This window comes from Limosilactobacillus pulli (assembly GCF_947381555.1).
In the GTDB taxonomy this organism is placed as follows: Bacteria; Bacillota; Bacilli; order Lactobacillales; family Lactobacillaceae; genus Limosilactobacillus; species Limosilactobacillus pulli.
This window is the reverse complement of record NZ_CANCWQ010000012.1, coordinates 1-50,236: the sequence shown is the minus strand read 5'-3', so window position 1 is coordinate 50,236 and position 50,236 is coordinate 1. Positions and strand designations below refer to the sequence as shown.

The 50,236-nt window shown below is 45.8% G+C and carries 45 protein-coding genes and 2 pseudogenes; 37 read left to right on the top strand and 10 right to left on the bottom strand.

Features of this window, described 5'->3' with window-relative positions; translation table 11 throughout:
- The first annotated feature begins 171 nt into the window (after positions 1 to 171).
- Positions 172 to 960, top strand: coding sequence for a ChbG/HpnK family deacetylase (locus tag QOS03_RS05300; protein ID WP_283575603.1), 789 nt, complete (start codon positions 172 to 174; stop codon positions 958 to 960).
- Positions 961 to 1,067: 107 nt separating this feature from the next.
- Here the strand turns inward: QOS03_RS05300 and ndk are convergent, their stop codons facing one another.
- Positions 1,068 to 1,499: a nucleoside-diphosphate kinase gene (ndk, locus tag QOS03_RS05295; RefSeq protein WP_169461694.1), complete on the bottom strand. Its 432-nt coding sequence runs from the start codon at positions 1,497 to 1,499 to the stop codon at positions 1,068 to 1,070.
- A gap of 584 nt (positions 1,500 to 2,083) precedes the next feature.
- On the opposite strand from ndk, the gene QOS03_RS05290 reads away from it, so the two are divergent.
- Positions 2,084 to 2,932, top strand: a complete 849-nt coding sequence (locus QOS03_RS05290; protein ID WP_283575602.1) for a hypothetical protein — start codon at positions 2,084 to 2,086, stop codon at positions 2,930 to 2,932.
- 304 nt (positions 2,933 to 3,236) lie between these two features.
- Here the strand turns inward: QOS03_RS05290 and QOS03_RS05285 are convergent, their stop codons facing one another.
- Both QOS03_RS05285 and QOS03_RS05280 read right to left on the bottom strand, forming a co-directional pair.
- Entirely contained in the window at positions 3,237 to 4,025 is a 789-nt protein-coding gene (locus QOS03_RS05285) for an ABC transporter permease (protein ID WP_272208927.1), read from the bottom strand.
- A complete protein-coding gene (locus tag QOS03_RS05280; protein WP_283575601.1) occupies positions 4,018 to 4,656 on the bottom strand; it encodes an ABC transporter ATP-binding protein in 639 nt (212 codons plus the stop codon). Before QOS03_RS05280 ends, QOS03_RS05285 begins: the two co-directional genes overlap by 8 nt.
- Positions 4,657 to 4,798: 142 nt before the next feature.
- Here QOS03_RS05280 and QOS03_RS05275 point away from each other — a divergent pair, with 142 nt between their 5' ends.
- The 3 genes from QOS03_RS05275 to QOS03_RS05265 all read left to right on the top strand — a co-directional run bounded on the left by QOS03_RS05275 (position 4,799) and on the right by QOS03_RS05265 (position 6,090).
- Positions 4,799 to 5,197 (top strand): hypothetical protein, encoded by a 399-nt coding sequence (locus tag QOS03_RS05275; protein ID WP_283575600.1) that lies wholly within the window; start codon positions 4,799 to 4,801, stop codon positions 5,195 to 5,197.
- A 17-nt stretch (positions 5,198 to 5,214) separates the two neighbouring features.
- Positions 5,215 to 5,589, top strand: coding sequence for a VOC family protein (locus QOS03_RS05270; RefSeq protein ID WP_283575599.1), 375 nt, complete (start codon positions 5,215 to 5,217; stop codon positions 5,587 to 5,589).
- A gap of 174 nt (positions 5,590 to 5,763) precedes the next feature.
- Entirely contained in the window at positions 5,764 to 6,090 is a 327-nt protein-coding gene (locus tag QOS03_RS05265; protein WP_283575598.1) for a hypothetical protein, read from the top strand.
- A 222-nt stretch (positions 6,091 to 6,312) separates the two neighbouring features.
- Here the strand turns inward: QOS03_RS05265 and mgtA are convergent.
- A pseudogene (gene mgtA / locus QOS03_RS05260) lies at positions 6,313 to 9,063 on the bottom strand (magnesium-translocating P-type ATPase).
- A 266-nt stretch (positions 9,064 to 9,329) separates the two neighbouring features.
- Between mgtA and QOS03_RS05255 the strand changes: the two are divergent.
- Together QOS03_RS05255 and QOS03_RS05250 are read left to right on the top strand one after the other, a co-directional pair.
- Entirely contained in the window at positions 9,330 to 11,120 is a 1,791-nt protein-coding gene (locus tag QOS03_RS05255) for a DUF2207 domain-containing protein (protein WP_283575597.1), read from the top strand.
- Between the two features lie 152 nt (positions 11,121 to 11,272).
- The gene (locus QOS03_RS05250) at positions 11,273 to 12,271 is read left to right on the top strand and encodes an amidohydrolase family protein (protein ID WP_283575596.1); all 999 of its coding nucleotides are present in this window, start codon (positions 11,273 to 11,275) and stop codon (positions 12,269 to 12,271) included.
- A 78-nt stretch (positions 12,272 to 12,349) separates the two neighbouring features.
- On the opposite strand, the gene QOS03_RS05245 is transcribed toward QOS03_RS05250, so the two are convergent.
- Together QOS03_RS05245 and QOS03_RS05240 are read right to left on the bottom strand one after the other, a co-directional pair.
- Entirely contained in the window at positions 12,350 to 13,294 is a 945-nt protein-coding gene (locus QOS03_RS05245) for a phosphoglycerate dehydrogenase (RefSeq protein ID WP_283575595.1), read from the bottom strand.
- Between the two features lie 371 nt (positions 13,295 to 13,665).
- Positions 13,666 to 14,007, bottom strand: a complete 342-nt coding sequence (locus tag QOS03_RS05240) for a hypothetical protein (RefSeq protein ID WP_283575594.1) — start codon at positions 14,005 to 14,007, stop codon at positions 13,666 to 13,668.
- 281 nt (positions 14,008 to 14,288) lie between these two features.
- Between QOS03_RS05240 and QOS03_RS05235 the strand changes: the two genes are divergently transcribed.
- The 4 genes from QOS03_RS05235 (at position 14,289) to QOS03_RS05220 (ending at position 18,855) form a co-directional block, all read left to right on the top strand.
- Complete coding sequence (locus QOS03_RS05235; RefSeq protein ID WP_283575593.1) at positions 14,289 to 15,098, top strand: restriction endonuclease; 810 nt, start codon at positions 14,289 to 14,291, stop codon at positions 15,096 to 15,098.
- Between the two features lie 179 nt (positions 15,099 to 15,277).
- A complete protein-coding gene (locus QOS03_RS05230; protein WP_283575592.1) occupies positions 15,278 to 17,242 on the top strand; it encodes a hypothetical protein in 1,965 nt (654 codons plus the stop codon).
- Complete coding sequence (locus QOS03_RS05225) at positions 17,226 to 18,089, top strand: hypothetical protein (RefSeq protein WP_283575591.1); 864 nt, start codon at positions 17,226 to 17,228, stop codon at positions 18,087 to 18,089. Before QOS03_RS05230 ends, QOS03_RS05225 begins: the two co-directional genes overlap by 17 nt.
- Entirely contained in the window at positions 18,079 to 18,855 is a 777-nt protein-coding gene (locus QOS03_RS05220; RefSeq protein WP_283575590.1) for a DUF6339 family protein, read from the top strand. Before QOS03_RS05225 ends, QOS03_RS05220 begins: the two co-directional genes overlap by 11 nt.
- Positions 18,856 to 18,974: 119 nt before the next feature.
- On the opposite strand, the gene QOS03_RS05215 is transcribed toward QOS03_RS05220, so the two are convergent.
- Entirely contained in the window at positions 18,975 to 19,238 is a 264-nt protein-coding gene (locus QOS03_RS05215) for a hypothetical protein (protein ID WP_169461708.1), read from the bottom strand.
- A 284-nt stretch (positions 19,239 to 19,522) separates the two neighbouring features.
- Here QOS03_RS05215 and rihA point away from each other — a divergent pair, with 284 nt between their 5' ends.
- The 16 genes from rihA to QOS03_RS05140 all read left to right on the top strand — a co-directional run bounded on the left by rihA (position 19,523) and on the right by QOS03_RS05140 (position 35,817).
- Positions 19,523 to 20,488: a pyrimidine-specific ribonucleoside hydrolase RihA gene (rihA, locus tag QOS03_RS05210; protein ID WP_283575589.1), complete on the top strand. Its 966-nt coding sequence runs from the start codon at positions 19,523 to 19,525 to the stop codon at positions 20,486 to 20,488.
- Between the two features lie 241 nt (positions 20,489 to 20,729).
- Positions 20,730 to 21,425 (top strand): amino acid ABC transporter permease, encoded by a 696-nt coding sequence (locus QOS03_RS05205; RefSeq protein ID WP_283575588.1) that lies wholly within the window; start codon positions 20,730 to 20,732, stop codon positions 21,423 to 21,425.
- Positions 21,426 to 21,434: 9 nt separating this feature from the next.
- A complete protein-coding gene (locus QOS03_RS05200) occupies positions 21,435 to 22,187 on the top strand; it encodes an amino acid ABC transporter ATP-binding protein (protein ID WP_283575587.1) in 753 nt (250 codons plus the stop codon).
- Positions 22,188 to 22,212: 25 nt separating this feature from the next.
- Complete coding sequence (locus tag QOS03_RS05195) at positions 22,213 to 22,998, top strand: transporter substrate-binding domain-containing protein (protein ID WP_283575586.1); 786 nt, start codon at positions 22,213 to 22,215, stop codon at positions 22,996 to 22,998.
- Positions 22,999 to 23,227: 229 nt separating this feature from the next.
- The gene (locus QOS03_RS09660; protein WP_326520887.1) at positions 23,228 to 23,947 is read left to right on the top strand and encodes a LytS/YhcK type 5TM receptor domain-containing protein; all 720 of its coding nucleotides are present in this window, start codon (positions 23,228 to 23,230) and stop codon (positions 23,945 to 23,947) included.
- Between the two features lie 120 nt (positions 23,948 to 24,067).
- The gene (locus QOS03_RS09655) at positions 24,068 to 25,021 is read left to right on the top strand and encodes a sensor histidine kinase (protein WP_326520886.1); all 954 of its coding nucleotides are present in this window, start codon (positions 24,068 to 24,070) and stop codon (positions 25,019 to 25,021) included.
- Positions 25,002 to 25,739: a LytR/AlgR family response regulator transcription factor gene (locus QOS03_RS05185; protein ID WP_283575585.1), complete on the top strand. Its 738-nt coding sequence runs from the start codon at positions 25,002 to 25,004 to the stop codon at positions 25,737 to 25,739. The genes QOS03_RS09655 and QOS03_RS05185 overlap by 20 nt, the downstream gene beginning before the upstream one ends.
- A gap of 262 nt (positions 25,740 to 26,001) precedes the next feature.
- Positions 26,002 to 26,463 (top strand): CidA/LrgA family protein, encoded by a 462-nt coding sequence (locus tag QOS03_RS05180; protein ID WP_283575584.1) that lies wholly within the window; start codon positions 26,002 to 26,004, stop codon positions 26,461 to 26,463.
- Between the two features lie 51 nt (positions 26,464 to 26,514).
- Positions 26,515 to 27,231: an LrgB family protein gene (locus QOS03_RS05175; RefSeq protein ID WP_283575583.1), complete on the top strand. Its 717-nt coding sequence runs from the start codon at positions 26,515 to 26,517 to the stop codon at positions 27,229 to 27,231.
- Positions 27,232 to 27,252: 21 nt separating this feature from the next.
- Positions 27,253 to 28,239: an L-lactate dehydrogenase gene (locus tag QOS03_RS05170; protein ID WP_283575582.1), complete on the top strand. Its 987-nt coding sequence runs from the start codon at positions 27,253 to 27,255 to the stop codon at positions 28,237 to 28,239.
- 178 nt (positions 28,240 to 28,417) lie between these two features.
- Positions 28,418 to 29,509 (top strand): pyruvate dehydrogenase (acetyl-transferring) E1 component subunit alpha, encoded by a 1,092-nt coding sequence (gene pdhA, locus QOS03_RS05165; protein WP_283575581.1) that lies wholly within the window; start codon positions 28,418 to 28,420, stop codon positions 29,507 to 29,509.
- Between the two features lie 2 nt (positions 29,510 to 29,511).
- Positions 29,512 to 30,489, top strand: a complete 978-nt coding sequence (locus QOS03_RS05160; RefSeq protein ID WP_283575580.1) for an alpha-ketoacid dehydrogenase subunit beta — start codon at positions 29,512 to 29,514, stop codon at positions 30,487 to 30,489.
- A gap of 18 nt (positions 30,490 to 30,507) precedes the next feature.
- Positions 30,508 to 32,118, top strand: a complete 1,611-nt coding sequence (locus tag QOS03_RS05155; protein ID WP_283575579.1) for a 2-oxo acid dehydrogenase subunit E2 — start codon at positions 30,508 to 30,510, stop codon at positions 32,116 to 32,118.
- 6 nt (positions 32,119 to 32,124) lie between these two features.
- A complete protein-coding gene (gene lpdA, locus QOS03_RS05150) occupies positions 32,125 to 33,525 on the top strand; it encodes a dihydrolipoyl dehydrogenase (RefSeq protein ID WP_283575578.1) in 1,401 nt (466 codons plus the stop codon).
- 27 nt (positions 33,526 to 33,552) lie between these two features.
- Complete coding sequence (locus QOS03_RS05145) at positions 33,553 to 34,572, top strand: lipoate--protein ligase (protein ID WP_283575577.1); 1,020 nt, start codon at positions 33,553 to 33,555, stop codon at positions 34,570 to 34,572.
- 126 nt (positions 34,573 to 34,698) lie between these two features.
- The gene (locus QOS03_RS05140) at positions 34,699 to 35,817 is read left to right on the top strand and encodes an SGNH/GDSL hydrolase family protein (protein WP_283575576.1); all 1,119 of its coding nucleotides are present in this window, start codon (positions 34,699 to 34,701) and stop codon (positions 35,815 to 35,817) included.
- 66 nt (positions 35,818 to 35,883) lie between these two features.
- Here the strand turns inward: QOS03_RS05140 and QOS03_RS05135 are convergent, their stop codons facing one another.
- Complete coding sequence (locus QOS03_RS05135) at positions 35,884 to 36,963, bottom strand: Ldh family oxidoreductase (RefSeq protein WP_283575575.1); 1,080 nt, start codon at positions 36,961 to 36,963, stop codon at positions 35,884 to 35,886.
- A 437-nt stretch (positions 36,964 to 37,400) separates the two neighbouring features.
- On the opposite strand from QOS03_RS05135, the gene QOS03_RS05130 reads away from it, so the two are divergent.
- Complete coding sequence (locus QOS03_RS05130) at positions 37,401 to 37,919, top strand: hypothetical protein (protein WP_283575574.1); 519 nt, start codon at positions 37,401 to 37,403, stop codon at positions 37,917 to 37,919.
- Between the two features lie 208 nt (positions 37,920 to 38,127).
- Here the strand turns inward: QOS03_RS05130 and thrC are convergent, their stop codons facing one another.
- Positions 38,128 to 39,621, bottom strand: coding sequence for a threonine synthase (gene thrC / locus QOS03_RS05125; protein WP_283575573.1), 1,494 nt, complete (start codon positions 39,619 to 39,621; stop codon positions 38,128 to 38,130).
- 130 nt (positions 39,622 to 39,751) lie between these two features.
- Between thrC and QOS03_RS05120 the strand changes: the two genes are divergently transcribed.
- From QOS03_RS05120 to QOS03_RS05080, 9 genes are all read left to right on the top strand, one after another.
- Entirely contained in the window at positions 39,752 to 41,035 is a 1,284-nt protein-coding gene (locus tag QOS03_RS05120) for a homoserine dehydrogenase (protein ID WP_283575572.1), read from the top strand.
- A gap of 11 nt (positions 41,036 to 41,046) precedes the next feature.
- On the top strand, positions 41,047 to 41,910 hold the full coding sequence (gene thrB, locus QOS03_RS05115; protein ID WP_283575571.1) for a homoserine kinase: 864 nt from the start codon (positions 41,047 to 41,049) through the stop codon (positions 41,908 to 41,910).
- A 456-nt stretch (positions 41,911 to 42,366) separates the two neighbouring features.
- Positions 42,367 to 43,560 carry an MFS transporter gene (locus QOS03_RS05110; RefSeq protein ID WP_283575570.1) on the top strand — a complete coding sequence of 398 codons (1,194 nt, stop codon included), beginning with the start codon at positions 42,367 to 42,369 and terminating at the stop codon, positions 43,558 to 43,560.
- 3 nt (positions 43,561 to 43,563) lie between these two features.
- Complete coding sequence (locus tag QOS03_RS05105; protein ID WP_283575568.1) at positions 43,564 to 43,824, top strand: chorismate mutase; 261 nt, start codon at positions 43,564 to 43,566, stop codon at positions 43,822 to 43,824.
- 44 nt (positions 43,825 to 43,868) lie between these two features.
- Positions 43,869 to 45,035 (top strand): chorismate synthase, encoded by a 1,167-nt coding sequence (gene aroC / locus QOS03_RS05100; RefSeq protein WP_283575567.1) that lies wholly within the window; start codon positions 43,869 to 43,871, stop codon positions 45,033 to 45,035.
- Positions 45,036 to 45,048: 13 nt separating this feature from the next.
- Positions 45,049 to 46,350, top strand: a complete 1,302-nt coding sequence (gene aroA / locus QOS03_RS05095; RefSeq protein WP_283575566.1) for a 3-phosphoshikimate 1-carboxyvinyltransferase — start codon at positions 45,049 to 45,051, stop codon at positions 46,348 to 46,350.
- Positions 46,347 to 47,195, top strand: coding sequence for a prephenate dehydrogenase (locus tag QOS03_RS05090; RefSeq protein WP_283575565.1), 849 nt, complete (start codon positions 46,347 to 46,349; stop codon positions 47,193 to 47,195). Before aroA ends, QOS03_RS05090 begins: the two co-directional genes overlap by 4 nt.
- Before the next feature lie 11 nt (positions 47,196 to 47,206).
- On the top strand, positions 47,207 to 47,725 hold the full coding sequence (locus tag QOS03_RS05085; protein ID WP_283575564.1) for a shikimate kinase: 519 nt from the start codon (positions 47,207 to 47,209) through the stop codon (positions 47,723 to 47,725).
- Positions 47,726 to 48,150: 425 nt separating this feature from the next.
- Positions 48,151 to 48,597, top strand: coding sequence for a helix-turn-helix domain-containing protein (locus QOS03_RS05080; RefSeq protein ID WP_283575563.1), 447 nt, complete (start codon positions 48,151 to 48,153; stop codon positions 48,595 to 48,597).
- A gap of 60 nt (positions 48,598 to 48,657) precedes the next feature.
- Here the strand turns inward: QOS03_RS05080 and QOS03_RS05075 are convergent.
- Positions 48,658 to 49,971: pseudogene (locus QOS03_RS05075) on the bottom strand (MFS transporter).
- Positions 49,972 to 50,236: the final 265 nt, after the last annotated feature.

Sequence of the window (50,236 nt, the reverse complement as noted above, 5' to 3'; positions counted from 1 at the left end):
AGCGCAGAAAAGTTCCGCGCTCAAGCCGCATAAATAATTTTTCTATTTAAACTGTATACTTGACAGGCAATAGTGCCTCCCGAATGCTGGAGTATTTTTGTTTTTTCGAAAATCCAATAATGATATTATTACTCAAGAAAGGTTGAAAAGGATTAAAGGACGGAGGAAACGTTGAATGAAAAAATAATTGTTCGTGCTGATGATCTGGGATACTCATGTGCCGTCAACTACGGAATCTATGAGGCAACGCATCGTGGCATTGTTAATAACGTCTCACTGATGGTTAACCTGCCATTCAGTGAACATGGCTGGAAGCTTTTAAAAAACGAACCAGATACTGATATTGGACTCCATGTCGTAATCTGTGCGGGTAAACCGCTCAGCGATCCGAAACTGGTATCGAGTCTGGTGCAGGAAGATGGAAGTTTTAAACGTTCGCAGGTTTATCACGATGCTTTTGAACAGGGAAAAGACATTGTTGATTACGAAGACGCAGTCAGAGAAGTTGAGGCTCAATACGAATGTTTCGTGGAGATGACTAAGCGTGAGCCGGACTATCTGGCAGGCCACACGGTACTAAGCCTTAATTTTATCCAGGCGCTGCGTGACGTGGCCAGTGAGCATCAGATTCCATATTTAAGTTTTGATGTTGAGCATGACTTTGAGTTTCAAGGACAGAAACTGACGCCATTTATGGAAGATTTCAGTTTGGACTACGATCCGTTGGCAACGCTGGCGCACGTGCTTTCGGCTGCTGACAAGCGCCCACATGTAATACCTGAACTGATTTTGCATCCTGGTTTTTTGGATCAGTTTATTCTGCAGCATTCACATCTGGTCTACCCAAGAACGCTGGATGTTGAGATGGCAACCAGTGGCCAGGCAATCGAAATGATCGAGCGCCATGACGTGCAATTAGTACGTTATTCCGAGTTGGCAGACTCAGCCAAGCATGATTAGACCAAAAATGATATTAAAAGGCCAGCAGGCAAATCAGCTTGCTGGCCTTTGTTATTTGAAATCAAAAAATCCCGATCCTAAAATCGGATCAAGATTGACTCAATTATCTAGAACTTGAATTCAGGGAACCAGATCCCGATCTCGCGGGTAGCACCTTCAACAGTGTCAGACGTGTGAATGACGTTACGTAAAACGCCATCAGGCCATTCACGACCAAAGTCACCACGAATCGTTCCCCATTCGGCTTGCCCAGGGTTGGTAGCCCCAGCCATGTTGTGGATAGCCTCAACGACGTTGGTTCCGGAAACCACCATACCAACGATTGGTCCTTCCATCATGTAGGTCAGGATTTCAGGCCAGAATGGCTTATCGGTCTTGTCGTAATAGTGACGCTCCAACTCGTCTTTAGTAGCATTGATCATCTTCAACGCTTCAATCCGGTAGCCTTTGCGTTCAATTCGCGTGATGATGTCGCCAATGTGACGCGTCTTGACGCCATCGGGTTTTACTAAAACCAAAGTGTATTCATCTTCGACCATGTTAGCGGCCTCCCTTTAACAATGTATACTATTAGGATATCATATTGACTATTTTTGTCAAGAAATCGTTTTCAAAATAAATAATTGGCGATAATTCATAAAATGATGATAACTATTTGATATAAAGAACCCAATTTCATAAAGCCAAGCCTAAATCCTTGCAAAAAACAATGGAATCAGTAAAATTAAACCGACATAGTTAGTTAGAGAAGCTTAACCAATTCGGCAAATTGGTTATTAAATGATTAGATGATTGGTACAAGAAAGTTAAGATAAGGCGCTAGCGGCAGTATGATTGCCGACGTATTAAGGATCTGACGTTCAAAAGCAGAGCGTTGGATCCTTTTATTTTGTAGTTCAGTAAATCGTAAAACATTATCGCTAAATAATTTGCCAGCCTAAAAATCTGATTGGAGCTGATCAAATATTCATCATTAGTTTGGCATGCTTAACGGCTAACTGTTTGAATTCTTAAGCAGGAATGAGCAAGCAGCTGTTTTTTTGCAGATTTTTGGCAGAATTGATATAATCCGCAACCAATGTTATCAACTATAATAAAAGTAAACCATGCGGAAGGTGAGACTATGACAAATATATTGATGATGTCTGACGGCTTGGGGCTGTTTTGCCTTTTAGTCCTGGGATTATTTTTAATGCTGGCGGTTGGCTTTATGTGGGGCGATTTTTGTCGGTGCATGCGTCGTCATCGTCTTGACGTACTGTCACAGCGCCATCCGATTTCTTGGCGGATTCTGCCTTTGGATTCACCCGAAGCGCTGCGGGGTCTGCGAATCTTCAATGGCTTTCATAAAACGCTTGAGTCGGCTAGCGAGTATCTGGCCCATAACAACCGCGATACTGCTAAAGGGGTGATGGATCAGTACATGACGCCGCTGGAAGCAAAGGCCTTTTTGCAAGAATGTGAACAGCGTGTGTATGAAAGTCGGCGTGAATTGGATATGCAATTGGACCTGATTCGCTGTCGTGAGGTTAAGCTGGAAGGGCAGCGGACGATTTTTGAGCTGACCACGCGCCAAAACGGTCATGAGCAGCGTCCTGATGGCAAGCCGGTCGCAGTTAGCTATGAACGAGTTGATACGTTCGTTTGGGATGAGACACATGAAAAAATGCTGCGAATCTGGCGTGGGGGAGCGACTGGTCAGGAGCTGGAAGTCTGGATTTCACAATTCGTCTATCCATATGGCAAGTACTGGCGGAATATGCGCAATGCAGCGCTGGCTATTGCCGTACTGCTGATCGTAGCAGCGTTTGCGATTGGCGTATGCTTTGGCAGCTGGCCGATCAAGAGCTGGGAGCCGATTGTCTGGGCGTGCATCATGCTTTACGTTGGCTTAGGCTTGCTGTTCTCGCCACTGATCAGCTCTGATCGTGATGCCGCAGCCGAAGAGTATGTACGTTACCTAAAACGATAGTAATGAATAACTATACAATTCATTAGGCAATGTTAAATAAACAGATGATTGGTTTCGATTTGTCCTTAAATATCGTATAATTGTCAAAACTGGTAGTCAGTTGACAATGTCAAAAAAGAGGCTGGGAATTACCCCAACCTCTTAACTATTTTATGGATAATAATGCCTCAGCGCAGTAGCTGGCTGGCAGGTCAAATGCTGATAAATCAGCATTTGACCGACCTAGCCATCCTTGCAGAGGTTCGAAGACAAACTCCGAAAATCGGTCGCAAGCTGATTTTCGGAGTTTTTTCTCACTCTCTTTTTACTTGGTTTCATTTTCCTGTGCCAGACGATCAATCAGCTGCAGATCATCAGAAAAGAAGCGCTGATAAGCGATATAGCATGAGCAGACTGATCCTAGACTAGTTGCTGATAGTAGCATGAAAACAACCATAATCTGATATTTAATGGCATAGACTGGATCGACCCCAGCAAAGATCAGTCCCGACATCATCCCTGGCAGACTGACGATGCCATAAGTCTTGGCTGAGTCGATGGTTGGCTGCATACCGGTTTTGATACAGGCCCTAACGATATCGCCGCTGGCTTGAAATGCCGTTGCCCCTAAGGCAAGACGCTCCTCAACAGCTTGGTGCATGTCGTGAAACTTGGTCTTCATTTGGCGGTAGCAAAGCCCGATGGCAACCATTGAATTGGAGGCAATCATTCCAGAAATTGGCACAATCTGTGAAGGGATAAACTTAATGGCACCTGACCAGACTAGTCCACCCATGGTAACGCCGGTACTGATCAAAATTGCCAAAAACGAAGGCCAGAATAGATTGGGGATGCCACTGCCACGTCCAGCAGCATTACGGGCGGCATTGAAAATAATGATTAAAACCATGGCGCCGGTAACCCAGACGTTATCCAGGGCAAAGATGTACTTTAGAATATAGCCGACAATCGTTAGCTGTACGATTGCCCGGACAACGCTGATGATCATGTCACGATTCAATCCCAGCTTTTGGCGATACGAGATAAACAGGGCGATTAACACCAGTCCGGCTGCATAAAGCAGGCTGACGTTATTGACGTGAACGCTATTCATGGATTTGACCTCCCTTGATCGTAACGATTTTTTCAGCTTGTGCCAGTTCTTCTTGATCGTGCGTGATCGCCAGAATAGTTCCTTTTTGGCGATAATTATCAATTAATCGATGGACGATCTGCTTGTTTTCGGCATCCAAGCCAGTTGTTACCTCATCCAAAAGCAAGACGTCTGGTTCAAACATCAAATTGCGAATTAAGGCAATCCGCTGTTTTTCACCGCCAGACAGGCTTGCTATATTTTTTGAAAGGTAGTCGGCAGGCAGGTTGATCTGATCTAAAAGTGCGTGCTGCCTTTCTTGATCAGGTACTTGATTGCGAATCTGGAAAGGAAAATTCAAATTATCAGCAACCGTTTCGCCAAATAAGACAGGTTGCTGAAAACAATAGGAAACGTGGCGTCGATAATCATGGGGTGGAATTAAAAAGGCATCGCTTTCGTTGTATAAGAGCTTGCCGCTGCTGGGCGTCAAAAGGCGAGCACAGATTTTAAGAATAGTACTTTTCCCTGCACCAGATGGTCCGGCTAAAGTGATGAAGGATCCCTTAGGAATGCTGAGATTAATATCCTTTAACAGTGTTTTTCCCCGGATGGTCAGACTGATCTGATGCAACGTTAAAACATCGGTCATTATAGTTCACCTCAACTGTTAATTAAGTATGGTTTCATTTTAACGGTTCGTACTTAGCCACTCAATAAATTGAACCTGTAGGCGCTGTCAGTTTTCTGATATAATGAAAGATAAACGACAGATAAAGCTTTGGGGGAGAATCATGCGAAAAACAATCAATAAGAGTACCGGCGAAATGCCGATCAGTCTCAATCAAAAGCCTTTGGGACCATTGCAGGAGCTGAACCATGATCCTAGCGGCTATGATCATGTCTACGTGCGGGCATTTTCTGGTATCGAATTTGTTATCTTAATCAGCGTCATTATCTTATGCCTGTTTTATCGCTTTGGGCTGGCGCTGGCCGTATTGCTTGGTGGCTTGCTGTTTTATCAAAAGGTCGGCATTCGCGATCCCAAAACTGGTCAGTCATGGGTGGTTTCGCGTCGGCAGTGGCACCAGTACTGTCAATATAATGGCATCGACTGGAAAAGATGGCGTGAACAGAGCCATGCTGCGTCGGTTGCCAAACATATTAAGCAACGACAATCAGAGCCGCAATAGTGAGATGAGGTGTTAGAATGCTGCAGTCAATGAACGTAATGGTTTATGTTGATGATGTCGAAAAAGTAGCGGCCTTTTTTGAACAAGCTGCTGGGACACCACGGGCTGATGAAAAAACGCTGATTGATGGTTCAAAGACGATCTCGGTCCCAATTCTGCCGGAAGCCAGCCTCCAGTTTTACAGTCGCGCCTTCATTCAAAAATACTCGCCAGAAGTGATGCTCAATTCGCCTTCTATCATGTTTTATGTTGATGATCTGGCCTCAGCCCATGCCAGGTTGCTGCAGATGGGGGCTACGGTTAATGAAATCGTTTTGGTCGGTAATCAGCAAACGTTTAATTTTGCTGATCCAGAAGGCAACTGGTATGCTGTCGCCGAAAAAAATGTCTAGTGGGCTGTCGAAAAATTGATGGCAGTTTTTCAGAAAGCGGACTTTGCTAGACAGAATTGATGGTCAGCAGATTTAATCAAGCAATGTAGTTTCATTTTTTAAAACAATTCATCCGTACAAATATCTATCCGCTGCGCTATAATTAAAGTACTAATTAATATAGGGGATGGAGACATGGGAAAAAATAAGCTGCCGCTGCAAAGCGAGGCTACAATGGAATATGATCGAGTATTTGAACGCTTGATACCAGTCGGGCAGTTCTTCTTTTTAATGCTGGCGATTGCATTTGCACTGTTCATGCAGTTTGCATTAGCCGCCGTACTGTTGGTGCTGGGATTATTATGTGGCATTCGCATTTCAATTCGCGATCCTAAGACAGGCAGATCATGGAGCGTACCGCGCCAAAATTGGCAGCATTATTGTGAATATAATCAAATCGGTCACAGTCTCAAACAACAAATGAATGTATCGGCAATTGCTGCAGCGATTAAGCAGCGTTAAACACGTTAAGTAAAAAATCGCATCGACTAATAGCCGGTGCGATTTTATTTTATCCGTATCTATTTAATCAAGAACGCCTATGAGTCTGCTTCTTGGGCGGTAACAGCCAAAAGATCAGATTCATCACGACTATGATTGCTAAAACGATAATCAGACCAATCCAAAAAGTTTTGGCTGGGTGAAATGTACTTAACAGAATCGTCAGCATGATAATCACCTTCCTTAAAGCAGTTCGCCAAAGTGACGAATATAGGCCTTTTTAATGCTGGTAGCCAAAATTATGTAGCACATCACACATAGAATCAGATACCAGAAATAGCTGCTTGGCAAAGCGACAAACCCTAATGCCCGACCAACTGCGGTAAATGGAATCAAAGTTGCCAGAGCAATGCCGATCATCGAGAGCAGAATCAGCTCAGCCGAGGCGCGGCTCTGGATAAATGGAATCTTAGGTGTCCGAATCATGTGAATGACCATTGTCTGACTCCACATTGATTCAACGAACCAGCCTGCTTGAAACATTCCTACATATTTGAGCTGCATGGCTGCTAATACTGCACCGGTAAAGTGGGCGGGCAGATCGGTATATAAAATGCCATGTGAAACAAATAATGGACAAAAGATAAAGTACATAAACAAATAAGTCGTTAGGTCAAAAACAGAGCTGGTTGGTCTCAACCAGATCATGAAGCTGCCGATTGAAGGGGCATTCCATTCACGTGGTACCTTTAGATAGTCGCTATCAACGTTGTCCCATGGGATCGCCGTACAGCAGCAGTCATAGATCAAATTGAGCAGCAGCAGCTTTTCATTGGTAAAAATGGCAAGAGGGCTGCGGCAATCAGAACGGAGAAGATGTTCCCAAAGTTGGAAGAAGCCGTCATCTTGATGTATTTAATCATGTTGGCATACGTCTTGCGACCTTCTACGATTCCGCGTTCCAAAATCATCAAGTATTTTTGCAGCAAGATGACATCAGCTGATTCCTTGGCCACGTCAACGGCATTGTCGACCGAGATACCAATATCGGCGGCTTTCATGGCTTCAGCGTCATTGATACCATCGCCCATGTAGGCAACAGTATGCCCCTTGGCACGTAAAGTAGAAACAATACGCGACTTCTGATCGGGAGTCAGCTTGGCAAAAACCTGTGTTTGTTCAACTTGATCAGCCAGTTCTTGATCCGACATTTTGACTAAATCCTCACCCAACAATAGGTGTGATACGGACATGCCGACTTCTTGACAGACCGTGGCCGTAACCTTGTCGTTGTCACCAGTTAGAATTTTGGTTGTTACGCCATGTTCCAAAAGGGCTTTTAGGGCACGACCGGTTGATTCCTTTGGTGGATCGAGAAAGGCCAGATAGCCCATTAATACCATGTCTTTTTCATCCTTGGCACTTAAGACGTCAACCGGTGCCGGATCGGTTTTTTGAGCCAGAATTAAAACACGAAAACCCTTGTTGTTCAAGCGATCTACCATATCTTTAACTTGTTTTTGCAACGCGGGCGTCAGTGGCTGAATACCGGATTTGGTTTCAGCATAGCTGCAGATAGAAAGCATTTCTTCAACCGCGCCTTTGGTTACCATCTGTCTCTCGCCATTTGGATTTTTGACAACGATGCTGAGTCGGCGCCGCTTAAAATCAAACGGAATCTCATCAATCTTAACGTAATCGTCTTCTAGATCCTGCAGTTCAGGGTGTGATTCGGTATCCTCAGCCTTGGCGATGATGGCTTTGTCCATGACGTTTTTATAGCCGGTTTGAAAATAGCTGTTTAAAAAAGCATGTCTTAAAATACGATCATTGGATTGACCATCAATATTCCAGTAACAGTCCAAGACGATTTTGTCCTGCGTCAGTGTCCTGGTCTTATCGGTACAGAGAATATCAGCGGCTCCGAAATCTTGAATCGAATTGAGATTCTTGACAATCGTCTTCTTTTGGCTCATGGCAATTGCACCCTTGGCCAGGCAGGTGGTAACGATCATTGGCAGCATTTCCGGCGTTAGACCGACTGCTGTCGAGATCCCAAACAAGAAAGCCTCCAGCCAGTCATGCTTGGTTAGACCGTTGATGAAAAATACCAATGGCACCATGACCAGCATGAAATGAATCAGTACCCAGCTGACGGAATTAACGCCTTTGGTAAAGTTGGTTTCGACCTTTTCTTTAGAAACGGCGCCAGCCATTGAGCCAAACATGGTATTAGAGCCGACCTCAATTACCAGCCCAAGACCGCTGCCGGAAATAACATTGCTGCCCATCAAGGCGATATTTTCATAATCGGTAATCTGCGGTTTTTTTACCTCATCGGCCGCGCTTTTTTCTACGGGACGACTCTCGCCAGTCAGCTCAGATCGATTAACGAATAAGTCGGTATTTTCCAAGATTCTTAAATCAGCCGGAATCATGTTGCCCGCGGAAAGATGGACGATATCGCCAACCACGACGTCATTGAGATCGATGTCTTTTTCTTGACCATTACGCGTTACGGTGCAGGTAGTCTTGATCATTGCCAAAAGCTTGGCCGTTGCATTGCCACTGCGGTATTCCTGAACAAAGCGTAGTACACCGGAGATCATGATCATCGTAACGATAATAACGACCGTCGCACAGCTGAAGTTCGCCGGCTTACTTCCAAACAGTGATAAAGTAGGGAAAGATCATGTCGGTAAATGTTGAGACAATGGCCAGAATCAAAAGAATTGCGGTAAATGGATTGACAAAGGCACTGAGCAGACGCTTGCCGATTGACTGCTGTTTTTGCTGCTGGACCTTGTTGGCGCCAAATTGCTTACGGCTTTGGGTTACCTGTGAGTCGCTCAAGCCTTGCCTACTGGTGTTGAAATGTTTTAAAAGCTCAGCTGCCGAGTGCGTGGCGGAGTAGTCAACGCGGACCTGGCGAGCTTTTTGTGCCGCGACTTGCGCTGAGTCAGTCACGGATTGCTGTTTTTGACTGCTCATCATTAAAACCCCCTTGTTTAATGAAGAATCTGCACATCCCATTTCGTCTCCATTTTAGCGTAATTCTAGCAAGCGGTTTCAAACAAAAAGATAAATAAATAGACAGTTATGCCAGATTGTATCGCTTCATTCATGACTGCTGGTTGCTAGATAATTTGATTTTGTCAATCATGATCAAAAAGGCACAGCTGATGAATTTATGACCATGCTATATTTGACATTATGGGTCTGGTAAAATTAAAGAAAACCTTAAGAAAGAAGGGGAGTCAATGAAAAAGCAGACAGCGTGGCTGATGGGAATCATTGCCTTGATGGTCATAATTCTGATACCGATCCAGGGGCTTGCGGATGGTGATTTTGACATTAAGCAGTATCAGGTCAACGTCGATGTGCTAAAAAATGGGGATGCGGATCTGACGCAAAAGATCACCTATGAGTTTAATGGCGACTTTCATGGTGTATATTACAACCAGGATCTAAAAGGGATCGGCAAGGCTGATCGGATTGCGGCTGCCGTTGAGCAAAACGGCCATTTAACCAAGCTGCCAATCAGTCAATCGGGGCAAAATGATACTGTAAAAACCACCCAAACCAATGATTGGCTAAAGCTAAAGGTTTATCACCAAGTCAGTGATGAGAATGCTACTTTTATATACCATTATCGACTGCATAACGTGATTACCAGCTATCAAGATACGGCCGAATTAAATTGGAAAATTATTGGCACCGGCTGGGATGAGCCACTGCTCAACGTTTCAATTGTGATCCAGCTGCCCTGCAAAAACATTGACTCGCTCAAGGCCTTTACGCATGGTCCGCTGAATGGCAAGACGGTAGTTTTAAAAAAGCAGGGTCGCGTCAGGATGACAGTTGACCGCGTTTCTGCGCATCAGTTTGTCGAAAGTCATCTATTGTTTGACAATGCTATCGTTCCAGATAGTACTAAACACGTTGATAAAAAAGTACTGGCTGCTAAGCTTAAAGAGGAACAAGAACTGGCGAAAAAAGCCAATGTCAAACGGGCGCAACAACGGCATCGCTTGCAAATCATCAAACTTGGCTACAGTGCCGTAAGTATTTTGGGGATCTTGGCATATGGCTGGTGGTTTATCAAAAAGCAGCCAACAATGTCTAAACAGCGCCCCTTGGTTCATTCATTTGAGATTCCGCCTTATCCCGTCGAGCAGGCCTTTGCAATCGATAAAAATCAGCAGCCCAATACCCGCGTACTCAGCGGTTATTTGATGCAGCTGGCGGGTGAGTACAAGATCGAGATTCAAAAAACAACAGCTGATGATTATCGTTTTACCGTTAAAAAACCAGCCGTCTTATCAGAAAATCAACTGCTGCCACTGATGTTTGAACAGTGTGGCGATGGTCAAAGCTTTACGCTCAGTCAGCTTAAAAAATGGAGCAAAAAGCGCCAGTATGCCAAAAAACTTGCTCAAGCCTTTGATCAATGGGCTCAGGACAGTCTTAAACAAGCTCGCCAGACCGGTTATTACGATGAAAATGCAGATCGCTTTAAGCAGCTCAATGTTTTCTTGCTGATTATGGTGGCATTGCTGATTTTTGGGATGATCTTTGTTGTCGATGGTTTGATATTAAAGATCGTAATCGGCGTGCTGTTTGTACTGACACTGGGATGGGGCGCATGGTACAGCAATCGTCTTTTGCCGTACACACCTAAAGGACAGCAGATGAAATACGATCTAGACTGTTTTATTTTGATGCTCAAAGACATTGGCGACTTCAAGCTTAAAGAAGTCGGCGACATTATCTTATGGGAGCAGATTTTGCCTTATGCAACGGCATTTGGACTGGCCAAAAAAGTCATCAAGGAACTACGGCTATCGTTTACTGATGCTGAGCTCAATAACAGCATTTTAATCAGCTATCCGTGGATCTTTGCCAGCGATCCTTGGACGGGGACGTTTGAGAGTACTTTTGAAAAAGCTCTTGATCTCGGTAATTCGTCTTCAACGTCTGGCGGCTCAGGTGGCTTTTCAGCCGGCAGTTCAGGTGGTTTTGGCGGTGGCTCGGGTGGTGGCGCCTTTTAAGCGATATACAATTGGATTCATCAAAAAAGATCCGTTTCAAACCTGTGGATTAGATCAAGTAATTAATGATTTGAGCGAGTAAAACAGTCTGATGGTGCTAAAATGTAGCCATTAGAAAATAGATCGGATTGACTTAGAAAGAAGGAATTCTTTTGAAAAAGATCGAAGGACACATCCATTTGATTCGTGCCATGGCCGGTTCAAAGGGGCAGGGACGCATGAGTCCGCTAGGTAACGGCTATGGCATCTGGGATGACGGCGAGATCATTCATTTGTTGCCAAAAGGCTGGGGCGATGATGATTTTTTGGCAGAGAAGTACCTACCGATCATGGATGCTGAAAATATTGAAAAAGCTGTTTTATTGCAGGGAACCCTGAATGGCTATCAAAACTACTATACGTATCAGGTCGTCAAAAAATATCCGGATCGCTTTATCGGTGCCTTTGCCGTTGATCCATACGTTGATCGGGCCATGGCAATCGTCAAGCGTCACGTTGAGCAACTGGGTTTTCGTGCCATTAAGTTTGAAATCAGCCAAGGTGGCGGGCTGCATGGCTTCCATACGCCGTTTCGACTGGATGAGGATGCCAAAGTCAGCCAGATCATGCATTACCTGGCTGATTATCCCGGATTTGTCGTGACGGTAGACTATGGGGATTATACACAGACCAGTTATCAGCCAGAGGCCATCGTAAACTTGGCGCAGCGTTATCCAACAATGGATTTTGTAGTCTGCCATCTATCATTCCCTAATGCTGATCATCCAGCTCGCCTCCAAAACGTGCTGCAGCAGTTTGCGCCGTTTGAAAATATTTATCTGGATATTTCGGCGATCCAGGATATTGATGGAGAAGGGACCCATGATTTTCCATATCCCCGCTGTCAAAAAACGGTCGCGCTGGCCAAGAAGATTGTGGGTGCCCAGCGCTTAATCTGGGGAACCGATTCACCATGGTCAGCGACGTTCAACACTTATCATCAACTGGCAACTTGGCTGGAGCATACCGATTTGTTTACGCCTGATGAACTGGCAGACGTGATGTATAATAATGCCAATCGGGTTTACTTTAAGCCAGCTAACGTTGATGCCGCTAAAGCTGCTGATGATCCAGTCATTGCCCGTTTTAAAGGTGAGCATGATAAAAATTGAGTTGAAAGCGTAAAAAAACACCTGCCAGTAGACCAAGAGCCTACATCAGGTGTTTTTACGTATTGTATTAATGTTTGATTAATCGTTGAATTGAGGCTCATTGACGTTCCACTGCGGCTTTTGTCCATTCAGTACCCGCACGACTTCACTGGCGGCATCCACAGCCATGCGATCCATACATTCCTTAGTATTGCCAGCAAAATGCGGCGTCAATAAGACATTTGGCGTGCTCAGCCAAGGATCGTCTTTAGGTAGGGGTTCATCGTCAAAAACATCCACGGCGGCCGCAGCAATTGAGCCGGTCTTAAGAGCAGTTTGCATGGCTTCTTGATCAACCAGGGCAGCGCGTCCAAAATTAAGCAGGACGGCCGAATTTTTCATCATATCAAATTCACGCTTGCCAACGCTTCTGGTGGTTTCAGGCGTTACCAGCATGTTCAGCGAGATGATATCAGCTTCTTTAAAGACAGTATCGCGATCAACCATCTCGGCATTGCCATCGGAACGATTTGATGGCGTATAGGCAATGATTTTCATATCAAATGCACTGGCCTTTTTGGCAATCATGTGGCCAATGCGTCCATACCCAATAATGCCAAGTGTCTTGCCAGCTAAATCAAAGCCTGGGTGGGCAAACGTCCAGCCCCAGTCACCTTGTCGCATATGCTCAGTAGCCGGTACCAGATTTTTAGAGATTGCCATCATGGCTGCTAGCGTGGTTTCGGCGACCGTTGAGGCATTGGCGTTTTTGGCAATGGTGACCCAGACCCCCTGCTTAGCCCAAAATTCAGTGTCAACGTTGTCATAGCCAACGCCATGGCGAGCGATTACCTTTAGCTTAGGCAGCTGCTTGGCCAGACGGTTGGGAAATGGCTCAGTCATCAAGATGATGCCGTCTGCATCGGCTGCTTCTTTAGCCAAGGCATCGGCACTCTGGCTTTTGGTTTCGATTAATTCAAAGCCGCGGCTGGTTAAATAATCCTTACCAGCTTGCGACATAATGCTTGGTACGGCAACTTTCATAGTTTTTCACTCTTTTCGTAGTTAAAATCAAATCTCAGTGGCCAAATGCAGCCGCTGTTTGCGTAAATATTAAAGAAGATCGCCGTAAAAGTCAATTTGCGATCTACGCTGTCAATGTGGCGGTCAGCTGACACTGATCTGTCTAAAAGCAATCTAAAACTTTACAAAAACAATACCTAAAAAACGAGAGAATCTTTACAAAGCCTAGTTAGACTAATTAATGTTGAGAAAGCTTTTAGCGGTCTCACAATCCATTTCAGGTTCTCTCTAAACTGTAAGTCCCGCATTCGATTGGCGGGGCTTTTTTGTCCAAACAAAAATCGTCGCTGCATTTGGGAAACAACGGCGATTAAGTTGATTGAGACATGAATTTAAAGTACTAGGGGCATGGCACTGTCTAGCGCCATCACCGCATCATAGATGCTATCACGATCGGTCCTGGTATAGGCATGTTTTTTCAATTTTTCATCAACTAATTGACGAAATTCCTTAGCCTGCTCCAAGAATTTGACATATTGTGACGCATTTTCAACCTCACTGGTATGATACATAAATTCATTTATCGTATTGACGTTGCGCTGAAAAGCATCCAGATGAGCCCAGAGCCGTTCCTTAACGCCGGTTGACTTCATGGCATCAACGAACAGCCGTTGCACGTTGACGGCTTCTCGATAGGCCAAGCGCATGTAGTCGCGAATATAGTTTTCAGTCATGATCTGCCTCCGATAGATGATCTTATTTTTTATGATAGCAGTTTTTGGCGAATAATGGTCTAAATCGGATGGGAAAATGATTCTATTAGGTTCAAGATAGTTGCATTGTAAGGTGAGCTTACGTTTAAACGTCAATTTGAATAGATTTTATCGAGATATTTGCCGTCAACTATGTCAAGCCTGGTAGATTTCAGTTAAAATTGGTATATGTATATTTATTTTTAGTAAAAGGTCGGATCAGTTTGATGTATCAGAAAAGATATGTGGATAAAGCAATCTTAATGGCACTGCAAGATCTGGGCGGTTCAGCCAGTCGCGAGATGATTCGCAAAACGATTGCTGAAAATCAGTATGACGGGCTGCGCTATGAGGATGTTTACGCAGGTAAAAAAGATGAGCATCGCCATACACCGTTTATGGAGGATTTTACTGCTGCAATTCAAGACCTGTATGAGTTTGGGTATATTGAGCAGCCCCGAGTCGGTGAAGATATCGTCACAACGGATCTGGGCAGACGTCAAAATCTGGCTGACTATGAAACTAAGCATGATTTGAAACGGCATCCTCATCAGCAGCCGAAACAAATAACGATTACGCGAGCTTCTGAGGCACAGGATCTGCGAAACGCGGATTGGAAAGCGGATCTGCTTAAGTATTTGATGCAATTTAGTCCAGCCAAGTTTGAAAGCTTTTCGCGACTGCTGATTTCTAAGATGGGCGTCAAATTGGATAAAGAGCGCGGCATCAAGCTAACTGGCGATCATGGTATTGATGGATTTGGCTATTTTATGGCGGATGATTTTCGTACCAGCCGTGTCGCTATCCAATGTAAACGCTATGGCAAACAGCCGGTTTCAGAACCAGAAATCGATAAGTTCAAAGGCGTGATGGCAAGTTTTAACGCGGATTACGGCATCTTTATCACGACCAGTCATTTTACCGCTCAGGCCGAGTTCAAAGCTTATCAAGGCAGTAATACGGTTACCTTGATTGATGGACAGCAGCTGGCAGAATTGGTCGAAAAATACCAACTGCATATTAAGCCGGTTAAGACATACGTACTTGACGATTACTATTATCAATTCAAATAAAAAAGGCACCTCATCGCTGAGACGCCTTGAAAAAATGATCCTTGCAGCCGGTTTAAACGCCGCCGTTAAAATCAGTCAACAAGAAAATTGAATAATAAAACTTGCTGACGCCTTGATTATAGCATTGCAAAAACAGTCTGGCTAAATCAGCTGCAATAAAAAGAATCGAGGGAACGAGTATGGGATTGTTTTCTAGTCATAATCAACCAAAAATGAATCCTGATCAATGGTACTTCCCATATGGTCAAGATCTGCAGATGGAATCAGGATCCAATGCGTCTTTGGAAATGTTTCGCGACCAACCATTGGATTCATTGGCTCGCGAGATATGTCAAAACTCGCTTGATGCAGCAGCCGGCCAGGAGCCGGTAAAAGTTGCATTTCAATATTTCGATCTGCCTACTGAACAGCTGCCAAACGTTAAGCAACTACGTGACGATATCCTGCCAGCCGCGCAAAAAGAGTGGACTCAAGAGAAAAAGACGCAACAGATGCTTAAACGGATGGCAGAAACACTGAGTCAGCCAACGATTCCGGTATTAAAAATCAGTGACTACCAAACGACGGGGCTGTTGAATAAAAACTGGCAATCGCTGATTGAACAGGCGGGGTCGTCAATCAAAAAAGACGATTCTTCGGCTGGTTCATTTGGAATCGGGAAGGGAGCACCATTTGCCGTCAGTGATCTGCGAATGGTTGGCTATAACTCATTGGCAGCTGATGGGCATCGTTCAATCTGTGTGATGAAATTCGTTTCCTATAAGCTGCGGGAGGCCAAACAAAATATTACTCAGGGTACGGGTTATTTTGGCGCGTGCGGTAAACAGCCTTTTGATACCGATCTGCCATTTGATCAAAAACACCCTCGTCAAGAAACCGGTACGGATATCTACGTTCTTGGCTTTAACCGCAGTCTGCTGAGTGACTGGCAGACACAGATCAAGCGTTCGATCGTTGACAACTTCTTATTCTCGCTCTATAAGAATCGGCTGGTGGTTGAAGTTGATGGCGAAACGATTGACTATCCGGCTGCTAAGATGATTCTGGATGATCTGCAGCAAGATAAACGACTGGCTAAGAAGTATCGAGATGCCTTCTGTTATTTAAATGTTTTGGAAGATCCCGACCACTGTGAGTTTTCGCTTCAAGGATTGACAGACTACGGGGTACCAGATGGTGATGCGGTGCTGCTGACTTCGAACTGCTCGCAGGCTAACAATCGTCGAGTCTTGATGACGCGTGAAGTTGGGATGAAAATATATGAACAGAATCGAATCAGTTCCACGCTTCAATTTTCAGGTATATTTTGGGCCAATGGCGAAAAAATCAATCAGCTGTTGAAGGAATTGGAAAATCCTAATCACGACAAATGGTCCGAAAAGCGAGCCGCTGATCCAAAGAAAATGGGTGAGTTTTTAAGAAGTATTCGTCGTTTTATCAGTACTACGATTAAAAATCAATATGAGCAAAAGATCGAAGAACAGGTTGATGCGTTTGGTGTCAGCAGCTTTTTGCCGGATGATCTAAATGCTTTTAAAGGTGCCAAGGCGCAGCTGAAACAAAAAGGCAGCAATCGTCCCAAAGTTAAACTAGAAGCCCAGCCACAGACAAGCGATCAAAGTCCAGTGCGGGCCAGCGAGACTAAGTTTAGTGATGATCTGGATGAATTTGGTGTTACTGGCGTTCAGGATGGTGAAACCAGCGGCTCAGGATATGATGGCGGTGAAGGAGGCGGCATTGACGGTTCAAACGATACCGCATTTGGCAATCGGCCCGGCAGTCATGCTCCTGATAAAGGCAATGATCAGTATGCTAAAATCAATGTAAAACGGCAGCTGATCGGCAATGTTACCTATCGCTGCATTGAAGCAGACTATCATCAAGGTCGCTATAATCTGCTGATTAATCCTGGCCAGCCACTTGATCAGGTACGGATTGGGATCAATGTGGTGGGCGATTCGGGCAATAAAGACATTGTACGTGTAAAAGCCGCCACCTTAGCAGATGGCACACCGCTAGGAACCAGCTTTAACAGTGTTTATCTTGATCAGCTGGCAAAAGGGCAGTGGCACCGGATTGAAATGATTTTGAATCGGAATTCGCGCTTGAAACTGGAGGTGGAAGTCTATGCGCATTGTGAATAGCATCTATCCTTACCCAGTCTTGTCAATCAACGATCCAGACTACCAGGCTGATTCAAGCTTTATCGTGCACTACCGTCTTGAGGATGCGACACCTTTTAAAAATGCAGTCTTATATGCGGATTTTGAGCTGCATGATCAGGTGCTGAATGAGCAAATTGAACTGGATAAAGCCGGTTTTTATCTGCATATTGAAAATTCACGTGCGGCTTTTCGGCGGCTGATTCCGGTTGAGCCTGGCAAAACACAGATTGCATTTGAGATTGATCCGCGTTATTTGCGTCAAAAAGTGGAAATTACCGGATTTTTATTGGCTAAGGACACAATCATCGGCTTGCGGAATGCCAGCGTAAATCCTGATTTGTACGGGCCGGGCTATGTTTTTCCGGATTTGGAGCCGGGCGACCCATTGGCGGTATCATTTACGATCAACTTGGACGTATCTGATATTGACAGTTTCCAAAACATCTCTTCAATCATGAAGGTAACCTCGCATAAAGATAAAGAAATGAAAGTCAATAATGACGGGGATGTCGTTTATATCTATCTGCCAGAAAAGATCTACCAACAGTATGTTCGGGATCAGGATCTTCCCAATACCTCGCTGAGTATCGTGATTATGCCGGCATTGCTGCAGCTGCTGAACTTTATGGCCCAGCCGGGAGCTGAGGAATTGTCTGACAAGCGCTGGTATCAGGTGATTGAAAAAAAGATGCAGGCTAATGATTTTGAAGTCGAGGATTTGTACAAAGATCCCAGTCTATCGATAAAAGTTGCGCAGGTGCTACTCGAAATGCCGTTGGATCGTGCGTTTGACGAAATAGAAAGGTTGACGACGGATGAAGACTAAGCTGCGAATGTGTACGAACGAATTTTTAGAAGCATTCAAACGCGATTTTGATGAAAAATACCTAGACCTTTATCGCAATTTGGATCGAGCAGCAATTCAAAAGCTGTTTGAAAATGATGAAGTATACGAGATCAACCATGAATTTGAATACCAGTTGTTAAAGCCAGGCGACGAGGTCCATAATACCATTGCCGTCTATAGTGCGCTGAATTGGCTGACGCCGGTTCAGGCCACCCAGGAAGAAATGTGGTTTACGATGCTTAACACGGTCTACCTTGATTACTTATTGGCCAGTCTTAAGCAGGTGGCCAATCATCAAAATTTTGATCAGCACATCAAAAATTATCTATTCTTTTATGGCAGTACCATTCGGGCGCAGCTTACACAACGACTTTCAAAATACTGGTGGGTAGGCAAGCGACTGTATGATGAGCAGAATGTGGATACTGATCCTTACTGGCTGATTCGTTTCTTTTGCGAGTTGGATATATCAGGCAAGGCAATTAGTTTCTTTGCCAGCAAGTTGACTAACAATCAAGATATCGCGTTGGGAATCGTGGAAGGCATCTATGCCCGACGCGATAGGGTAAAAAACGTTAAGGAGACCTATTCCTGTATCAATAAGCACTTTAACATGATCGGCGGTGTCAAGGTATTGGATATCATGACGCGTGCTCAAGTCAAGCAGGAGACGATGGACTTTATCGATTACTTCACTGCTAACCCTCACACTCTGCCGGCCAAGAATCGCCATATCCTAATTTAAGCTTTTTTGGTCTGTGATAACAGAGAGACATCGATACTGGAACCAGTAAACAGTCCAGTTTATACTGCTGACAAATAAAACCCGTTGCCAAGCATTTTGCTTAGCAACGGGTTTTTTGATTAGCGTGCCTTGGCCAGGCTTTGGCAAACCGTGGTCGTTTCTTTTTCAACCAGCGGCAGAATATCCATGGCCATGCAATCGTCAATATGCAGCTTGACTTGGTAGTCGCGGTCGTTAGGGAAGAAAGCATGATCTTGAACGTAGACGATCGCGCTTTGTACGGAATCCAAATGCCGCCGCTCGATTACTTCCGACAGTTCAACTGCCAGACGTTCGATCATTTTTTGATTATGGTGATATTTGAAAAAGCTGCGCAAAGTCACGTTTCATGCCTCCTAAAATTTATTAAAGCTAAGATGCTTTTTTCGATTACTCACGAGATAGTATTTTAGCTGAATAGATCTAAAAATCAAGCCTTTTAACACGAAAAAATTATTATATTTTGATGGGAAATCGAACTGTTGAAAAGCCTTGTTAAATCAAGGATTCTTTCACTTTCAAAGCAAATTTTAAAAATTAAATTGGGGATTTGAAGTCATTAGGTAAAATGTTATACTAGTTTTATTGATGAAAACGCTTTATTGGATATGGAAAGGCAGGAAAATTTATGACGAAAAAAATCATCCTTGATTGCGATCCTGGTCATGATGATGCTTTGGCAATGATGCTGGCGGTGGCCTCGCCTAAAATTGAGCTGCTGGCCGTTACTACCTCAGCTGGCAATCAAACGCCTGATAAGACACTCAATAACGCCATGCGGATGCTTAAGTTGTTAGGTCGAGAAGACATTCCGATTGCTGGCGGGAATCGGACGCCGTTGGTCAAGCCACTGGAAACTGCCGGTGAGGTGCATGGTGAAAGCGGTCTGGACGGCTATCCGCTGCCTGAGCCGGATTTTCAGCCAGTTGATCTAACTGCAATTGAATTGATTGCCAAAACGCTTAATGAAAGTTCAACGCCGGTGACACTGGTAGTCACTGGGCCAATGACCAACGCGGCGCTTTTTTTGCGAGTTTATCCTGAGTTAGCCAAGGCAAAGATTGATCAAATCGTCTACATGGGTGGGGCCATGGGACTGGGGAACTGGCAGCCCAGCGTAGAATTCAACATTTTTGTTGATCCTGAGGCGGCCAAGATCGTCATGAATTTCGGGATTCCATTGGTGATGGCACCATTAAACGTTACGCACCAGGCACAGATTCTAAAACCAGAAATCGAGGCATTAAAACAGATTCAGAATCCGGTTGGCCAGGCATTTTATGGGCTACTGAGCTTTTTTGAGCGCTATCATGAAAATCCGAAGTGGGGCTTTCAAGGCGCGCCGCTGCATGATCCTTGCACGATTGCCTGGTTGATTGAACCAGAGATGTTCCAAACCGAAAAAATGAACGTTGACGTTGAAACGGCCGGTGAGCTGACGCGCGGCGAAACGGTCTGCGACTACTATCAGCTGACCAGCAAACCGCAAAATACCGAGGTTATGCTGGGCATCAATCGGCAGCGTTTTATTGAAATGATTATGGAAGCATTGCATAGTTTTATTTTTGGTTTTTGGTTGACAACTTATTTTTAGTAAGTTATCATACAATTACTAACTTTTTCAAAGGAGAAATTGGCAATGGCAAACTTTAATTCACTGACCAACCATCTGTGTTGCAGCGGACCGCGCTTAGGCTGTCCGTTTATTGCCGTTGCTCAGCTGGTTGGCTGAAAGACGGTCGAGTCAGCATCAAGCGCAGCCAGGAAAATCCCGACTGCGCTTTTTTATAGACTAGTAGCAACATTTTTAAAATAATGACTCAAGGAGGAATAATATGTGGCATACGATTCAAGGTTCGCTGCCAGAACTATTGGCAGCTGGCTTTAAATATACGATTCCGTTGGCACTGGTGTCGTTTTTCTTTGGCTTGATCATCGCGCTGCTGGTGGCATTGATTCGTCTATCCAGGCAAAAAGGCGCGTTTAAGATTCTCAAAGGGATCGCGGTCTTCTATGTCTGGCTGTTTCGCTCGACGCCTTTATTGGTGCAGTTGTTCATTGTTTTCTTCGGTTTGCCGCACCTGGTCATTCCGGGAGCCTTTCCAGATGGTATCCAGCTCAAGCCATTCACGGCCGGCGTAATTACGTTTTCGCTTAATACTGGTGCCTACGCATCTGAAACGATTCGGGCAGCGATTGCCTCCGTTCCCCAGGGTCAATGGGAGGCAGCGGAATCAATCGGCATGACACGCGTGCAGGTACTGTGGCACATCATCTTGCCACAGGCATTACGGGTTGCCTTACCGCCACTGGCCAACTCGTTTATCAGTCTGGTTAAGGATACGTCGTTGGCTGCTTCAATCACGATTGCCGAAATGTTTTCCGTGGCGCAGCAGATTACGGCCGAAAACTATGAGCCACTTTTGATGTACATCATTGTGGCCCTGATCTATGCACTGTTTACGACCGTACTGTCTCAACTACAGGCCTGGATGGAAAAAACGCTGGCCAAAACGACCCCAGCTCAATAGGAGGCATGTATGAAAATTGAAAAGATCAACAAGTGGTTTGGCGATAAGCATGTTTTAAAAGACATTGATCTGGAATTTCCGGCTGGACAGACAACGGTTTTGGTTGGCCCTTCTGGATCAGGCAAGTCAACGATTCTGCGCTCGCTGAATTTACTAGAGCAGCCTAACAGCGGAACCTATGATTTTGACGAGCTGCATCTTGATTTTGAAAGAAATGTCAGTCGCAAGCAAAAACTGGCGCTGCGGCAAAAAACGGGAATGGTCTTTCAAGACTACAACCTATTTCCGCACTTGACGGTTCTACAAAATATAACGGAAGGTCCTAGACAAGTATTAAAGCTGCCTAAAGAAACAGCTGAGCAGACAGCCATGGAATTATTGGCAAAAGTCGGCCTTAAAGATTTTGCCAATGCCTATCCAGCTCAGCTCTCTGGCGGTCAAGCCCAGCGAGTCGCAATCGCTCGTGCCTTGGCAATGAAGCCGGACTACGTTTTGTTGGATGAGCCAACCTCAGCACTTGATCCGGAACTGGAACTGGAGGTTTTGCGGGTCTTGCTTAAGCTGTCACAAGAGAATCAGTCGCTGATCATCGTAACGCATAATATGGTCTTTGCCAGACGCGTTGCCGATAAGATTGTTTTTGTTGAAGATGGCACGATTAAATACGACGGTGATCCAGCAGGCTTTTTTGCGCCGAATAATCCAGATGAGCGAATCCGCCACTTTATTGCGGCGATGACGATGGAAGAATTGGAAGAATAACAAAAAGAAAGAGTAGGGATCTAATATGAAAATTTTGAAAAAGATTGCCTTAATGGCAGCTACATTGGCATTTGGAACTGCAGTTGGAGCGACGATTGGCCATGCTGATTCAGTAAAATCAGAATTAAAAACGCCTGATACGCTGACGATTGGTCTGGAAGGTACCTATGCGCCGTTTTCATATCGTAAGGACGGCAAGCTGCAAGGGTTTGAAGTAGAGATTGGCAAAGCCGTTGCCAAAGAAATGGGCTTAAAGGCCAAGTTCGTGCCAACCAAGTGGGATTCTTTGATTGCCGGTTTGGGGGCCAAGAAGTTTGACGTTGTAATGAACAACATTGCGCAAACGCCAGAACGTCAAAAGAAGTACCTTTTCTCGGATCCATATATCTCATCGCATTTTGTACTGATTGTTAAAAAAGACAGCTCACTTAAAAATCTCAAGTCAATCAAGGGTCACAAAATGGCTGCCGGGGTCGGTACCAACAATGCTACACTGGTTAAAAAGTTTGGCGGGACTACGGTTGACAGCAGCGACTTTACCAGCAGTCTGGATATGGTTAAACAAGGTCGTGTTGATGGAATGATCAACAGTCGTGAAGCTTGGTACGTCTACGCTAAAAAGCACAGCACCAAGGGATTGAAGATGATTGATGTGTCTGATGAGGCTAAGCCGGTTAAGGTTTCAGCCATGTTCAACAAGAAGTCAACGGCACTGCAGAAGCAATATAACAAGGCCTTAGAAAAGCTACAAAAGGATGGCACGGTCAAGAAGCTTTCGCAAAAGTACTTTGGTGCTGACATTACCAAATAAACAACTCAAAAAGCATGATCTGGAATGTTCCGGGTCATGCTTTTTAGTTGGCAAATACTTTGAATGCCATCATGATTTAGACAGGACCGTTTAAAAATATCAATATTATGCGGATTTGAATTAGTTTAATCAAGCATAGATACATAGTAATAACAAATTCTTGTTAAGTCTATCACTAAGGATGTGGTATATTAAGTTACTGGATGAGCAAGATTTAAGGAGTGAATTTATGGGAGAACTAGCTTTTCTAACGGCTGAGCGTGTGGGACTGATTGTTCTACTGGCCTTCATCCTGGTCAATATACGTCCCTTCCGCAAATTACTGTTAGAATCGACACCCGCCGATCGCTTCAAGCTGACCTTGATCTTTTCGGCGTTTGCAATTATCTCAAACATGCTGGATATCCAAATTGATCCCAATAATCATATTATGCGCGAAACCATTCTCTGGCACGTGATTCCAGGCTACTCAGTGGTCAACGTCCGTATTCTGGTGGTTACAGTCGCCGGTATTGTTGGTGGGCCAAGCGTTGGCGGCATCACGGGTCTGGTTGCGGGTGCGCACCGGACGATGATGGAAGGCTGGGCAAGTGATGCATGGTTTTACATTATCGGCTCGACTCTGATCGGGGTTTTGTCAAGGATGCTTTATCGCAAGAATCGGCGGCATTTTGTCGTGATGCCGCCTTGGCAAGGTTTCTTGATCAGTTTAATGATGGAGTCAATTCAGATGGTGTTTGTTGGTTTGTTTAGTCCAACACACTTGAAGCTGGTTAGTTTTATCGCCTTGCCAATGATCGTGATCAGCTCTGTTGGGACGGTATTTTTCTTGATGATCTTATCGCTTTATTTTCGTCAAGAAGTCGACACGCGGGCTGTTCAGACGCGTTCGGTGATGAAACTGGCCGTTAGAACCTTACCAGCATTTCGTCACGGTTTGCAGCCATAGTCGGCTAAATAAGTGGCTATATTAATTTTGGCATATACTGATTTTGATGCGGTCGGTATCGGCAACGGTTAAAAAACGCTCACCTTTGCAGGAGCCGGCAGCGACCATCATCGCCAAGACATGCCGAAAGATAACGTGCCGAATTTTGTTAAGCGAGCTTTACGAGAAAAACAGACGCAGCTGGTTTATAATGCCGCTCAAATCGGCTGTCAAAATTTGCGTTGCCCATTACAGGCAGGAATGGCGATTCCGATGATGCTTGGTGGTCGGGTCTTAGGTGTTTTGACCTTGTACTTTACGGAAAACTGGAAATTAACGCCGATTGAGATTCAAACTGGCGAGGGCCTGGGTGAAATTTTGGCCACTCAGATCGTTTTGGGCGAAAAAGAGCGCCAAGCCAGTTTGCTTAGGGATGCCGAGCTTAAATCATTACAAGCTCAGATCAGTCCACACTTCTTTTTCAATTCGATCAATACGATTATTGCAATTTCTCGGTTTGATAGTGAAAAGGCGCGCTTTTTGCTGCGTGAGCTGAGTACGTTTTTCCGCTCCAATCTGTTGGGTGCCAATCAGTCCAAGATTCCGCTCAAGCAAGAAGAAGCTCATGTTAAGGCCTATTTAAACCTGGAACAGACGCGCTTTCCCGATAAGTATGACGTGGAATTCTTTAGCAGCGTTGATGATCAGGTATTGGTACCGCCATTTGCAATTCAAGTGCTGGTTGAAAATGCAATTCACCATGCATTCGGCAACCGCAAGACCGGCAACATCATCAATATTTGGATTACCAGGTCAGGCAGATATCTAGAGATTCGGGTGACCGATAATGGTGAGGGTATCGATCCTAACGTGATTGATAAGCTGGGTAAAGAAAAAACCAATTCCAAGCACGGCAGCGGTACGGCCTTGCAAAACCTAAACGCGCGGCTAAAAGGTCTGTATGTCGATAGTGCCAAAGTGCAGATCGTTACCGGAAAAACGGGTACTTCAATCTCGCTTTTGATCCCTTATGCACAAACTGAACAAAAGCCCAATCTGAAAGGAGTGGCGACCGATGAAAGTACTGATTGTTGACGATGAGCAGTTAGCCAGAAATGAACTGCATTATTTATTGAAGGAAAATGTGCTGATCAATGAGATTGACGAGGCCAATGGGGTAATGATGGCAGATCAAAAGGTCAATGCTAATCAGCCTGATCTGGTATTTTTGGATATCAAGCTGGATGACGGCAATCGGATGGCGCTGGCTAGACGTTGGAAAAAGCTGCCGCAACCGCCAGCAATCGTTTTTGCAACCGCCTATGACAATTATGCGGTCGATGCCTTTAATGAGGCTGCCGTTGACTATATTCTCAAGCCGTTTGACCCCGAGTGCATCAACGAGGCCGTTGCCCGGGTTGCCAAGATTCGAGGAACCGCCGACCAAGCAGAAAATGTTGCTGAACAGGCAGCCTGGCAAAATCCAAGACTGTCGATCACGATTGATGACAAAACAATGGTGATCCAAAAACGTGACGTCATGTACATTGAAACCCAGGGAGACTATACGCATCTGCATCTTAGAAACGACAAGCTGTTGATCAGCCGCCAGACCTTGACGAGTATCGCCCAATTGCTGAATCCAAGGCATTTTATGCGGATACACCGGGGATTTATCGTCAATTTGGATGAAATTGATGAGATGCAGCCAAGTTTTAATCACACCTACGAATTAACGTTAAAAGACGGTAGTAAGATTTCGGTCAGCAGGTCATACGTGGCTAAGACCAAGAAGGCAATTGGACTGCAATAAGCCAAATTGTCTAATAATTACATAAGCAATAAATGCCTGAGATAGTGCATTTGTTGCTTTTTATTTTGCCAAAAAATTTCATTCAGGGCATTTCAGCGCCTTCAAAAGGTATCTCAGATCAAAATTTGGTAGCCTAACACAAAATCAAGATTGTTAACTATAATAGCTTGTGTAATCGATATCAAGGATGATCATCTTAAATCGAATTAACTGCAATTATTTTAATGATATTTTGGATTGATTTTGAGGGAAGGAAAAACTTATGGATAAGAAAGCAAAGCAGACTGCGACCAAGCAAGAAGAAAAAAAGGCCGCACCAATTTTGGTTCAAATGGGGATCTTTGGTACCATCCTGTTTGTGTCACAATTCATTTCGGATCTGTTTCCAGCCAGCTTCGTCGTACCAACTACTCTGATTGGGATGATGCTGCTGTACGTTTTGTTGGCAACGCACATTGTTAAATTGGAACAAGTTGAAAAATTTGGTGACTTTATGATCAGCTTGATCGCATTCCTGTTCGTTCCATCTGGCGTTCAGCTGGCCGGTAGTCTGGGTCTAATGAAAAAAGAAGGTCTGCAAGACATCTGCGTGATCATCATCTCAACGATCATTTTGCTGGTCGTAATTGCTTACGTTGGTAACTTCTTCGTTAAGCTGCATGAACGCTTGATTAAGAAATCAGATGCGCCAGTAAAAAACGTCTCACAAAAATTAGCTCATTAAACGCTATAAAATAGTAAAGGAAATGTTTTAAGCATATTCACTCAATCACTAATGCTGCCATATACTGGTATCTTTATTTCGCTTGTTGGCTATCTGCTGGGAATGTGGCTGTTTAAGATCAGTCATGGGTTCTTCTTGTTCACGCCGCTTTTGGTCGGGATGGTCTTTGGAATTGCGGTTTTGGCAATCTGGGTCAAGGGCATTGGCTCTACGACGGCTGCCGTCTACACTAAGTACTACCTGCCAGGCGGAAACATCATCTTCTGGTTTTTAAACCCGGCTACGGTTGCGTTTGCCATTCCGCTGTATCGTCGAAATGATATTTTCAAGAAGTACTGGCTTGATATTGTTTTGACGCTGTTTGTCGGCGGCTTTATCTCCTTGTTTGGGATTCAACTGGTTTCCAAGCTGTTTGGTCTGTCGCGAGTTTCCACGGCTGCCATGCTGCCACAAGCCGCAACGACTGCTGTTGCCATGCCAATTGCCAAGGGGGTTGGCGGTGACCCTGCCGTTACTGCCATGGCATGTATTTTAAACGCCGTCATCATCTACGCCCTGGCCAACTTCTTGATCAAGGTCTTCCGCTTGAAGAAGATTTCCAAGGTTGGTACTGGTCTGGGTCTGGGTTCTGCCGGTCACACGGTTGGTTCTGCCAAGGTGCTGCAATTAGGCTCAATTGAAGGGGCCATGGCTTCGGTTGCCGTAGTTATCGTTTCGTTGGCAATGGACATTCTGGTTCCAATCTACGTCAACCTGTTCATGAAATAATTAACAAAGGGGTATCATAATATGTCTTATCGACAACAAAAGGTCGTGCTGATTGGTGACGGCGCGGTTGGTTCTGCCTATGCATTTGCCATGGTTCAGCAGGGATTGGCTGAAGAATTCGCGATTATCAATTACACTAAGAGCAAAGGCGAAGGCGACACGCTGGACTTGGAGGATGCTATGGCCTTTACCTCGCCTAAAAAAGTTGAGTCTGCTGACTACTCAGTCTGCCGCGATGCTGATCTCGTTGTAATCTGTGCCGGGGCTGCCCAAAAACCTGACGAAACCCGGCTGCAATTGATCAACAAGAACCTCAAGATCATGGCTGATGTTACGCAAAACGTGGTTAAGTCCGGCTTTAACGGCATCTTTTTAGTAGCTGCCAACCCAGTCGACATTCTGACCTATGCCGTCCAAAAGATCTCAGGATTCCCAACCAGTTGGGTTATCAGCTCCGGTACGCTGCTGGACACGGCACGGCTGCGGGTAGTATTGGCTAAGGAATTTAACGTCAGCCCAGCTGATGTATCCGCCAATGTTTTGGGCGAACATGGTGATTCTGAATTTGCGGCCTATTCTTCAGCCTCAATCGGTGGCAAGAATCTGCTTAAGATTGCTGAAGAGCAAAATGTCTCTATTGAGCGGCTATTGGAAATCGAAAATGAAACTCGTCACAAAGCCTACGAAATTATCAATCGCAAAGGTGCAACCTACTATGGCGTTGCCACTGCTTTGATGCGGATTACCAAAGCTATCTTGCGCAATGAAAATGCAGTCTTACCAGTTGGTGCCTATGTCAATGGCGAATATGGCGTCCATGATCTTTACCTGGGTACGCCAGCCGTAATCAACGCGCATGGGGTTGAACAGGTGATTGATGTCCAATTGAATGAACGTGAGCAAAAAGCAATGGCTCATTCTGCTGCAGCCCTGCGTGAAGCTGTCGATCGCGGCATGAACGAAACCGGTCTGAACAAGGAGATCGTCTCGTTGGTAGCTGATGCATAATGTTTCACGAATTAATGAGTATTATTGCATAATATTTCACAAAATCAACTAGGAAAGCGTTTCCGTGAATGGAGAAAGTTTCCCTCGTTTTTTTCGAAAAAAGACTTGATTTTTAAATAAAATGGTTTAAAAATATATTTGTAAGCGTTTCATCGTTTATTAAAGGAGGTTGTTCTAGATGAAAAAGTTGGATTTTGAGGAGTTTAAACATAACCCCGAAATCAAGCCGCTTCAAGTTCTGGACGAAGATGGCAAAGTCGTTAATCCCGATCTGATGCCTGACCTGAGTGATGATGAATTGGTTGAATTGTTTGAGCAAATGGTTTGGTCACGAGTTTTAGGCGACCGGACCATGAAGCTTTGTCGGCAAGGTCGGCTGGGCTTCTTTGCCCCAACTGCCGGTGAGGAAGCCAGTCAAATGGGCTCCAACTTTGCGATGAGCAAGGATGACTTTCTGCTTGGCGGCTACCGTGACGTACCACAGCTGGTAAAGCATGGTCTGCCAATGTGGAAGGGCTTCTTGTGGAGTGTCGGCCACGTCAACGGCAACAAGTATCCTGAAGATCTGCAGGCGGTTCCACCTCAGATCATCATTGGTGCTCAATATGCCCAAACGGCCGGTGTTGCACTGGGCTTGAAGAAGAAGGGCAGCAAGAACGTTGCCTACACCTATACTGGTGATGGTGGTACCTCGCAAGGTGACTTTTACGAAGGTGTCAACTTTGCCAGCGCATTTAAGGCACCGGCACTGTTCGTCGTTCAAAACAACATGTACGCAATCTCGGTTCCAAGAAAGGCACAAACGGCAGCCCCAACCTTGGCACAAAAAGCCGTTGCCAGTGGGATTCCTGGTCTGCAAGTCGATGGGATGGATGCCTTGGCAGTCTACAGTGTTGCCAAGCAGGCACGCGACTGGATCACGGCCGGCAATGGTCCTGTTTTGATCGAAACGCTGTGCTACCGTTACGGACCACACACTACTGCCGGTGACGTACCTCATCGTTACCGTTCCGAAAGTGAAGAAGACGTCTGGCTGAAGAAGGATCCACTGATTCGGATGCGCAAGTTCTTAGAGAGCAAGGGCCTTTGGGATGAAGACAAGGAAAAGGCCTGCGTTGATGCAGCCAACAAAGAAGTCGATGACGCAATGGAAAAGGTTGAGTCCCAACCAGCTCAAACCGTCACCGAACTGATGCAAAACGAATATGTGGTTACGCCACCAGCAATTCAAAAAGAGTTGGATGCTTATCAGGCAAAGGAGGCTAAGTAATCATGGCTAAGATGACAATGATCAAGGCAATTACGGCTGCCATGGATGAAGAGCTTGCTCATGACGACAAGGTAATGATCTTTGGTGAAGACGTTGGTAAAAATGGTGGTGTCTTTCGGGCAACGGATGGCCTGCAAGAAAAATTCGGTGAAGATCGAGTATTTGACACGCCACTGGCTGAATCAGGCATTATCGGCCTGGCCAACGGGATGGCGCTGGAAGGATTCCGTCCGGTACCAGAACTGCAGTTTATGGGCTTTATCTACGAAGCTTTTGATGAACTGGCTGGGCAAATGGCACGTTACCGCTTCCGGATGAGTGGCTCGCGCAAGTTCCCAATTACGGTACGGGCTCCATTTGGTGGTGGGGTTCACACGCCTGAACTGCACTCCGATAGCTTTGAAGGCTTGCTGACTCAGGTTCCCGGCTTGCGCGTGGTTGTGCCAAGCGGTCCATACGATGCCAAGGGGCTTTTGATATCAGCAATTCGTTCCGATGATCCAGTCTTTTTCTGCGAACACATGAAGCTGTACCGTTCCGTTAAAGAAGAAGTGCCTGACGAAGCCTACACCGTTCCATTGGACAAGGCAGCCGTTAAGCGTGAAGGTACGGACGTTTCCATCATCACCTATGGCTACATGGTTCAAGAAAGCCTGGCAGCTGCGGATGAACTGGCTAAAGAAGGCATCAATGTCGAAGTTGTTGATCTGCGGACGCTGGCTCCACTTGACGAAGATACGATTCTGGTATCCGTCAAGAAGACGGGTCGCGTCGTACTGGTTCAAGAAGCTCAAAAGCAGGCCGGTGTTGGCGGTCAGATTGCCTCGCTGATCGGTGAAAAAGGCATTTTGTACCTGGATGCCCCAATTGCTCGGGTAGCTGCTCCGGACACGCCATATCCATTCAGTGATGCCGAAGAAGTATGGCTGCCTAACAAGCAAGACATTGTTGATAAGGTTAAGGAAACCGTCAACTTTTAATCGCGAGGTGGAAGATCAATGAGCAAATACGAATTCAAGATGCCAGAGCTGGGCGAAGGAATGGCAGAAGGCACGATTGGTGAATGGCACGTCAAGGTTGGCGATGACGTTGCCAAGGATGCCGACATGGTTGAGATTGAAAACGACAAGTCAACCTCAGAAATTCCTTCTCCAGTTGATGGCAAGGTAACCAAGATCAATTTTGAAAAAGGTGATGACGTCAAAGTCGGCCAAGTTTTGATTGAATTTGAGGTTGCTGATAGTCAAGGCAACGTTGATGAAAGTGCAGCATCAGACGCCAAATCGGCCCCAGCTGCTCCGGCTGGCGGTGCTGAAATCTATCAGTTCAAGATGCCAGAACTGGGCGAAGGGATGGCAGAAGGTACGATTGGCGAATGGCACGTCAAGGTCGGCGATACGATTGCTAAGGATGCTGACATGGTTGAAATTGAAAACGACAAGTCAACTTCAGAAATTCCTTCTTCAGTTGACGGTACGGTTACTAAGATCAACTTTGAAAAGGGCGATGACGTCAAGGTTGGCCAAGTTCTGGTTGAACTGCAGGTTGCAGCCGGTCAAGGCAACGTTGAAGGCGACGCGGCGCCTGCTCCGGCTCCTGCTAAAGCCGCTCCAGTTGCTACCGCTCCCGCTCCAGCAGCTGCAGACCATTCACTGCCAGTACTGGCAATGCCAGCCGTACGTCGTTATGCTCGTGAAAAGGGTGCTGAATTGACCAAGATTGCTGGTACCGGTCACCATGGCCAGATTCTTAAGGCGGACGTTGATGCCTTCTTGGCTGGTGGTGCCAAAGCTGCTCCAGCTGCCAGTGTTGCACCTGCCGCAGCCGCTGCTTCTGAAACGTCAAAGGCTAAACCAGCCACTGCAGTTTCCGTAGAACAGCCGGCACTGCCTAAGGCTACGCCAGTATGGCCAGAGCATGAAGAAAAGATGACGCCGGTACGTCGCGCTACGGCTAAGGCCATGATTTGCTCTGTACAACAAGCCCCAATGATCACGGTCTTTGAAGACGTTGTAGTTGACAAGCTCTGGGATCACCGCAAGAAGTACAAGGAACTGGCTAAGGACCATGGCGTTCATCTGACGTTCATGGCATACATGACCAAGGCACTGGCGGTTATCTTAAAGGAATTCCCAATCTTTAACTCTATGGTTGACATGGCTGATGAAAAGATCGTCTACCGTGACTACATCAATGTTGGAATTGCTACCGACACTGATCGCGGCCTGTTCGTACCAAACATCAAGCATGCTGATTCCATGAGCCTGTTTGACATTGCCAAGCAGATTTCTGCTAATACGGCAAAGGCCAAGGACGGCAAGCTATCGGGTGACGACATGAGCCATACCAGCATGTCCATTACCAATATCGGCTCAATCGGCGGTGGCTTCTTTACCCCAATTGTTAACTGGCCAGAAGTAGCCATCCTGGGTATGGGCAAGATCGTTCAGGAACCGGTTGTTGAAGATGGCGAAATCAAGGTTGCTCGGGTTCTGAAGCTTTCGTTGACCTGCGACCACCGGGTAATTGATGGTGGGACGGCGCAACGGGCTATGAACCGTCTGCACGAGCTGTTGAGCGACCCAGAACTGCTTTTAATGGAAGGATGATCACGAATGGTTGTTGGAGATTTCCCAATTGATTTGGATACCATTGTCGTTGGTGCGGGCCCTGGCGGCTATGTGGCTGCCGTTCACGCTGCCGAAATGGGACAAAAGGTTGCAGTTGTCGAAAGTACCTATCTTGGCGGCGTCTGCTTAAACGTCGGCTGTATTCCATCAAAGGCTTTGATTCAAGTCGGTCATAACTATCAAACGGCCAAGAACTCAGCTGATCAAGGTATTGAGGTTGCTGATGCCAAACTTGATTTTGAAAAGGTTCAAGCGTTTAAAAACAGTGTCGTTAAGCGAATGACCAATGGGGTTGGCTTCCTGTTTAAGGAGCACAAGATTGACGTGATCTGGGGCTCAGCTTATTTGAAGAACGACCACAGCCTGCGTGTTATCAATGATCAGCATGGTCAGACCTACACGTTCAAGCACTTAATTTTGGCGATGGGCAGTCACCCAATCGAGATTCCAGGCTTTAAGTTTGAGGGCCGCGTATTGGATTCCACGGGCGCTCTGGCCTTAAAGGAAGTACCAAAGGATCTGGTCATCATCGGTGGTGGCTACATCGGCAGTGAGCTGGCCAATGCCTTTGCCAACTTTGGCGCTCACGTAACGATTCTGGAAGGTACCAAGTCGATTCTGGGCAACTATGAGCCTGATCTGGTCAAGGTTGCTTTAAAGGACTTCAAGGCCAAGGGGATTGACGTAATTACCAATGCGATGGCCAAGCAGGCTGAACAAACCGCAGATGGTGTCAAGGTTACCTATGCTGTGGGCGATGAAGAACACACGCTGGATACCGATTATGTAGTTGTTTCGGTTGGTCGGCGTCCCAACACCAAGGAAATGGGACTGGAACAAGCCGGGATCAAGCTTGATCGTGGCTTGATTGAAGTTGATGCCCAGGGTCAGACCAGCGTTAAGAACATTTACGCAATCGGTGATATCGTGGCTGGAGCTGCCTTGGCACATAAAGCCAGCTACGAAGGCAAAGTGGCAGCTGAGGCGATCGCTGGTAAGCCAACAACCGTCGACTACCACGCAATGCCAGCTGTCTGCTACCTGGACAATGAGATTGCTACCACGGGACTGACCGAGGCACAAGCCAAGGAAAAGGGCCTGGACGTCAAAACCGCCAAGTTCCCATTCATGGCTAATGGCCGAGCCGTATCCATGAAGGCAACGGAAGGCTTTGTTCGGCTGGTATTCATGAAGGATACGCATGTCATGGTCGGTGCTCAGATCGTGGGGCCGGATGCTTCTGATCTGATCAGCGAGCTGACCTTGGCAATCGAATCAGGAAATGAGATTGATGACATTGCATTGACGATTCATCCGCACCCAACGCTGTCAGAAACGCTGATGGATGCTGCAGATGTGGGTCTTGGAATGCCAACCAATATTTAAATTGGATGAAGGGAACAGTGGTGTCGAATGCAATATTTAGCAATGCCTAGTGAGGATATCCGTCGCAATCTGGCAACCGAGCAGTATCTGATGAACAGCGACAAGCTGAAGCTGCCGTTCATGCTGTTTTATATCGAAAAGCCTTGCATTATCGTGGGACGCAATCAAAACACGATGGAAGAAATTAATGCCGAGTACTGTCGTGAACATAACATTACGATTACACGGCGTCTGTCGGGTGGCGGCGCGATGTATCAGGATCTGGGCAACATGTGCTTTAGCTTTGTCGTTCCTGCCAATGAGATTCGATTCGGCGACTTTAAGGACCTGGTTAAGCCGATTGTTGATGCACTGCATGACATGGGCGCAACTGGGGCTGAAACTACTGGTCGCAACGATATCGTGATTGATGGCAAGAAGTTCTCCGGCAATGCCATGTATACCCGTAATGGCCGCACCTTCTCGCATGGGACGTTGATGTATGACGTTGATACCAGCGCGGTTGCTTCTGCATTGCACGTCCCAAAAGATAAAATTGAGTCAAAAGGCATTAAATCAGTTCGGGCGCGCGTTACCAACGTTAAGCCATGTTTAAAGCCCGAATTCCAGAATCTGACGACGCAGCAGTTTAGAGATGAATTAATCAAACGTATCTGGCATGTCGATTCGATCGAGGAGGCCAAGCAGTTTGAATATCAGCTGACGCCTGAAGATGAAGCGGCGATTTCTGAATTGGAAAAACGCTATTATGACAATTGGGACTGGGTATATGGCAAGTCACCAAAGTTCTCGGTCAAAAAACGGCAGCATTTCGATGGCGGAACCATTGATGCTCGTTTCCTGGTTGAAGACGGCAAGATTAATGATGTTAAGATCTATGGCGACTTCTTTGGCACTGGTGACGTAAAAGACGTTCAAGATGCCTTAAAGGGTCAGCCATATGATCAGGATACTATGCAGCAGGCATTGGCAAAACTTGATCTGCAACGCTACTTTGTGGGGATTGATCCCAAAGACGTTGTCGATCTGCTGACCAAGCAGCATTAAAATTTCCAGCACCCAAACGACTGCTTCTCAACAGCTTTGAACGATAATTTAGCAGTCCTTGGTCAGCAGGTAGGGACCGGCGTGTTATAGCGTCGGCCCTTTTTTATGAAGAAAGGAGGCCAGCAAATGGGATGGCAGATTGCTTACAGCCGCTTACCACATGATTTCAGTGGGCTGCCTTTTAAAATGAAAAAACTGACGCAATTAATCAAGATTACACCCCAGGTCAGCGGCGATGGGTTGCGCTTGCAGCTACATAACCACTTTGGAGATGAGCCACTGGTTTTTGATCGACTTGAAGTCAGCGACAATGAAAAAATGCAAGGTGCCAAAATGATTACACGTGGCGGTCAAACGCGAATCGTCATCGCCAGTCATGGTACGGCGCAAACCGATACCTTGCCGTTTCAGGTTACTGCTGGCCAGCCGCTTTATTTTAGGATGTGTGCAACGTGTAACCAGTCATATGTTGATTTTAGCTGTGTTTATGATGAGACGTTTTATAATGCCATCAATAGCAATTCGACAACGGCAACGCCTCGTCTCCCGCATAACTGGCAGGCACGCAAAGGCTGGTTTTGCATAAGCTGCCTAGAGGTCTGGACAGCTGAAAAAATGCCAATTATTGAGCTGACGGGTGATTCATCGGCCGAAACTGGGATGATTGAGACCGGACTGATTAAGCAGCTTTTAGGACAGGGCGTGGTAGTCAATACGGGAATCTCCGGCAATCGGCTGCTGCATGATGCACCGCAAGACGGTCCGCTTTATCAAACGTTTGGTCAGGCCCTGCTAAAAAGAGTTACGCATCCAGTTTATTCGTTTCCGCATCCAGTAATTGCCTTGATTGGCAGTAATGATCTGGTTTTACCGTTAATTGACGCTCAATCGACTCATGAACTGGTAACGCCAATTCAATATCTAGCTGGGGTCAGTGAATTAAAGCATATCTTGGATGAACGCCATTGTCCGCTGATTTTAACAACGATTCCGCCATTCTCGCCGCGAGTAGATGAGAAACAAGCCGGTGTGTTGCTTGATGCTCAGCAGCGCCGTTTATTAATTAACGAAGAATTGATAAAATTTCCATGGGTCGTTGATCTGGATCCGCTGCTGCTTGATGATAAAGGCGGTCTCAAAAAAATTTATGATTTTGGTGATCATCTGCATCTCAATGAGGCCGGTGGGATGGCAGTCGCGCGGGCAATTCTGCGAAAAATAGGGCAGCTTGATGATTGGCCGTAAAATCAGAATTAATTAATAAAAGCCGTCACGGAAAAACTCCGTGGCGACTTTTGATTTATTCTCATATTAAACCGCTGCCGGCATTTCAATGTGCAGATCAGCGGCGATTTCCTGCATTTGTTCAATCGTCTTGGCATCAATGTTAACGCCGTGATTTTGATTTTCAGCCAGGTTCTTGTATTCGCGGTCGCCTGGTACCCAGATTGTCTTGCCAGGTACGTGGTTGAGATGGCGAATCCGATCAAACATGCTGGTAGCATTGGCCTTAAGTGTTTCAACGTCACCAAAGAAGGCCGGATCAAAAGCAAAGACAAATTGGCTGAAGTCGTGTTTACCCGTGTTGGTATCAGCTGAAATGGAACCTTGGGCTAAAATACCAGTTAGAATCTCAACGACGATGGAGTTGCCCATGCCCTTGTAGTTGGAGTTGACCTCACTGCCGCCCAGTGTCAAGAGACCGCCGCCTTTTTGCTCTTCTTCAAAGGCCGCGGTTGCCAATATGCTTTCAGCTTCTTTAGGATCCTTGACGACTTGACGATTCTTATCAACGACCCAGTTGCCTGGCAGCTCAATGCCTTTTTTGTCCGCCAGCTGAATCTTGCCGCCAGCAACCACAGAAGTAGCACCGTCAAAAATGAAAGGATGCGGTGAGGCCGGGAAGCCAAACGCAAAGGCGTTCGATCCTAGGAATGCTTCAGTGGCATTGGTTGGGACTACCAAAGGCCGCGTGTTGGTCAAAGCAATTCCGGACAGCCCCGCATCAAGAGCCTTGCGAACGTAATAACCCGCAATGCCAAAATGGTTGGAATTGCGAACAACGCCAATGCCGACCCCAATCTGCTTGGCTTTTTCAATTACTTTGTCCATAGCCAGACCGGCTGCCAGATGCCCCATATTTTGATTGGCATCAACTAAAACGGCGCCAGGCAGTTCTTTTAAAATTTTGGCGTGGTTTTGTGGAACGATGATGCCATCATTGATCATACTGCGGTACCAGTAGAGTCGTTGGATCCCGTGTGAGGAGATTCCCCGCAGATCAGCATCAACCAGCGTATCAGCAATTAAGGCGCCATCCTCTTTTCTAAAGCCTAATTTATCAAAAACGGTTTGAATGTATTTACGTTCATCTTCAGCATTGATTCGCATTGTTCTTTCATCCTTTCATAATAAAAAATGCCCCTGAGTTGAAAGCTCAAGGGCGTTTTAATGCGCTGTACCACCTTGGTTCGTCATTGAAAATCAATGACCTCCACGACTGATAACGGTGGTCAACCGGGAACGTAGCTTGCACCCGCTCCATTTAACAATGAGTTCATTTCGCCATATTTGCCAATGCGTGCTTGCACCAGATCACGCTCGCTAAAATTAGAAAAGACGGTTACTACTCTCACTAACTTTTCATTATTTTGATTAAGATCATTTTAGAAACAGATTGTTAATTTGTCAACCGGATCTGCTGAATAATTTTAAGTATTGCTGAGAGATGGGACGCATAAAAAGTAATACATCGGAATGTGCAAACGCTTGCTCAAAAACTGAAAGGGCTTTATAATAGAGCTAATCAAAATTCTGGAGGCACTAAAATGCAAAAATTTTCCGTACGACATCCTTTAATAGCTGGCTATATCGTAACCTTGATTGCTGTTATGGTATTTTTAGCGCTGCGCAGTATCGTTGGAACTGATCTGCTAAATCTGCTGGGGATGATCGCACTGGTCGGCCTGGCGTTTTATTGGAATACGATGAACTCATACGCCAAGCTGGCCTGTGAAAAATACGATCTGCATTTTAACCTTGGTCAAAAAGAGCGGCATAATCCCCACTGGCCGCTGTACTTTAATACGGTCCTGTTTGCCGTAGCTGCCGTAACGATTCTGTTTTTAAATATTTCGTTTTATGGTGCGCGGATCATCGGGGTCGTAATGGCCATTATTGCAGTTAATGCCTTTATTCCATTGCCAACGCGTAAACTAGCACAAAATCATGAAATCAGAGAACTGGTCAATCAACTGAACGCCAAACGTAAGGCAGAATTTTACGGTACGACTAAGGATCAGCAGACTATGCGGACGATTTCCAAGCTGGCTAAGTCTGAAAAATAGCAAGTTAAGATAATTGACTTAAAACGTCATCGGGTAATCATCCTGATGGCGTTTTCTTATTTTATTAGCCAACCGGTTTAACATAACAGTACAAATTTACCTTAACTGAAATTTCCAAACAAAAGACAAATAAATATCACCGATCAAAAAATTGTCAATAGAAAACCCCAACCGGATTTAATCCGATCAGGGCATCTCATACAGATGATTACTTCAGCTCCAGAACCTCAGCAATCAGTTTTTCCATTTCATCAGGTGCAACCAATGATTCCTTGCGTGGCTGATGATCAAACAGTTCCTTGACTCCAGCAGTTAATTCACCGCCCACCAGGTCATGCAGCTGCTTGATGGCTGGCAGACCTTGCTGTTGGGTATCCTGGCCAGTCAAAGCATGATAGACGGTTTCTGGGAATTTATATGGGCTGGCGGTTGAAACGATAACCATTGGCGTCTGATCATCACTGTTCTTTTGATATTGACGAGCGACAAATGATCCCACGGCGGTATGCGGATCAATCAAATAGCCGCTGGTTTCATAGACATATTTAATCTCACCCGCGACCTGGCTCTGCGTAGCGTAACCAGCCGCAAATTCAGAATCCAGCTTGGCTTTGGCAGCAGCAGTGATCTGATACCAGCCATCGTTTTGCAGTTGTTCCATCAAATTCTTAACGGCTGGCGCATCTTCATCATAAACATCAAACAAGAGTCGTTCCAAGTTGCTAGAAACCAGAATGTCCATGGCTGGTGCAGAGGTTAGATGAAAGGCGCGTCGCCGATCATATTTGCCAGTAGTAAAGAAATCGGTCAAGACGTTATTTTCATTTGAGGCGCAGATCAGCTTTTTGATTGGCAGTCCCAGCTTCTTGGCGTACCAGCCGGCCAGAATGTCACCAAAGTTTCCAGTTGGTACGGTGAAGTTGATCGCATCGCCAAGTTTGATCTGGCCTTGTTCAACCAGCTGACCATAAGCGGCGAAATAGTAGACAACCTGTGGAATCAGCCGGCCGATATTCATTGAGTTGGCAGAGGAGAACTGGTAGCCATTGTCAATCAAGCGCTGGTTAAAGGCCTGGTCGTTAAAGATCTGCTTGACTTCAGTCTGGGCATCGTCAAAATTCCCCTTAACAGCCACAGCGGTAAGGTTTTGCCCCGGCTGCCCCAGCATCTGCTTTAGCTGAACTGGACTGACGCCACCATCTGGATAAAAGACGATTACCTGCGTGCCATCAACATTGGAAAAACCGCGCATTGAAGCCGTTCCAGTGTCACCAGACGTTGCGGTTAGGATTACGATATCACGATTAACCCCATTGAGCTTAACGGCTTTGGTCATCAATTGTGGCAGCATCTGCAGGGCAATATCCTTGAAGGCCAGGGTTGGACCATGATAAAGCTCCAGATAGTTAAAGCCGGCTTTTTCACGACTCAATGGCGCGATTGAATCATCATCCCATTGACTGGCATAGGCCTTGGTTGTACCATCAGCCAGCTGGTCTTCAGGATAGTCATCAAAAAACCATTGCAGGATCGTCTTTGCCAGTTGCTGATAGGGCAGCTGGATTAATTCCTCCAGATCGTACGCTGGTTTGGGAAAGTCAACCGGAACGTACAATCCGCCATCTGGGGCCAGTCCTTGAACAACGGCGTCACTTGATTTTAATGCATCTTTAACATTACCACGCGTACTGCGATAGTTCATTGTGATCCTCCATTCTTAATACGGTAGTGGTTTGGTAGAATTCTTTTAAATATTGTAGCCTATGGATAGTCCATGTTACAATCATAAATATGAAAATTTAATTAAAAACTACAGAGAATGGAGTAGCGCTATGGAAACTGTCAAACTGGGACTGCTGGGGCTGGGTACGGTCGGCTCTGGTGTTTTAGAAATGATTGAAAACAACGAGAGTAAGATTCGCAATATTATTGGTCGTGAACTGTCAGTTAAAACAGTTGTGGTTCGTCATCCAGAAAAGCACCAAAATGCAGCTGCTGACATCAAACTAACAACTGAATTTGAAGAAGTGCTTAATGATAATGAGATTCAAATCGTCGTTGAGCTGATTGGGGGAATTCATCCTGCCAAAGAATATATCGAGCGTCTGTTAAAGGCACATAAAAGCGTTGTAACTGCAAACAAAGACTTGATTGCTTCATACGGTCCGGAACTAGCCGCTCTAGCTTACGAGAATCACTGTGACTTGATGTATGAAGCCAGTGTAGCTGGGGGGATTCCAATCCTGCGTACGATCGTCAACAGCTTTGCAGCCGACAACATTCTAGAGGTTAAGGGGATCGTTAATGGTACGACCAACTATATTTTGACCCAGATGAACCAAAAGCACTGGACATATGATGAGGCACTAAAGAAGGCGCAAGAGCTTGGTTTTGCTGAAGCAGATCCGACCAATGACGTCACTGGTAAAGACGCGGCCTATAAGATGATCATTTTGAGCTATTTTGCTTTTGGGACGCAGCTTAAGATTGATGACTTTAAGACTGAAGGAATCGACACTTTAAATGCTTTTGATGTCAGTCAAGCCGAATCGCTCGGCTATGTTATCAAGCTGGTCGGTTCAGCCAAGGTTATCAATGGTGGTGTTTTTGTTGATGTTGCGCCAACCTTGGTGCCGGAAGATCATCCATTAGCAACGATCAACAATGAGTTCAATGCCGTTATGGTTACCGGTAAGGCCGTTGGGGACACGCTGTTTTATGGGCCAGGTGCTGGTGGACTGCCAACTGCCAACAGTGTTTTGAGTGATATTACTTCAGAAGTTAAGAACTTGATCATGGGTACCAGCGGCCATGCGTTCAATACTTATCAAAATGAGTATGTACCGGCAGATCCGGATGATGTTTCCTACCCATACTATCTTTCGCTCACGATGCCGGACGTTTCCGGTCAAATGCTTAAATTTACTAAGATCATGGCGGATGTTAAAGCCAGCTTCAGCCAGATCGTACAGTCGCCAATCAAAGATGAAGGGATTGCTCACGTTGCCGTCATTACGCATGAGCTGTCGCAAAGTCAATTGACTAAGCTTAAACATCAGCTGTATAATGCTGACTCGATTAAGCTGAATGCGGCTTACAAGGTTTTTGAAAACTAGGGGGAATGATTATGCAGATTAAAGTGCCAGCTTCCAGTGCCAATCTGGGTCCAGGATTTGATTCAATCGGCATGGCAGTGTCACTTTATTTAACGCTGGACGTGTTGGAACCAAGCGATAAGTGGGTGATTGATCATGATTTTAAAGATCTGCCGCATGATGAATCCAATATGATCATTGATACTGCCTTAAAAATCAAACCGGATCTGGCACCGCATCACTTGAAAATGCAGTCGGTAATTCCAGTTGCTCATGGTTTGGGCAGCAGTTCCAGTGCTATCGTAGCCGGAATTGAATTAGCCAATACGCTTGGTCAGCTGCAAATGAGCAATGATGAAAAAGTAGCAATTGCCTGTGAGATCGAAGGGCATCCAGATAACGTAGCGCCAGCAATTTTGGGGGGATTGGTGATTGGTACCAATGTCAATGGCCATTTTGACGCCATTAAAGCGCCATTGTTGCCTTACGCGCTGGCAGTCTACATTCCTTCGTATAATCTAAAAACCGCCGATGCTCGAGCCGTACTGCCAGACAGCATGACACTCAAACAGGCAACGCATGGCAGCGCGATTGCTAACGTCTTGGTAGCCGGACTGTTTGCCAATCGCTATGATCTGGTTGGTGAATTGATGGAGGCCGACGAGTTTCATGAGCAGTCGCGCGCCAGTCTGGTGCCGGAACTGGTTAAGATTCGTGCTATCGGTCATGAAGCTGGCGCGCTGGCTACCTATTTAAGCGGCGCGGGTCCAACCGTAATGACGATTATCGATAAGCAGGGGATTCCGCGCTTTCGACAGTTGCTTTTACAAGCCGGCCTCAGTGATCCATTATTGGAAATCGAACCTGATACGGAAGGTGTTCAGGTAATTGATTAGTTGAAAATGAGAATTGAACTATCATTTTTTGTACAAAAAGGCTAAAATATCAGGGAATTAAAAATAATTAATCTTTTTTATAATTAAAGGTTGACGAGATAAGATTAGAGTGTTTTAATGTTAACAATCAATTATTGAAAGGGGAAGCCATTATGAAACTTCAATGCCAAAATCGACAAGCGTTTTATTTCGACTTTGCTTATTATGCTTTCGTTTAGCATTCGTGCTGCTCAAGCACGAACGCAAGACGTTCAGCGCTTGAGCAGAGTCGCATTTTGGCGCGTCTTTGCCGGGCATCTCAAATCCAGCAAAGACGAAGTTCACTTCTTCTTTAAAATAACCAACCTTAAGTACATCCCTTCATAAAAGTATTGTGCAGAAGGTCAGCTGGATTGATGAGGCAGACGTCTCGAAACCGGCTGACTTTTTTTAATACCTAACTAAGGGGGATTACTTATGGACATTGCAAAAAATCAAGTCAATACAGTGGCTAAACAACGACTTTCCGTTAGCCTATACCTTAACTACCTGATTCATGGAATGGGGATGATCATTTTAGCCCAAAACATGAATAGCTTAGGAGTTGCTTGGCATCAGCCAATTAAAATCGTTTCATTCGTAATTTCAGGAATCGGCATTGGGCGCTTGATCTCATACTTGATAACTGGGTTTCTGTCAGATAAGATCAGTCGTAAGTTTTTCGTTGAGGTAGGGATGTTTTGTTACGCGGTGTTTGCCTTTGGCATGCCGCTTACCAAAAACATTGGTCTGGCTTATGCCTTTGCGATTCTGGCAGGGGTTGCCAACTCATCATTGGATGCCGGTACTTACACGACTTTCGTGGAAATGAACGGCGGTAACGGAGCCTACACGATTTTAATCAAGGCCTTCGTTTCCGTTGGTGAATTCATCTTGCCAATTCTGGTTACGATTCTGGCTAATCAAGGGATGTGGTTTGGCTGGAGTTTCATGGCAATGGTGGCTTTGCTGATTATCAATTTCTGTCTGATTTTGCCGCTGAAGTTTCCAGTTGCCAACCAAGCCAATGGTGATGCGGTGCATGAACAGGATGCCAAAATTAATGGAACTGCTAAAAAAATCATGACTGGCGCTTTGATTGTTTACGGTTACTCTTCAATGGCCTTGATGATTTGGTTTACGCAGTGGATCACGATGTTTGCGCAACAGACGCTACACATGTCAAATGGTGCTGCTCACTTTTTACTTTCACTATACAGTATCGGTTCAATTACCGGCGTCTTGGTGCTGTTTGCCTTACTGGGACACAATGTCAAGGAATCGCATCTGCTATTGGTTGTTAATATGATTGCCTTGGTATCATTGCTGGTGATCATGCAAAGCGAACAGTCGCTTTTGATGCAGATTGCTTCATTTACTTTTGGACTTAGCGCCGCTAGCGGGATTATGCAGACTGGCCTGACGATCTTTATGAAACTTTACCCAACCCACCGTGGTATGATTACCGGTGTCTTCTACTTCTTTGGCAGCATTGCCTCATTCACGGTGCCAATTATTACTGGGATGCTTTCTGATATTAACATGGCAACTGTTATGGCTGGGGATCTGGTAATGGCTGGAATTGGAATTTTAGTTGCTGTAATTGTGATGGCTGCTGAAAAGAAAGGATAACTAATGGAAAATCCACAATTAAACGCGCTGCGCGATCAGATCAATGCTATTGACGAAAAGCTGGTGCAATTGCTTGAGCAGCGTTTCGCCATTGTTAAAGAAGTCGGGGTGGTCAAGCAGGCTGCCAAGCTACCAATAAGAGACGAGAAACGAGAGCAGGCGGTTTTGAACCGGCTAAAAGCAAAAGTCGATGATAAAGCGCTGCAGCCGGCAATACAAGCCATTTTCCAAACGATTATGGACGAAGCTAAAAAGCTGGAGTAATGACGCTGAATACGGAACGGGAAAATTAGAAAAGAGGAACATTTATGAACTACTTGACTGCCGGTGAATCGCATGGACCACAGCTGACCGGAATCTTAGAAGGTATCCCAGCAGGCCTGCACTTGGATGTGGAGCAAATCAACCAGGCGCTGGCTGCTCGCCAAGGGGGCTATGGACGCGGCAACCGCCAAAAAATTGAACATGATACGGTTGAAATTGTTGGTGGCGTCCGTCATGGCGTAACATTAGGCTCACCAATTGCATTGACAGTCAAAAACCGCGATCATGCACATTGGTCGGAAATCATGAATCCAACCTCTCCAGCTACGCCAGAAAATACCGTACGCAAGGTGAACCATCCACGGCCCGGGCACGCGGATTTGGTTGGTGGCATGAAGTACCGGCATCGTGACCTGCGCAACGTTTTAGAACGTTCATCAGCTAGGGAGACGGCGATGCGCGTGGCAGTCGGCAATATCTGCGAACAGCTGTTGAACGCGTTAGACATTTCAATCGTCGGCTATGTACAGCAGGTTGGCTTTATCGATGCTCGCGGCAAACAACCTGATAATGTCAAGGCAATTGAAATGCTGATTGCCCAAAATGACTTAAGAATCATTGACAACACCAAAGTTGAGGCGATTCATCAATTGATTGACCAAACCAAGCGCAATGGCGACACGTTAGGCGGGATTATCCGCGTGGTTGCGGAAAACGTACCTGCTGGCTTAGGCAGTCACGTCAGTTGGGACACCAAATTAGATGGCAAGTTGGCAGCTGCCGTAATGGGAGTCAATGCCATGAAGGGAGTCTCGATTGGTGACGGATTTGAAAATGCAGTCCGGCTGGGCAGTCAGGTAATGGATGAAATCAGTTGGAATCAAGAAACCGGCTACTCACGTTTGAGTAATCACTTGGGCGGTTTTGAAGGCGGGATGACTAATGGTATGCCAATTATCATCAACGCGGCCATGAAGCCAATTCCAACTTTATACAAACCACTGCAGACAGTTGACGTAACCAATCATGAACCAGTTAAGGCCAATGTTGAGCGTTCTGATACGACCGCAATCGTGCCGGCATCTTTGGTCGTTGAAAATGTCGTTGCCATCGAGCTGGCCAAGGCAATTACGGATGCGTTTGAAGCTTCCAGCCTGGAACGTCTACAGGCTGAAGTGGCCGCTTGGCGTCAGGAAATGCGCGAATACTAAAGGAGGAAACGTCATGAAAGAACTTGCCACGGCCCCACACGGACTTCATGGATCATTGACGGTACCTGGCGATAAAAGTATTTCACATCGCGCGGTCATGCTGGGAGCAATCAGTAAGGGAGAAACGGTAATTCATCATTTTTTGGATGGCGATGATTGTCTGTCGACTTTAAAGGCTTTTAATGATATGGGTGTTAAAAGCGAACGTGATGGGGGGACCGTTGTTATTCACGGCAATGGAATCGATGCACTAAACAAGCCGGCACAGCCTCTGGATATGGGGAATTCTGGCACGACTACGCGCTTGTTGATGGGGATTTTAGCAGGCCGTGACTTTGAGACGCGACTTTTTGGAGATGCCTCATTGCAAAAACGCCCGATGAAACGGGTCAGTGAGCCATTAAGTCATTTTGGGGCCCAGGTTGAGCTAACGGATGCCGGGACGTTGCCGGCGACGATTCACGGTCAAAAGTTGCATGGTACCGACTACCAAATGCAAGTGGCCAGCGCGCAGGTCAAGAGTGCATTGATTTTTGCCGCATTACAGGCCAATACGCCATCAACGATTATTGAAAAACTGCCAACCAGAAATCATACCGAAATCATGCTGCGGCAATTTGGCGCCGAAATTGAAACGGAAGCCGATCAAAAAACGATTCATGTTATGCCACAGCCGGAGTTGACAGGGCAAACGGTCGAGGTGCCAGGTGACGTTTCTTCGGCTGCCTTTTTCTTGACAGCCGGGGCAATTGTTCCTGATTCAAAGATTAAGTTGGAACGGGTGAATCTAAATCCAACTCGAACTGGAATTATCGACGTGTTGCAGAAAATGGGCGCTGACCTACAGATCGAAACACTACCAACTAAGGGCGAGCCGTTGGGCAATATTACGATTGCGACCAGTCAGCTCAAGCCGATTCAAATCGAAGCTGAAGATATTCCAGCCGTAATTGACGAGTTGCCGTTGGTTGCGCTGTTGGCGGCTTGCGCGGATGGAACCAGCTCGATTCGGGGAGCAGAAGAGCTGCGGGTAAAAGAAACGGATCGAATTCAAACCGTAGTTGCTGAGCTGCGTAAATTAGGCGTTCAAATTGAAGAGCTTGCAGACGGTATGATCATTGAGGGAAGAAATGAATGGGCAATTAACAACGATCAGCTTGATAGCTATGGTGATCATCGCATTGGTATGATGGACACGATTGCGGCATTAAAGGCTCCACGACCACTGCAGCTCGCGCATGCGGATGCGGTCAGTGTTTCATACCCTAAGTTTTTCCAGGATCTGCAAAAGCTTTTAGGAGGCGGTCACGCATGACGACGGTCTTTGTAAAAGGATTGGGTCTAATCGGCAGCACGCTGATTCGGGCAATTCGCCAAAAACATCCTCAATATCGTATCGTGGGCAGCGATATCTCCACGGCAACGCTGGATTTTGCCATTGAGCAGGGATTGATTGATGATGCGGGGACCAATCTATACCAAGCTGATCAGGCTGATTTTATTATTCTTGCCGGGCCCGTATCGGCAATTGTCAAAGACCTGCATGACTTAGCGCAATTGGAGCTAAAGCCGGGAGTGGTCATTACCGATGCTGGCAGTACCAAGCAGACGATTATTGATGCCGCCCAACCGTTGATTGAGCGCGGCAATGTGTTTATCGGGGGTCATCCAATGGCTGGATCGCATGAATCGGGCATTCAAGCCGGGCGAATCGACCTTTTCAAAGACGCCTACTACTTCTTGATTCCAACCAGCGGCTCAAGAGGAATTGCCGAACTCAAAGATCTTTTAAGCGGCCTAAACGTTAATTGGTACTTGATTCATGCGCGCCAACACGATAAAATCGTTGCCCAGCTCAGTCATGTTCCACACGTGATTGCGACAGCTTTAGTTGCCCAATCGGCAGCCACTTTTAAAGATCATCCTGAACTTTTGACTTTGGCCGCGGGTGGATTTAAGTCAACGACTAGAATTGCCAAATCAGATCCGACCATGTGGAGCGCGATCATGCACAACAACCGCGAGCTGATCGTTCATCAGCTTGACGAATACCTAAATGAACTGCAGTTACTACGCCAGGCAATTGCTGACGATGACCAAGAAAAGCTCTTTGCCGTCTTTTCAAAAGCCAAGGCCGATCGTGAACGACTAGATCATTAGGAGGAAGCAAGATGGAACTGATTTTGATAGGATTTATGGGGAGTGGCAAAACCACGATCAGTCGAATGCTGGGTAAGATGCTGAATACATCGGTTACTGATTTGGATGATGAAATCGTTCGTCGTGCTGGTATGACGATTCCTGATATTTTTGCCCAAAATGGCGAGGAATATTTTCGTCAATTAGAACATGATACACTAGCTGACATTATCAAATCTGATCAGGGCATTTTGGCAACTGGCGGTGGCACGCCAATGCGTCCTGACAACCTGACCATACTTAAAGATACGTCGACGCCGGTAGTTCTTTTGAAAGCCAGCGCGATGGAAACGCTGCGGCGGATTGGCGGTGACAGTGGCCGGCCATTGGCTAAGTCTTTAGACGAGAAGGGGATTGCTGATCTGCAGGCCCAGCGTCAGGTTAATTATGATGCCTGTGCCGATTTGACAATCAAAACGGATGGGCTGAGTCCAGCGGCGATTGCTGAAGAGATTGTTAGTTTTTTGAACTTGCCGATATCAGCAAACTAAGTCAGCGCGTCAAAGTTATTTGGTGAAAACTCCTCGCTTCAAGAATGGAGCGAGGAGTTTTAATGTTTTTGCGAACGTCTGTTTGACAAAACTATGCAGATGCGTTAAGATGATTTTTGAAGATTTTGTGAATTCTATTTGATAACGCCAAGCATAAAAGCAACGATGGACAATTCAAGAATTTACAAACTTGCGGAGTGCCGGTCTAAACGCTGTTGTTGGCAATGCTCCCAGCAGTGAGGTTCGATTCCTCACCTCCGCGATTGCCAAGCTCAATTGTTTGGCAGGGGCAAGCTAGCCCTCAGTGGTTAAGGAATCTCATGTCAGTGGGCATGAGATTTTTAAAAGCAATTCGGATAAACCGCTTACAATAAATCGATAAAGTGATATCCTATAGCTTAATTAATTCAGAGGAGGAACTGGACATGAAGAAAAAAGACATCCGTAAACAACTGGAAGCCCGTTTTGAAGAATTGAAGGACAACTCCTATGACTCTTACCAGGCAATGCATAAATTAACCAATGACCTGGGCGAGAAAATCGGTCAAGACAACCTTAATTTCTTTGCCCGTCATGTCAAGGGCGGCCTGACTAAAAAGAAGATGACGAACCTGATTTATGCTGCCACGCATCAAAAGCCGTTGGAAGAAGCCGTTAAATTAGATCCGGCTGCCAAACTAGCCTATCGCATCATCAAATTGCGCCAAGCTAAGGGATGGACTCGCGAAACTTTAAGTCATGCAGCCGGTGTCCCATTGGCTGAACTTAATGCTTTGGAAGATGCCAAGGCTGAAACCGTCAGCTTGGTTGATCTGCAAAAGCTTAGCAATACACTGGGTGGTAAGATCAAGCTGTCTTTTAATTATGCCTAGCCGAAAATCCCGTGACTTTAGTCTCAGTTAAAAATCATGCAGTCTTATCAATCTTACAATTTAATCAGTAGTAGATTCGGTCATTTCTTCATCAATCAACGACCCTGGTTTGAGTACGAAGGCATAGACTAATAATGAAATAAATACCGCGCCTGATACATACCAGAAGAAAGCAGATTCGAGGTGAATGGAACGAAGCCATAAAGCAATATAGTTAACGGTACCACCAAACAGGGCAACGGTAAGTCAATAAGGCATGCCCACGCCCAATGCCCGAATCTCAGATGGGAAAAGCTCAGCCTTGACAATGGCGTTGATCGATGTATAACCAGAAACAATGACGATCCCAATAATCATCAATAATAGTGCTTCCCAGGCAGTTGACGCGCCAGCCAGTAGCGTAAATAGTGGAACCGTGCACAGCGTACCGCCAATCCCAAAGAAAATCAGTAATGGCTTGCGGCCAATCCGATCTGACAGGTGACCAAATAAAGGCTGCAGTATAACCATGACCAGTAATGCCAAGAAGTTGATCATAGCCGCTGTTTTTTTGGAAAGGCCGGTCGTGTTGATCATAAACTGTTGCAGATAGGTCGTGTAGGTATAGAAACTGATCGTGCCGCCAAGCGTCATCCCGACGACCGTCAGCACTTGTTTTGGATAGTGAGCTAAGAGTCGCAGCGTGCCAGCTTGACGATTATTGCGATTACTGGACTTAAACTGATCGGATTCTTCCATTGAGAGTCGTAGCCACAAAACAATCATCGCACCAACCGCGCCAATAGCAAATGGGATTCGCCAGGCAAAGTCGTACAGCTGTTGGCTAGTATAAACAGCTTGTAGAAAAATTTGTACAAGCAGCGCGCTCAGTTGACCGCCAATCAATGTAACGTATTGAAATGATGAGTAAAAGCCGCGTCGATTTGGTGATGCCATTTCCGACATGTAGGTAGCTGAAGTTCCATATTCACCACCTAATGAAAGGCCTTGGATCAGCCGTGTCACAATCAAGATAACTGGTGACCAGATGCCGATTCGTGCGTAGGTTGGGACTAGTGCAATAACCAATGAACCGGCCGCCATAATTGAAACCGAAAGCGTCAATGCGGCGCGACGTCCCCTGCGATCTGCAAAACGGCCCATCACGAATGATCCTAGCGGCCGCATGAAAAAGCCAATTGCAAAAACACCAGCAGTTGCCAAAAGTTCCGCTGTTTGGTTATTGGCTGGGAAAAAGGCCCCTGAGAAATAAATGGCGAACGAGGCATAGACATACCAGTCAAACCATTCAATCATATTGCCCAAAGATCCTTTTAAAATGTTGCTGGCAATCTGGCGTTCACTGCGTTGCTCCGTTGGAATAGTTGCTTGCATATAAATTACCTCGCTTTCAAATTGATTTTTAAGATTGGGCATAGCTTAACGCATTAAAAAGCATAAGTTAATAGTCTTAAACTAATCAATCACTCGTTCTGGCGGCGCTTACAACCGATGATTTTAAAGTGGCAAAGTTTAATGATTCTGAATACCTGCAAAATATAAAACGCCCTGACCAAGCTAAGGGCACTATTGCCTGTCAAGTATACAGTTTAAATAGAAAAATTATTTATGCGGCTTGAGCGCGGAACTTTTCTGCGCT

Bases quoted from the DNA above. Each gene is read 5' to 3' on its own strand.
- ndk (WP_169461694.1), bottom strand. From the start codon at position 1,499: ATGGTCGAAGATGAATACACTTTGGTTTTAGTAAAACCCGATGGCGTC.
- QOS03_RS05290 (WP_283575602.1), top strand. From the start codon at position 2,084: ATGACAAATATATTGATGATGTCTGACGGCTTGGGGCTGTTTTGCCTT.
- QOS03_RS05285 (WP_272208927.1), bottom strand. From the start codon at position 4,025: ATGAATAGCGTTCACGTCAATAACGTCAGCCTGCTTTATGCAGCCGGA.
- QOS03_RS05280 (WP_283575601.1), bottom strand. From the start codon at position 4,656: ATGACCGATGTTTTAACGTTGCATCAGATCAGTCTGACCATCCGGGGA.
- QOS03_RS05275 (WP_283575600.1), top strand. From the start codon at position 4,799: ATGCGAAAAACAATCAATAAGAGTACCGGCGAAATGCCGATCAGTCTC.
- QOS03_RS05270 (WP_283575599.1), top strand. From the start codon at position 5,215: ATGCTGCAGTCAATGAACGTAATGGTTTATGTTGATGATGTCGAAAAA.
- QOS03_RS05265 (WP_283575598.1), top strand. From the start codon at position 5,764: ATGGGAAAAAATAAGCTGCCGCTGCAAAGCGAGGCTACAATGGAATAT.
- QOS03_RS05255 (WP_283575597.1), top strand. From the start codon at position 9,330: ATGAAAAAGCAGACAGCGTGGCTGATGGGAATCATTGCCTTGATGGTC.
- QOS03_RS05245 (WP_283575595.1), bottom strand. From the start codon at position 13,294: ATGAAAGTTGCCGTACCAAGCATTATGTCGCAAGCTGGTAAGGATTAT.
- QOS03_RS05240 (WP_283575594.1), bottom strand. From the start codon at position 14,007: ATGACTGAAAACTATATTCGCGACTACATGCGCTTGGCCTATCGAGAA.
- QOS03_RS05235 (WP_283575593.1), top strand. From the start codon at position 14,289: ATGGCACTGCAAGATCTGGGCGGTTCAGCCAGTCGCGAGATGATTCGC.
- QOS03_RS05230 (WP_283575592.1), top strand. From the start codon at position 15,278: ATGGGATTGTTTTCTAGTCATAATCAACCAAAAATGAATCCTGATCAA.
- QOS03_RS05225 (WP_283575591.1), top strand. From the start codon at position 17,226: ATGCGCATTGTGAATAGCATCTATCCTTACCCAGTCTTGTCAATCAAC.
- QOS03_RS05220 (WP_283575590.1), top strand. From the start codon at position 18,079: ATGAAGACTAAGCTGCGAATGTGTACGAACGAATTTTTAGAAGCATTC.
- rihA (WP_283575589.1), top strand. From the start codon at position 19,523: ATGACGAAAAAAATCATCCTTGATTGCGATCCTGGTCATGATGATGCT.
- QOS03_RS05205 (WP_283575588.1), top strand. From the start codon at position 20,730: ATGTGGCATACGATTCAAGGTTCGCTGCCAGAACTATTGGCAGCTGGC.
- QOS03_RS05200 (WP_283575587.1), top strand. From the start codon at position 21,435: ATGAAAATTGAAAAGATCAACAAGTGGTTTGGCGATAAGCATGTTTTA.
- QOS03_RS05195 (WP_283575586.1), top strand. From the start codon at position 22,213: ATGAAAATTTTGAAAAAGATTGCCTTAATGGCAGCTACATTGGCATTT.
- QOS03_RS09660 (WP_326520887.1), top strand. From the start codon at position 23,228: ATGGGAGAACTAGCTTTTCTAACGGCTGAGCGTGTGGGACTGATTGTT.
- QOS03_RS09655 (WP_326520886.1), top strand. From the start codon at position 24,068: ATGCCGAAAGATAACGTGCCGAATTTTGTTAAGCGAGCTTTACGAGAA.
- QOS03_RS05185 (WP_283575585.1), top strand. From the start codon at position 25,002: ATGAAAGTACTGATTGTTGACGATGAGCAGTTAGCCAGAAATGAACTG.
- QOS03_RS05180 (WP_283575584.1), top strand. From the start codon at position 26,002: ATGGATAAGAAAGCAAAGCAGACTGCGACCAAGCAAGAAGAAAAAAAG.
- QOS03_RS05175 (WP_283575583.1), top strand. From the start codon at position 26,515: ATGCTGCCATATACTGGTATCTTTATTTCGCTTGTTGGCTATCTGCTG.
- QOS03_RS05170 (WP_283575582.1), top strand. From the start codon at position 27,253: ATGTCTTATCGACAACAAAAGGTCGTGCTGATTGGTGACGGCGCGGTT.
- pdhA (WP_283575581.1), top strand. From the start codon at position 28,418: ATGAAAAAGTTGGATTTTGAGGAGTTTAAACATAACCCCGAAATCAAG.
- QOS03_RS05160 (WP_283575580.1), top strand. From the start codon at position 29,512: ATGGCTAAGATGACAATGATCAAGGCAATTACGGCTGCCATGGATGAA.
- QOS03_RS05155 (WP_283575579.1), top strand. From the start codon at position 30,508: ATGAGCAAATACGAATTCAAGATGCCAGAGCTGGGCGAAGGAATGGCA.
- lpdA (WP_283575578.1), top strand. From the start codon at position 32,125: ATGGTTGTTGGAGATTTCCCAATTGATTTGGATACCATTGTCGTTGGT.
- QOS03_RS05145 (WP_283575577.1), top strand. From the start codon at position 33,553: ATGCAATATTTAGCAATGCCTAGTGAGGATATCCGTCGCAATCTGGCA.
- QOS03_RS05140 (WP_283575576.1), top strand. From the start codon at position 34,699: ATGGGATGGCAGATTGCTTACAGCCGCTTACCACATGATTTCAGTGGG.
- QOS03_RS05135 (WP_283575575.1), bottom strand. From the start codon at position 36,963: ATGCGAATCAATGCTGAAGATGAACGTAAATACATTCAAACCGTTTTT.
- QOS03_RS05130 (WP_283575574.1), top strand. From the start codon at position 37,401: ATGCAAAAATTTTCCGTACGACATCCTTTAATAGCTGGCTATATCGTA.
- thrC (WP_283575573.1), bottom strand. From the start codon at position 39,621: ATGAACTATCGCAGTACGCGTGGTAATGTTAAAGATGCATTAAAATCA.
- QOS03_RS05120 (WP_283575572.1), top strand. From the start codon at position 39,752: ATGGAAACTGTCAAACTGGGACTGCTGGGGCTGGGTACGGTCGGCTCT.
- thrB (WP_283575571.1), top strand. From the start codon at position 41,047: ATGCAGATTAAAGTGCCAGCTTCCAGTGCCAATCTGGGTCCAGGATTT.
- QOS03_RS05110 (WP_283575570.1), top strand. From the start codon at position 42,367: ATGGACATTGCAAAAAATCAAGTCAATACAGTGGCTAAACAACGACTT.
- QOS03_RS05105 (WP_283575568.1), top strand. From the start codon at position 43,564: ATGGAAAATCCACAATTAAACGCGCTGCGCGATCAGATCAATGCTATT.
- aroC (WP_283575567.1), top strand. From the start codon at position 43,869: ATGAACTACTTGACTGCCGGTGAATCGCATGGACCACAGCTGACCGGA.
- aroA (WP_283575566.1), top strand. From the start codon at position 45,049: ATGAAAGAACTTGCCACGGCCCCACACGGACTTCATGGATCATTGACG.
- QOS03_RS05090 (WP_283575565.1), top strand. From the start codon at position 46,347: ATGACGACGGTCTTTGTAAAAGGATTGGGTCTAATCGGCAGCACGCTG.
- QOS03_RS05085 (WP_283575564.1), top strand. From the start codon at position 47,207: ATGGAACTGATTTTGATAGGATTTATGGGGAGTGGCAAAACCACGATC.
- QOS03_RS05080 (WP_283575563.1), top strand. From the start codon at position 48,151: ATGAAGAAAAAAGACATCCGTAAACAACTGGAAGCCCGTTTTGAAGAA.